This is a genomic window from Streptomyces sp. 8N616 (genome assembly GCF_052246385.1).
Lineage (GTDB): Bacteria > Actinomycetota > Actinomycetes > Streptomycetales > Streptomycetaceae > Streptomyces.
In genome coordinates, this window is the sequence record NZ_JBQQBY010000010.1 from 1 (window position 1) to 57,671 (window position 57,671).

The 57,671-nt window shown below is 70.8% G+C and carries 37 protein-coding genes and 5 pseudogenes (1 of these 42 running past the window's edge); 18 read left to right on the forward strand and 24 right to left on the reverse strand.

Annotated features, from left to right (window positions below; genetic code table 11):
* The 4 genes and pseudogenes from ACTWQC_RS11190 to ACTWQC_RS11205 all read left to right on the forward strand — a co-directional run.
* A partial coding sequence (locus ACTWQC_RS11190) for an IclR family transcriptional regulator domain-containing protein (RefSeq protein WP_443315461.1) occupies nt 1-287 on the forward strand: 287 nt, incomplete at its 5' end.
* 484 nt (nt 288-771) lie between these two features.
* Nucleotides 772-1,413, forward strand: a complete 642-nt coding sequence (gene dhaL / locus ACTWQC_RS11195; RefSeq protein ID WP_443315462.1) for a dihydroxyacetone kinase subunit DhaL — start codon at nt 772-774, stop codon at nt 1,411-1,413.
* A complete protein-coding gene (locus ACTWQC_RS11200; protein WP_443315463.1) occupies nt 1,410-3,098 on the forward strand; it encodes a putative PEP-binding protein in 1,689 nt (562 codons plus the stop codon). Before dhaL ends, ACTWQC_RS11200 begins: the two co-directional genes overlap by 4 nt.
* A 173-nt stretch (nt 3,099-3,271) precedes the next feature.
* Nucleotides 3,272-3,464, forward strand: a pseudogene (locus ACTWQC_RS11205) (aldo/keto reductase); the annotation flags it as partial.
* Nucleotides 3,465-3,489: 25 nt separating this feature from the next.
* Here ACTWQC_RS11205 and ACTWQC_RS11210 read toward each other — a convergent pair.
* Nucleotides 3,490-4,200, reverse strand: a complete 711-nt coding sequence (locus ACTWQC_RS11210; RefSeq protein ID WP_443315464.1) for a TetR/AcrR family transcriptional regulator — start codon at nt 4,198-4,200, stop codon at nt 3,490-3,492.
* Between the two features lie 183 nt (nt 4,201-4,383).
* Here ACTWQC_RS11210 and ACTWQC_RS11215 point away from each other — a divergent pair, with 183 nt between their 5' ends.
* Entirely contained in the window at nt 4,384-5,436 is a 1,053-nt protein-coding gene (locus ACTWQC_RS11215) for an alcohol dehydrogenase catalytic domain-containing protein (protein WP_443315465.1), read from the forward strand.
* A 92-nt stretch (nt 5,437-5,528) separates the two neighbouring features.
* Here the strand turns inward: ACTWQC_RS11215 and ACTWQC_RS11220 are convergent, their stop codons facing one another.
* Together ACTWQC_RS11220 and ACTWQC_RS11225 are read right to left on the reverse strand one after the other, a co-directional pair.
* Nucleotides 5,529-6,857 (reverse strand): class I SAM-dependent RNA methyltransferase, encoded by a 1,329-nt coding sequence (locus tag ACTWQC_RS11220; protein ID WP_443315466.1) that lies wholly within the window; start codon nt 6,855-6,857, stop codon nt 5,529-5,531.
* Nucleotides 6,858-6,993: 136 nt separating this feature from the next.
* Nucleotides 6,994-9,120 carry an APC family permease gene (locus ACTWQC_RS11225; RefSeq protein ID WP_443315467.1) on the reverse strand — a complete coding sequence of 709 codons (2,127 nt, stop codon included), beginning with the start codon at nt 9,118-9,120 and terminating at the stop codon, nt 6,994-6,996.
* Between the two features lie 185 nt (nt 9,121-9,305).
* On the opposite strand from ACTWQC_RS11225, the gene ACTWQC_RS11230 reads away from it, so the two are divergent.
* Both ACTWQC_RS11230 and ACTWQC_RS11235 read left to right on the forward strand, forming a co-directional pair.
* Complete coding sequence (locus ACTWQC_RS11230; RefSeq protein ID WP_443315468.1) at nt 9,306-9,974, forward strand: potassium channel family protein; 669 nt, start codon at nt 9,306-9,308, stop codon at nt 9,972-9,974.
* Nucleotides 9,971-10,642: a potassium channel family protein gene (locus ACTWQC_RS11235; RefSeq protein WP_443315469.1), complete on the forward strand. Its 672-nt coding sequence runs from the start codon at nt 9,971-9,973 to the stop codon at nt 10,640-10,642. The genes ACTWQC_RS11230 and ACTWQC_RS11235 overlap by 4 nt, the downstream gene beginning before the upstream one ends.
* A 95-nt stretch (nt 10,643-10,737) precedes the next feature.
* Here the strand turns inward: ACTWQC_RS11235 and ACTWQC_RS11240 are convergent, their stop codons facing one another.
* From ACTWQC_RS11240 to ACTWQC_RS11250, 3 genes and pseudogenes are all read right to left on the reverse strand, one after another.
* Nucleotides 10,738-11,496, reverse strand: a complete 759-nt coding sequence (locus tag ACTWQC_RS11240) for a DUF3159 domain-containing protein (RefSeq protein WP_443315470.1) — start codon at nt 11,494-11,496, stop codon at nt 10,738-10,740.
* A 3-nt stretch (nt 11,497-11,499) separates the two neighbouring features.
* Nucleotides 11,500-11,898, reverse strand: coding sequence for an OB-fold nucleic acid binding domain-containing protein (locus tag ACTWQC_RS11245; RefSeq protein WP_443315471.1), 399 nt, complete (start codon nt 11,896-11,898; stop codon nt 11,500-11,502).
* Between the two features lie 86 nt (nt 11,899-11,984).
* Nucleotides 11,985-12,077, reverse strand: a pseudogene (locus tag ACTWQC_RS11250) (DNA-binding response regulator); the annotation flags it as partial.
* 138 nt (nt 12,078-12,215) lie between these two features.
* On the opposite strand from ACTWQC_RS11250, the gene ACTWQC_RS11255 reads away from it, so the two are divergent.
* The gene (locus tag ACTWQC_RS11255) at nt 12,216-12,758 is read left to right on the forward strand and encodes a GNAT family N-acetyltransferase (protein WP_443315472.1); all 543 of its coding nucleotides are present in this window, start codon (nt 12,216-12,218) and stop codon (nt 12,756-12,758) included.
* 177 nt (nt 12,759-12,935) lie between these two features.
* On the opposite strand, the gene ACTWQC_RS11260 is transcribed toward ACTWQC_RS11255, so the two are convergent.
* The 3 genes from ACTWQC_RS11260 to ACTWQC_RS11270 are packed head-to-tail and all read right to left on the reverse strand — an operon-like array spanning nt 12,936 to nt 14,822.
* Nucleotides 12,936-13,724, reverse strand: coding sequence for a DUF3710 domain-containing protein (locus ACTWQC_RS11260; protein WP_443315473.1), 789 nt, complete (start codon nt 13,722-13,724; stop codon nt 12,936-12,938).
* A gap of 1 nt (nt 13,725) precedes the next feature.
* A complete protein-coding gene (gene dut / locus ACTWQC_RS11265) occupies nt 13,726-14,241 on the reverse strand; it encodes a dUTP diphosphatase (RefSeq protein ID WP_443315474.1) in 516 nt (171 codons plus the stop codon).
* Nucleotides 14,238-14,822 carry a PaaI family thioesterase gene (locus ACTWQC_RS11270; protein ID WP_443315475.1) on the reverse strand — a complete coding sequence of 195 codons (585 nt, stop codon included), beginning with the start codon at nt 14,820-14,822 and terminating at the stop codon, nt 14,238-14,240. The genes dut and ACTWQC_RS11270 overlap by 4 nt, the downstream gene beginning before the upstream one ends.
* 59 nt (nt 14,823-14,881) lie before the next feature.
* Here ACTWQC_RS11270 and ACTWQC_RS11275 point away from each other — a divergent pair, with 59 nt between their 5' ends.
* Nucleotides 14,882-15,325, forward strand: a complete 444-nt coding sequence (locus tag ACTWQC_RS11275) for a DUF3093 domain-containing protein (RefSeq protein ID WP_443315476.1) — start codon at nt 14,882-14,884, stop codon at nt 15,323-15,325.
* Nucleotides 15,326-15,380: 55 nt separating this feature from the next.
* On the opposite strand, the gene ACTWQC_RS11280 is transcribed toward ACTWQC_RS11275, so the two are convergent.
* The 4 genes from ACTWQC_RS11280 to ACTWQC_RS11295 form a co-directional block, all read right to left on the reverse strand.
* On the reverse strand, nt 15,381-16,190 hold the full coding sequence (locus tag ACTWQC_RS11280) for a hypothetical protein (RefSeq protein ID WP_443315477.1): 810 nt from the start codon (nt 16,188-16,190) through the stop codon (nt 15,381-15,383).
* Nucleotides 16,191-16,203: 13 nt separating this feature from the next.
* Nucleotides 16,204-16,503, reverse strand: a complete 300-nt coding sequence (locus tag ACTWQC_RS11285) for a DUF4193 domain-containing protein (RefSeq protein ID WP_360852194.1) — start codon at nt 16,501-16,503, stop codon at nt 16,204-16,206.
* Between the two features lie 397 nt (nt 16,504-16,900).
* Entirely contained in the window at nt 16,901-18,142 is a 1,242-nt protein-coding gene (locus ACTWQC_RS11290; protein WP_443315478.1) for a sensor histidine kinase, read from the reverse strand.
* A 4-nt stretch (nt 18,143-18,146) separates the two neighbouring features.
* The gene (locus tag ACTWQC_RS11295; protein ID WP_443315479.1) at nt 18,147-18,800 is read right to left on the reverse strand and encodes a response regulator transcription factor; all 654 of its coding nucleotides are present in this window, start codon (nt 18,798-18,800) and stop codon (nt 18,147-18,149) included.
* Nucleotides 18,801-19,122: 322 nt separating this feature from the next.
* Between ACTWQC_RS11295 and ACTWQC_RS11300 the strand changes: the two genes are divergently transcribed.
* Complete coding sequence (locus ACTWQC_RS11300) at nt 19,123-19,296, forward strand: hypothetical protein (RefSeq protein ID WP_443315480.1); 174 nt, start codon at nt 19,123-19,125, stop codon at nt 19,294-19,296.
* 175 nt (nt 19,297-19,471) lie between these two features.
* Here the strand turns inward: ACTWQC_RS11300 and ACTWQC_RS11305 are convergent, their stop codons facing one another.
* Together ACTWQC_RS11305 and ACTWQC_RS11310 are read right to left on the reverse strand one after the other, a co-directional pair.
* The gene (locus ACTWQC_RS11305; protein ID WP_443315481.1) at nt 19,472-20,272 is read right to left on the reverse strand and encodes an inositol monophosphatase family protein; all 801 of its coding nucleotides are present in this window, start codon (nt 20,270-20,272) and stop codon (nt 19,472-19,474) included.
* Nucleotides 20,269-21,420: a ferrochelatase gene (locus tag ACTWQC_RS11310; protein WP_443315482.1), complete on the reverse strand. Its 1,152-nt coding sequence runs from the start codon at nt 21,418-21,420 to the stop codon at nt 20,269-20,271. Before ACTWQC_RS11310 ends, ACTWQC_RS11305 begins: the two co-directional genes overlap by 4 nt.
* Nucleotides 21,421-21,800: 380 nt before the next feature.
* Between ACTWQC_RS11310 and ACTWQC_RS11315 the strand changes: the two genes are divergently transcribed.
* A complete protein-coding gene (locus ACTWQC_RS11315; protein ID WP_443315483.1) occupies nt 21,801-23,108 on the forward strand; it encodes a D-arabinono-1,4-lactone oxidase in 1,308 nt (435 codons plus the stop codon).
* 445 nt (nt 23,109-23,553) lie between these two features.
* A complete protein-coding gene (gene sepH / locus ACTWQC_RS11320; protein WP_443315484.1) occupies nt 23,554-24,621 on the forward strand; it encodes a septation protein SepH in 1,068 nt (355 codons plus the stop codon).
* Between the two features lie 579 nt (nt 24,622-25,200).
* On the opposite strand, the gene ACTWQC_RS11325 is transcribed toward sepH, so the two are convergent.
* Nucleotides 25,201-26,040, reverse strand: coding sequence for a sulfurtransferase (locus ACTWQC_RS11325; RefSeq protein WP_443315485.1), 840 nt, complete (start codon nt 26,038-26,040; stop codon nt 25,201-25,203).
* A gap of 314 nt (nt 26,041-26,354) precedes the next feature.
* Between ACTWQC_RS11325 and ACTWQC_RS11330 the strand changes: the two genes are divergently transcribed.
* On the forward strand, nt 26,355-27,128 hold the full coding sequence (locus tag ACTWQC_RS11330) for a VOC family protein (RefSeq protein ID WP_443315486.1): 774 nt from the start codon (nt 26,355-26,357) through the stop codon (nt 27,126-27,128).
* Between the two features lie 70 nt (nt 27,129-27,198).
* Here ACTWQC_RS11330 and ACTWQC_RS11335 read toward each other — a convergent pair.
* Nucleotides 27,199-27,794: pseudogene (locus ACTWQC_RS11335) on the reverse strand (thymidine kinase).
* 128 nt (nt 27,795-27,922) lie between these two features.
* Here ACTWQC_RS11335 and ACTWQC_RS11340 point away from each other — a divergent pair.
* From ACTWQC_RS11340 to ACTWQC_RS11350, 3 genes and pseudogenes are all read left to right on the forward strand, one after another.
* A pseudogene (locus ACTWQC_RS11340) lies at nt 27,923-28,081 on the forward strand (IS701 family transposase); the annotation flags it as partial.
* A gap of 102 nt (nt 28,082-28,183) precedes the next feature.
* Nucleotides 28,184-28,510 (forward strand): annotated as a pseudogene (locus ACTWQC_RS11345) (LysR substrate-binding domain-containing protein); the annotation flags it as partial.
* A gap of 184 nt (nt 28,511-28,694) precedes the next feature.
* Nucleotides 28,695-29,396: a hypothetical protein gene (locus tag ACTWQC_RS11350; protein WP_443315487.1), complete on the forward strand. Its 702-nt coding sequence runs from the start codon at nt 28,695-28,697 to the stop codon at nt 29,394-29,396.
* A 335-nt stretch (nt 29,397-29,731) separates the two neighbouring features.
* On the opposite strand, the gene ACTWQC_RS11355 is transcribed toward ACTWQC_RS11350, so the two are convergent.
* Entirely contained in the window at nt 29,732-31,405 is a 1,674-nt protein-coding gene (locus ACTWQC_RS11355; protein ID WP_443315488.1) for an SWIM zinc finger family protein, read from the reverse strand.
* Between the two features lie 1,478 nt (nt 31,406-32,883).
* On the opposite strand from ACTWQC_RS11355, the gene ACTWQC_RS11360 reads away from it, so the two are divergent.
* Nucleotides 32,884-35,796 (forward strand): AAA family ATPase, encoded by a 2,913-nt coding sequence (locus tag ACTWQC_RS11360; RefSeq protein ID WP_443315489.1) that lies wholly within the window; start codon nt 32,884-32,886, stop codon nt 35,794-35,796.
* A gap of 48 nt (nt 35,797-35,844) precedes the next feature.
* Nucleotides 35,845-36,171: an EthD family reductase gene (locus tag ACTWQC_RS11365; RefSeq protein WP_443315490.1), complete on the forward strand. Its 327-nt coding sequence runs from the start codon at nt 35,845-35,847 to the stop codon at nt 36,169-36,171.
* Nucleotides 36,172-36,232: 61 nt separating this feature from the next.
* Here ACTWQC_RS11365 and ubiG read toward each other — a convergent pair whose 3' ends face one another.
* The 6 genes in view from ubiG to ACTWQC_RS11395 are tightly spaced (at most 54 nt apart) and all read right to left on the reverse strand, a layout consistent with a single transcriptional unit that may run on beyond the window.
* Complete coding sequence (gene ubiG, locus ACTWQC_RS11370) at nt 36,233-37,003, reverse strand: bifunctional 2-polyprenyl-6-hydroxyphenol methylase/3-demethylubiquinol 3-O-methyltransferase UbiG (protein WP_443315491.1); 771 nt, start codon at nt 37,001-37,003, stop codon at nt 36,233-36,235.
* A 54-nt stretch (nt 37,004-37,057) separates the two neighbouring features.
* Nucleotides 37,058-38,617: a 4-hydroxyphenylacetate 3-hydroxylase family protein gene (locus ACTWQC_RS11375; RefSeq protein ID WP_443315598.1), complete on the reverse strand. Its 1,560-nt coding sequence runs from the start codon at nt 38,615-38,617 to the stop codon at nt 37,058-37,060.
* Nucleotides 38,618-38,619: 2 nt separating this feature from the next.
* Nucleotides 38,620-39,186 carry a flavin reductase family protein gene (locus tag ACTWQC_RS11380; RefSeq protein ID WP_443315492.1) on the reverse strand — a complete coding sequence of 189 codons (567 nt, stop codon included), beginning with the start codon at nt 39,184-39,186 and terminating at the stop codon, nt 38,620-38,622.
* A 2-nt stretch (nt 39,187-39,188) separates the two neighbouring features.
* Nucleotides 39,189-44,267, reverse strand: coding sequence for a thioester reductase domain-containing protein (locus ACTWQC_RS11385; protein WP_443315493.1), 5,079 nt, complete (start codon nt 44,265-44,267; stop codon nt 39,189-39,191).
* 29 nt (nt 44,268-44,296) lie between these two features.
* Nucleotides 44,297-52,942: an SDR family NAD(P)-dependent oxidoreductase gene (locus ACTWQC_RS11390; protein WP_443315599.1), complete on the reverse strand. Its 8,646-nt coding sequence runs from the start codon at nt 52,940-52,942 to the stop codon at nt 44,297-44,299.
* Between the two features lie 23 nt (nt 52,943-52,965).
* On the reverse strand, nt 52,966-57,671 hold the 3' portion of the coding sequence (locus ACTWQC_RS11395; protein WP_443315494.1) for an SDR family NAD(P)-dependent oxidoreductase. It continues 4,099 nt past the right edge of the window; 4,706 of the gene's 8,805 nt are visible here — the last part of the coding sequence; the start codon falls outside the window, past its right edge — the gene reads right to left on this strand; it ends in the stop codon at nt 52,966-52,968.

Here is a 57,671-nt window from a genome sequence, read left to right on the forward strand (position 1 = left end):
CCAGCATCACCGACCCGGAGGAGCTGGCCGGCCAGCTGAAGGAGATTCTCCGTACGGGTTACGCGATCGAGGACCAGGAGTCCGCCATCGGGGACGCGGGCATCGCATCCCCGGTCTTCGACCGCTCCGGCGAGGTGGTGGGAGCCATCGGCATTGTCGGCCCCGTCGAGCGGCTTCTGGCCGAATCGGCACGTCAGGAGCTCGCGGTCGCGGTCCGGGAGACCGCCCGCAACCTCTCCCGCGACCTGGGCGCCCCCCGCGGTGCCGCCCGCATCGCCAGCACCTGATCCGCTCACCCCGCCCCCGCGCGCAGCCCGGCAGCGGCGTCCGCCCTCCCGCACCACTACTCCTTCACCCAGGCCCGTCGGCACCCGCCGTGGGACCTTCCCCGTGTCCGCAGCGCCCGATCGTCGCCGCGCCTCTTGACAGCCGCACCTCTTGACAGGGGTGAAATACGGGCTTAACTTCCGAAACAACGTTCATCCATAGTGAACACTTGCCGGAAGCTGCGAGCTATCTGGCTCCCCTGAGCCGGCCTCCAGGTGCCCGACCCCTGACCACCTGGCGGCCACCACGATGCCGAGATGCTGTCTTTGTGGGAGGCACCGGTGAAAACCCCCGCCCTGCGCTGGGGCGCCTGAACCGAGCCGGGGGCGGGGCCGCGCGTACGTGAGGGCCGGCCGGGCCCTTCCCGCGCCGCTTTCCCGGCAGGCCCTGCGGATTCGCCCCCGCCCCCGGCTCACCCAACCGTGAACCCGCCACGCCCCGACCATGAACGGAGACACCGTGGACATCGACCTCGCCCGCACGTGGGTGCAGGCCATTGCCGCCGCCGTGGACAAGCACAAAGACCATCTCACCCAGCTCGACTCGGCCATCGGCGACGCCGACCACGGCACCAACATGCACCGCGGCTTCTCCGCCGCCACCACGGCCCTCGCCGACTTCGCACCGGACACCGTCGGGGCGGTGCTGGTCAAGACGGGCACCACTCTCATCTCCAGCGTGGGGGGCGCCTCCGGGCCGCTGTACGGCGGCGCCTTCCGCGCCCTCGGCAAGACCCTGGACGCACCCACCGCCGACACGCAGCAGTTCGCCACCGCACTCGCCGCCGGCCTGGAAAGCATCCAGAAGCTCGGCGCGGCCTCACCCGGCGACAAGACCATGATCGACGCCTACACTCCCGCGCTGGCCGCCTTCCAGCAGCACGCCGGCGCCGGAGCCGACTTGGCCGCCGCGGCTTTGGCCGCCGCCGACGCCGCTGAGGACGGCATGCGCGCGACCACCCCCCTGCAGGCGCGCAAGGGCCGGGCCTCCTACCTCGGTGCCCGCAGCATCGGCCACCAGGACCCAGGCGCCACCTCCACCGGCCTGATCTTCCGTGCCCTCGCCGAGACGGTGGTGGGCCGATGACCTACCGCCGCACCTACGCCGGGCACCCCGCCGCACCCGGCATAGCCCTGGGCTTCATCCATCGCACCGACCGCCCGCCCGTGAGAACAGCGCTCCCCCAGCGCACCAGTGGCGACCCCGCACAGCAGATCACCGACGCCTTCGACGCCGTTGCCGCCCGCCTGCTCGACCTGTCCACCTCGCTGCACGAGCAGGGCAAGGACGAAGAGGCCGACATCATGGAGGTCAACGGCTACATCGCGCAGGACCACGATCTGCGCGACCAGGCCATCAAGCGAGCACACCAAGGGCAGCCGGTGCCTGTCGCCGTCCGGCAGGCCGTCGACACCTATGCCGGAGTCATGGCTGCCCTGGACGACCCGACCCTGGCCGAACGCGCGGCAGACGTACGGCAGGTCGGCCGCCGCGTCCTGGCTCACCTGCATGGCGACACCGGCCCCGCACCCGACCAGCCCCTCATCCTGGTGGCCCACGAGATCGGCGCGGCAGACCTGCTGGAACCCGGCCAGACGGTCACCGCCGCCGTCTCCGTCACCGGCGGCCCGAACTCCCACGCCGCGATCGTCGCCCGCTCACAGGGCATCCCCCTCCTCCTGGCCGTCGACCCCCAGCTGCTCGAGCTGCCGGACGGTCAGGAGATCCTGCTCGACGCCGACCGGGCCACCGCGGTCGCCCACCCCGACGACGACGAACGCGCAACCGCGCTCCACGCCATGGACGCAGCCCGCACCCGCAGGCTCGCGCTCGCCGAAGAGCGCCACCTGCCCGCCCACACCCTCGACCACCACCCCATGGCACTCCGGGCCAACGTGGCCACCCCGGCCGAAGCCCGCGCAGCTCTTGCGGCGAACGCCGAGGGCGTCGGCCTGCTCCGCACCGAACTGCCCTTCCTCAACCACCCCGCCTGGCCCACCCGCAACCAGCACGCCACCGCCCTCGTCCCCCTCCTGCGGGCGCTCGCCGGACAGACCGTCATCGCCCGCACCCTGGACTTCGCCGACGACAAACTCCCGCCCTTCCTCGCCAAGGGCCGCCAAGACGGGCACCTCGGCCGCGGCCTGCCGCTCATGCTGGCCCAACCCGGCGCCTTCGCCGACCAGTTCCGCAGCATGCTCCGCGCCGGCGCCGACACCGACCTGCGCATCATGATCCCCATGGTCGCGAGCGTCGACGAACTCCGCGCCTGTCGACGCCTCCTCCGGGCCGCGGCTGCCGAAGCCGGTGTTCCTCCCCCGCCCCTGGGCATCATGGTCGAACTCCCCGAAGCCGTCGCCGCGGTCGACGACCTCGCCGGCGAAGCGTCCTTCCTCTCCATCGGCAGCAACGACCTGACCTGCCAGATCCTGGGCCTGGACCGGCGCGACCCCACCGCCACCCCCGCCATGGCCGCGCACCCCGCCGTACTCGACGCCATGGCCCGGGTCGTCAACGCTGCACACCGCCACAACCGCCAGGTCTCCGTCTGCGGCGACGCCGCCGCACACCCCCTCGTCACCCCTCTCCTCATCGGCCTCGGCTGCGACAGCCTTTCCGTGGCCCCGGCCGCCCTCGACGAAGTGCGCGCCCGCATCCGCCGACTCCGCCACGACACCTGCGCTTCCACGGCAGCCACCGCCCTCACCCTCGAAACCCCCGAGGACGTATGGCAACTCGTACAACAGCACTGCCAACTGTCGCTGCCATGACGCGCATCGGAGCCCGGAGGACACCTCGCATGCCCCCTGAACGCCCCACCGCCTCGCCGGTCTCACGCCTGGGCCTGGCCCTGGCCGCCGTCGGGCGTCCCGGCTACATCAATCTGGGCCGCGACGCGGACTTGCCCGCCGACCGCTCGGTCGACGCCCTGCGGGCCCATGCCAAAGAGGCCATGGCCAACGGCCGCCTGGCCGATCGCCACGCCACAGGGCCGGATACGACCGCACTGCGCGCGATCGCGCAGGAGGCCGACGTCTCGGTGCGATGCCGTAGCACTGGCGGCCGTCGCCGCGCAGCCCTGGGCGGACATCGTCCTTTCCGGAGCGGCCACCGTCGAGCAACTCGCCAGCAATATCCGGCGGATCTCCACCTCGACCCAGGTCAGCGGGCCGGGGCCTGCTGACCGGTCGGATCCTTCAGGTCTCGCTCGTGCAGCAGTCGTGCGGTCTGCTCGGACACCGGTGCGGCCAGCAGTGCGGTGACCAGATCGACCAGCCGGCTCGTGAACAGCCGGTCGTCCCTGCGAGGGCGGGCGGCGGCACGGGCGGCGAGTTCGGCGTGGCAGAAGCGCAGGGCGGTGAAGCGGGTGTGGAGCACCGTGGTCGACTCGGGAGTCAGCAAGGGCTCCACCAGGCGCCGCCAGGCGTAGATACTCGACCCCTCGTTCGGCACGACGAGCTCAACCCGGGGTTCGGGCCGGTTGAGCAGTTCGGCCACGATCTGCAGGAACGCGCGGCCGCCGTCAGGATCGGAGAGTTTCGCGGCGGCCGGCAGCACCAGGGCGGCGGCGAGGGAGCGAAGATCGACGGTGCCGCTGTCCTCGCACTGCTGCAGCAGCACCTCCCGGCGGGCGTCCACCGCCGGGAGGTGCTTGTCGAGTACGGCCCGCAGCAGACCCGCCCGGTCGCCGAAGTGGTACTGCAGGGCCATCGCGTTGCGCTGGCCGGCGGCCCGTTTGATCTCGCTGAGCGAGACGCCGTCGACGCCCTTCACCGCGAACAGCTGCTCGGCGGCGCGGATGAGTGTGCCACGGGTGTCACGGGTCCGGCTCCCGGGCGGCGTGGCCGGTTCGGGCGTCTCATGTGCTGTCACGGATGCCCATCGTAGCGTCGTCATGCGCGAGTGATACGGTCGCATTAAATGTTAATTCAAGAACCTTGATGCGCGTGGGAGCCCATCCATGTCCTTGGACTTCGAGACCGACCCCGACTTCCAGCGGCGACTCGACCGGATCGATGCCACCGGCGCCACCCTGCGTATGGATGGAGGAGTCCAGTGAAGGCACTGACTTTCCACGGCCGCCACGACATTCGCTACGGGGACATTCCCGACCCGGCCGTCACCAGCCCCACCGACGCCGTCGTCCAGGTCACCACGGCCGGTATCTGCGGCAGCGACCTGCACATCTACGACGGCAACGGGTTCAGTCCGGAGACCGGCTACACCCCGGGACACGAGTGCGTCGGCGTGGTCGTCGAGACCGGCAACCAGGTCACCAGCTTCAAGCCCGGCGACCGGGTCCTGGTTCCCGCCTCGGCCGGCTGCACCCTGTGCAAAACCTGCGCGACCGGGCTCACCGCCAGGTGCGAGCGCGCCCAGGCCCCGACGGACCTGTGCTACGGAGTGAGCCCGCAGCTTCCGGGCAGTCAGGCCCAGGCTCTGGCGGTGCCCCATGCCGAGGTCAACCTGGTGCACGTGCCCGAAGGCATCTCCGACGAAGCCGCCGTCGTCCTGACGGACAACGCCCCAACGGCCTGGTACGGCTGCCGCCGCGCCCGCATCCAGCCCGGCGAAACGGTCCTGGTCATCGGCCTGGGGCCGGTCGGCCTCATGGCCGCGCAATCCGCCTTCGCCATGGGCGCCGCCCGTGTGCTGGGCGCGGACCTGGTCGCGGAGCGCCGCGCCTTCGCCGCCACCCTGGGCGTCGAGCCGGTCGAGGGCGAGGACGCACGGACGGCCGTACGGGAGATGACCGCGGGACGCGGACCGGACGCCGTGGTAGAGGCTGTCGGCTCGGACGCCACCATCCAGCTCGCCCTCAAAGCCGCCCGGCAGGCCGGCCGGGTCAGCGTCATCGGGGTCAGCCAGAACAAGGCGTTTCCCTTCCACATGGGACTGGCCCAGATCAAGGAGCTGGAGTTCGCCATCGGACTGTGCTCGATCCACTACGAACTCCCCGCCCTGATCGCCCTCGCCCAGGCCGGACGGATCACGCCGGAGGTCGTGGTCTCCCACCGCTTCGCCCTCTCCGAGGGCCCCGCGGCGTACGAACTCTTCGACAGCCGCTCCGACGGTGTCCGCAAGGTCCTTCTCGACCCCGCCCGCTGATCTACCTCGGTGCTGCCGCCGCGTCACGCACCTCCGTGCCGGCGGCAGGACCACACCCCCGACCGCCAGTCACCCGCCGGGAAGCGCGGGGGTCAAAGGTCCTTTGCCGCCCGCTCCAGGATCACCACGCACTCCACGTGGTGCGTCATCGGGAAGAGGTCGAACGCCCGCAGCCTGCGCGGGACATAGCCCGCGGCGCGGAAGTACGTGAGGTCGCGGGCGAGCGCCGCCGGGTCGCAGGCCACGTACGCGATCCGGCGCGCGCCCAGGCCCGCGAGATGGGTGACGGTCTGCCGGCCCGCGCCCGCCCGCGGCGGGTCCAGGACGATCAGGTCCGCCTCGGTGATGCCCGTGCGCGGCAGGACCTGTTCGACCTTGCCCTGTTCGATGCGGACCCGGTCCAGGTCGGCCAGGTTGTGCCGGGCGTCCTCGACCGCGCGCTTGCCGGACTCGATGCCGAGTACCGCGCCCTTCTCACCGACCCGTTCGGCGAGCGCGCCCGCGAACAGCCCGACGCCGCAGTACAGATCCAGAGCCATGTCGCCCTTGCGCGGCATCAGCCCCTGCATCACGGCCTCGACCAGCAGTCCGGCTGCCATCGGATGGACCTGCCAGAAGCCGCCGGAGCCGACCCGCCAGGTGCGGTCGATGGCGCGTTCCCGTACGAACGGGCGCCCGTGCACGCGGTGCACGCCCCCCGTCTTCTCGTCGACCCGCATCACCGAGACCGGCCTGTCCAGCTCGACGATCGGCAGCCGCCCGCCCGGCCTGGGGGTGAGGATGACCTGGCGGTCGTGTGAGCCGGTGGCGGCGATGGCCTCGATCGCCGCGATCTGCGGCCACTCCCGCTTCTCGACGCCCAGTTCGCTGACCCCGGGCGCCGCGATCAGGCAGTGGTCGATCGGCTGCACCTCGTGCGAGCGGTGCTTGCGCAGGCCCGCGCGCCCCTCGTCGTCCACCGCGTACTGCACGCGCGTGCGCCACGCCGGGACTTCGCCCTTGGCGACCTTGTCGCCGGGCGCGGGCTCGACCGTGCTGTCCCAGCCCGCCTCCTCCGGGGTGAGCCCGGCGAGCCGGCTCAGCTGTTCGGTGATGACGGAGACCTTGAGGCGGCGCTGAGCGCCCGGCGCCGCGTGCTGCCAGTCGCAGCCGCCGCACTTGCCGGGTCCGGCGAAGGGGCACGGCGCCTCGACCCGGTCCGGCGACGCCTCCAGCACCTCGACCGCGTCCGCGCGCAGGAAGCGGGAGTCCTCCCGGCCCTCGGTGACGCGCGCGACGACCCGCTCGCCGGGCAGCGTGTGCCGGACGAAGAGCACCCGGCCCCCGGGCGTACGGGCGATGCAGTGCCCGCCGTGCGCGACGGGCCCGACCTCGACCTCGTACTCCTCGCCGACCAGCGACGCGGTGGAATCTGTGGACACGGCGGAGGCGCTCCTGAGCTGGTGGGATACGGGGACCGGGGCGCACGGCGGCGGCCCGGACAGCAGCCGTCCAGTCTACGTCCCCGGGCCGCCCCCACGATCCGGGGCAGCCCCGCCCCGCTTCCGGCCGCGCCCGCTACTTCCGGGCGCCCGCCCTGCCCCCGGACCCCGACGTGCCCCCGGACCCCGACGTGCCCCCGGACCCCGTCGTGCCTCCGGACGCACCCTTATCCCGCTGCGCGGGCGGACCCACAGGACCGCGCCGCACCGACCCCGGCGCGTTCCACGCCTCCCGCTTGCGCGCCCGCTGCTTGGCCAGTTCGGAGGACTCCAGCTGGTACGGCACCGAGGTCACCATGACGCCCGGCGTGAACAGCAGCCGCCCCTTGAGGCGCAGGGCGCTCTGGTTGTGCAGCAGGTGCTCGTACCAGTGGCCGACCACGTACTCGGGGATGTAGACGCTGACCACATCCCGCGGGCTCTCCCGCCGCAGCCGCTTCACATAGTCGATCACCGGACGGGTGACCTCGCGGTACGGCGAGTCGAGGACCTTCAGCGGCACGTCGATCGCGCGCCGCTCCCACTCCTCCTGAAGCGCCTTCGTCTCGACCGCATCGACGTTGATGGTGAGCGCCTCCAGCTGGCCCGAGCGCATCAGCTTCGCGTACGCGAGGGCGCGCAGCGTCGGCCGGTGCACCTTGGACACCAGGACGATGGAGTGCACGCGGGACGGGCGCACGGCCTCGTCGCCGGGCTCGTCGGGCGCGGCGATCTCCTCCGAGACCCGGTCGTAGTGGCGCCGGATCGCGGTCATGGTGACGTAGAAGATGACCATGCCGAGCAGAGCGACCCACGCGCCGTGGCTGAACTTGGTGATCAGGACCACGACCAGCACGAGGCCGGTGAAGAAGGCGCCGAAGGCGTTGATCGCGCGAGAGCGGATCATGTGGCGGCGCCTGGCGGGGTCGGTCTCGGTCAGCAGGTGCCGGTTCCAGTGCCGCACCATGCCCGTCTGGCTGAGCGTGAAGGACACGAACACGCCGACGATGTAGAGCTGGATCAGCTTGGTCGAGTCGGCGCCGTAGATCCAGACGAGCAGCACGGCAGCGGCGGCCAGCAGCACGATGCCGTTGGAGAAGGCGAGCCGGTCGCCGCGGGTGTGCAGCTGACGCGGCAGGTAGCGGTCCTGGGCGAGGATCGAGCCGAGCAGCGGGAAGCCGTTGTACGCGGTGTTGGCCGCCAGGAACAGCACCAGCGCGGTGGCCGCGGCGAGCAGGATGAAGAAGAACGTGCCGTCGCCGAAGACCGCGGCCGCGACCTGCGAGATGACCGGGTTCTGGACGTAGCCGGAGCCGACCGGGCTGCCGTCGTTCAGCAGGTCGTGCGCCGGGTTCTCGGCCATCTTGACGTCGGTCGCCATGGCCAGCCCGATGATGCCGCAGAACATGGTGACCGCGAGACCGCCCATGAGCAGCAGCGTCGTGGCCGCGTTCCGGCTCTTGGGCTTGCGGAAGGCGGGCACGCCGTTGCTGATCGCCTCGACGCCGGTGAGCGCGGCACAGCCGGAGGAGAAGGCGCGCAGCAGCAGGAAGACGAGGGCGAAGCCGGCGAGCCCGGTGTGCTCTGCCTTGATCTCGAAGCCCGCGGTGGGGGCGTTCATGTCGTCGCCGAGGACGAGACCGCGGTACACGCCCCAGGCGATCATGATGAAGACGCCCGCGACGAAGACATACGTGGGAATCGCGAAGAGCTTCCCGGACTCCCGGACACCCCGCAGGTTCATCAGCGTCAGCAGCACGATGATGCCGATCGCGCACGGCACCTTGTTCTCGACGACGAACGGGATCGCGGAGCCGAGGTTCTCCACGCCCGAGGCGATCGACACGGCGACGGTGAGGACGTAGTCGACCAGCAGCGCGCTGGCGACGGTCAGCCCGGCCTTGGGGCCGAGGTTGGTGGTGGCGACCTCGTAGTCACCGCCCCCGCTCGGGTACGCCCGCACGTTCTGCCGGTACGAGGCGACGACCGTGAACATCAGGACGACGACGGCGACGGCGATCCACGGGCTGAAGCTGTACGCCGACACACCCGCGATGGAGAGGACGAGCAGCACCTCGCCCGGCGCGTAGGCCACGGACGAGAGTGGGTCGGACGCGAAGACGGGCAGTGCGATCCGCTTGGGGAGAAGGGTCTCCCCCAACTGCGTGCTGCGCAGAGCCCTGCCGATCAGAATCCGTTTGGGCAGGTCGGTCAGTTTGGACACGCTGAGGATCGTAAGCGCTCGGTCCCGCGGTCGCCCACCCGCCCATGGGGCGCAGTTCCGGCGATCGCGGGTAGCGTTACCGGCGACGGTTGGGACGAACAGTTGCCTCCCCCGGGGCGTGGAAGGATGATGGACGGTGTTTGCGCAGGTCACGGCACTAGGGGAAGGTGCAGGGTAGAGACCTCATGCACATCGTGATCATGGGTTGCGGCCGAGTGGGATCTGCCCTGGCGCAGACGCTCGAGCAGCAGGGGCACACGGTCGCGGTCGTCGACCAGGACCCCACGGCCTTCCGCCGCCTCGGCTCGGGATTCGGCGGCCGCCGGGTCACCGGCGTCGGCTTCGACCAGGACACTCTGCGCGAGGCGGGGATCGAGGAGGCCGGTGCGTTCGCCGCGGTCAGCAGCGGCGACAACTCCAACATCATCGCCGCCCGGGTGGCCCGCGAGATGTTCGGGGTCGAGAACGTGGCGGCGCGTATCTACGACCCGCGCCGCGCCGAGGTCTACCAGCGCCTCGGCATCCCCACGGTGGCCACCGTGCGGTGGACCGCCGACCAGATGCTGCGGCGGCTGCTGCCGTCCGGCGCCGAGCCGCTGTGGCGCGACCCGAGCGGTGCCGTACAGCTCGCCGAGGTGCACGCCTCGCCGGCCTGGGTCGGCGAGAAGATCAGCAAGCTGCAGGAGGAGACCGGCGTGCGCGTCGCGTTCCTCACCCGGCTGGGCGAGGCGATGCTGCCGACGTCGCAGACCGTCCTGCAGGAGGGCGACCTCGTGCACGTGATGATGCGCAGCGACGAGGTCGAGAAGGTCGAGGCGGCATTCGCCGAGGGCCCGGAGGAGGCGCAGCAATGAGAGTCGCCATCGCGGGCGCGGGCGCCGTGGGGCGCTCGATCGCCGGGGAGCTGCTGGAGAACGGGCACGAGGTGCTGCTGGTCGACAAGGCGCCGACCGCCATCTCGGTCGAGCGGGTGCCGCAGGCCGAGTGGCTGCTTGCGGACGCCTGCGAGATCACCTCGCTGGACGAGGCGGCGCTGCAGCGCTGCAACGTGGTCATCGCGGCGACGGGTGACGACAAGGTGAACCTGGTCGTCTCGCTGCTGGCGAAGACGGAGTACGGGGTGCCGCGCGTCGTGGCCCGGGTGAACAACCCGAAGAACGAGTGGCTGTTCAACGAGTCCTGGGGCGTGGACGTCGCGGTGTCCACGCCGCGCTTGATGTCGGCGCTGGTGGAGGAGGCGGTGAGCGTCGGCGACCTCGTACGGCTGCTGCGCTTCAGCCATGGCGACGCGAACCTGGTCGAGCTGACCCTGCCGCCGGAGTCGGCACTGGCCGGGACCCGGGTCGGCGATGTGGACTGGCCCGAGGACACCTCGCTGGTCACGATCATCCGCGGCAACCGGGTGCTCACGCCGAACCGCGAGGACTCGCTGGAGGCCGGGGACGAGCTGCTGTTCGTGGCGGCGCAGGCGCGGGAGGAGCAGCTGGAGGACCTGCTCTCGGTGCGGCAGGAAGTCCCGTAATTCACGGTCCATGAACTGGGTAACTCACGGTCCATGAAAGGCGAGGGGCCCGGGAACCAGCTGGTTCCCGGGCCCCTCGCACGACGGCTGCCGGATCAGTCGCTCGCGGCGGCCCGGGCGCGCTCCTGCTCGGCGCGCTCCTGCTCCGCCCGCTCCGCCTTCTCCTCTGCCTCCATCTCGGCGAACACGTCGATCGGCGGCGGCGCCTTGGCCAGGAAGACCCAGGTCAGGTAGAGGGCCAGCAGCATGGGCGGGATCTTGAGCGCGACGATCACCCAGCCGAACTGCGTCGTGTCCGCCCACCAGTAGAGCGGGAAGAGGATCGCGACCTTGGTGAGGAAGATCAGCCCCCAGGCCCAGCTGGCCTTGGCGTACGCCTTCTTCCGCCCCGGGTTGCGGGTGCGCCAGGACAGGTTCTCCTTGAAGACCGGTCCGAGGATCAGCCCCATCAGCGGGACGCCCGCAAGCGTGGTCACGACGAAGGCGAGGCCCATGCCGAGGGCGTAGAGCAGGCCCGGCAGGTAGAAGTCCTTGGCATTGCCGGTCAGCATCGCGAAGGCGACACCGAAGGCGACCCCGAAGACACCGCTGAAGGCGTGCTTGACCGTGTCCCTGCGGACCAGCCGCGCGACACCGAGCACCAGCGACAGGGCGAGGGCGGCGATGGCCGAGAAGTGGATGTCCTTGTTGACGGTGTAGACGGCGATGAACACCAGGCCCGGCACGGTGGTCTCCACCATGCCTCGCACGCCGCCGAACGCCTCGAAGAGGGCCGCCTCCGTGGCGGCCCGCCCGTCGTGGCCGGGGGATGCGGCGTCCTGGTCCTGCGCGGGCTGCTTGTCCGGAGAGGTCACCGGCTACTCCTGTCCGAGCGGTCGGAGTTCGTACTTCGGATTGAACAGCACCCGGCGGCCGTGGCTCATGGAGATCCGGCCCGATGCGATGAGTTTGCGGCCCGGCTCTATGCCGACGATGGACCGGCGCCCGAGCCATACGACGTCGAGCGCGGCCGAGCCGTCGAACAGCTCGGCCTCGAGCGCGGGCACACCGGCCCGCGGCCGCAGCGTGACCGTCCGCAGGGTGCCGGTGACCTTGACGATCTGGCGGTCGCCGCAGTCGCTGATCCGCGTGCACCCCTCGGCCTGGGCGGCCTGCTGCAGCTCGTCTGCGTGCAGCTCCTCCTGGGTGGAGGACAGCCGGTCGAGCATGCGCCGGAACCGGCCGGCCGGCTTCTGAGAACGGGGGACGGCACTCATACCGGAAGCGTACCGGTGCCGGGCCTGCCGGATCACGGCCCGAGGGAGTACGTCTCGCGCCATCACCGCTCGAGCCCGCCGGGCTCGGCGCGCCGCACGGCGGCCCGCAGCCGGGCGAGCAGCTCGTCCAGCCCGAAGGGCTTGGTGACGTAGTCGTCGGCACCGGCGTCGAGCGCCCTCGGTCTTCTCGTCGGAGATCTGGCGACGCGGGCCGATGGATCGGACAAATCGGGCGGGAGGCGCGCTCACGCTGCGTATTGACGCAACTCATACGGGCTTCGCACCGGGCCTCGTGCGGGAGTGCCGAGGCTGCGAGGATGACCCGCATGACAGACGTACGGGCCGCGCACACCGCGGAGTTGGGCGACGGCGAGCTCAAAGCCATCCGGACGCTTCTCGACGCAGCCTTCGACGGCGACTTCTCCGAAACGGACTGGGACCACACCCTCGGCGGCGTCCACGCGACGGTGTGGGACGGCGACGAGCTGATCGGGCACGGCGCCGTGGTGCAGCGGCGCCTGCTGCACGGCGGCAGGGCGCTGCGCACCGGCTACGTGGAGGGCGTCGCGGTGCGCGCCGACCGGCGCGGGCAGGGGCACGGCGCGGCCGTGATGGCGGCGCTGGAGCGGGTCGTGCGCGGGGCGTACGACCTGGGGGCGCTGTCCGCGGCGGAGGGCGCGGCCGGCTTCTACGCGGCCCGGGGCTGGCAGCGCTGGCAGGGCCCGACGTGCGTGCTGGCGCCGTCGGGCATCGAGCGCACCGAGGAGGACGACGGCAGCACGTACGTACTCCCGGTCGGCGTGAGGCTCGACCCGAAGGGGGTCCTGGTGTGCGACTGGCGGGACGGCGACGTCTGGTAGGCCCTGGACAGTCCCGCATACGCGGAACCGGCCCGCTCCCGTCGGAGGGGCGGGCCCGCCGAGCTCGCCGGTACGGGAGCGGGCGAAGCCGCGTACGAGCGCGAAAGGCCGGTGGGCCGCACTCCCTGTGAAGGAGTGCGGCCCACCGGCATGGGCGTGGGCTCGATCAAGCCGCCGTCAGCGCACCTCGCTGATCTCGGGACCGCGCTGGAGCCGGTCCACGCCGCCCGCGAACCGCGAGCCCTCGGCCTGCTCCTGCTGGACGCCCTCGGGCACCATCTGGGCGTCGTCCGGCAGCTTGAGCACGATCGGGTCGCGCGGAGCCATCGGCCCTTCGCCGCGCACCACGACCGTGTCCCTGAAGATCTGCTCCAGCAGCCCCGCGGCCTGCGGCTGCACCGCGCCCTGCCCGGAGATCACACCGCGCAGGAACCAGCGCGGCCCGTCGACACCGATGAAGCGCACGAGCTGCACGCCGTTGGTGCCGTCCGGCAGCTGTACGGGCACCTGGGCGCGCAGCTCCCAGCCGAGCGGGCCCTCGACCTCGTCGACCACACCGCCCTGCTGGGTGATGCCCCCGGCGATCTCCGCTCGGACCTCGCCCCAGATGCCTTCCTTCTTGGGTGCGGCGAACGCCTGCAGCTGCACGGCGCTGTCCCGCAGCACCACGGTGGCGGCGACGATCGAGTCCCCTGCGACCTCGACCCGCAGCTCCATGCCCTCGACTCCGGGCACGAAGATCCCGCCCAGGTCCACTCGCCCTTCGCCGGGGTTACCGACCTCGGAGATGTCCCAGGGGCCATCGGGGCGCGGGGCCGGCGGCAGGCTCACCCGGCGGTGCCCGCCGGTGTCCTCCGCGGCGCCGTCCGGCTCGAACTCGTCCGAGCCGACGCCGTCGGCCAGCCGGTCGGCTGCGCCCGCAGTATTCTCAGCGTCTGCGCGTCCCTTGCGACGACGTCCGAACACGTCACTGTCCTTCCCGGTCGGCAACGACCGCTGCGTAATCATTTCCCCCGGCGGAGCCGCCCACTGCGGCATGGCCGCCGGTGGACCCGAAGCCTCCATCGGCCCGTGCGGAGCCGGGAAGCTCCGCCACCTCGTGGAAGCGCACCTTCTCGACCTGCTGGACGACCAGTTGGGCAACCCGGTCGAACCGCTCGAACCGTACGGTCTCCCGCGGGTCCAGATTGACCACGATCACCTTGATCTCTCCACGGTACCCGGCATCGACCGTCCCAGGTGCATTCACGAGGGCCACACCGCAGCGGGCGGCGAGGCCCGAGCGCGGATGCACGAAGGCCGCGTACCCGTCGGGGAGCGCGACGGACACACCGGTCGGCAGGACGGCCCGCTCGCCGGGGGCCAGCTCGGCGGGCTCCGTGGTCACGAGGTCGGCGCCCGCGTCGCCGGGATGACCGTACGCGGGGATGGGCACCTGCGGATCCAGCCGCCGGATCAGGACGTCGACAGGGGGACGGCTCACGGGTTCACCTCGAATGCGCGCGCGACCTTCACGTGGTCCGGATCGGCGAGCGCGGCCTTGATCTCCGCGTCCCGGCCGTGCTCGATGAAGTGGTCGACCTTGACCTCTATGAAGAGGGCGTCGGCGCGCACGGCGACCAGCCCCTCGGGGCCGCCGATCCGGCCGACGGCCGAGGAGTAGATCTTGCGGCCGTGCACCGCGGTGACCTGCGCGTCCAGGTGCAGCACGGTGTCCACGGGCACGGGCCGGACGAAGTCGGTCTCCAGCCGCCCGGTCACCGCGACCACGCGCAGCAGCCAGTTCAGCGAGCCCAGCGTCTCGTCCAGGGCCGTGGCCAGGACGCCGCCGTGCGCGAGGCCGGGCGCGCCCTGGTGCGCGGGCCTGACGGTGAACTCGGCGGTCACGCTGACGTCCTCGCCCGCGCGCGCTGCCAGCTGCAGACCGTGCGGCTGCTCTCCGCCGCATCCGAAGCACTGACCGTAGTGGGAGCCGAGGAGCTCGCCGGGCGGAGGCGCTTCGGGGTGCCGTACGGGCGGCCTGGCACCTGCCGGCGGCCTCAGCGATGCAGTTGGTCCACTCACGAGTGCTGACCCTACCCGCGCACGCGGGGCGCGAGCGCGCGCGTGCCAAGCTTGTGCGCATGCAGTCCTACGAAGAACGCCTCACCGCGCCCCGGTCGTGGTGGGCCGTCGCGGTCCTCGCGGGGCTCTCCCTGGCGCTGATCCTGCTCCCCTTCGGCACGCTGCCGATGCTGGGCGGGCTGATCGGCGGGGTGGCGCTGGCGGCGGTCGCGGTGAGCTCGTACGGCTCCGCGCGGATCCGGGTGGTGGCGGGCTCGCTGGTCGCCGGGGACGCGCGCATCCCGGTCGAGGCACTGGGAGAGGCCGAGGTGCTGGACGCGGACGAGGCGGCCGCCTGGCGGACGTACAAGGCCGATCCGCGGGCGTATCTGCTGCTGCGCAGCTACATCCCCACCGCGCTGCGGGTGGAGGTCACGGACCCGGCGGACCCGACGCCGTACGTCTATGTGTCGACCCGGGACCCCGAGGGGCTGGCCGCGGCGCTGGCGGCCGTACGGGCCTGAGGCGGCACCGGGCATCATCGGGGGCCGGAGAGGCCCGGAGGGGGAGCCTGGGTGGTCAGCTCCCGGGCTTCCTGAGGTGGTCGTGGTGCTGGATCGCCTTGGGGCTGCCCGGCTCCTCGATCTCGTGGGGCAGCCCGGCGGACGGCAGGGCGTCCCAGGGGACCTGGCGCTTGCGCAGGTCCTTGCGGATCTTCTCGGCGAGCCTTCTGGTGTCCCGCCGGTTCATCGTGGCGCCGACGGCGGCGCCGATCATGAACGGCAGGAGGTTCGGCAGATTGCGCATCGTGCGCTTGAGGACCTGCTGCCGCAGCTCCCGCCTCATCTGGACGCCCAGGGCCGCGTTGACGGTCAGCGGTCTGGTGACGTCGATGCCGCGCTCGTCCGCCCAGGAGCCGAGATACGCGGTCGCGCGCTGTTTGAAGGTGCCCGGAACTCTGATCCCGTAGACCTCGTGCAGCTCGGCGATGAGCTTGAGCTCCACCGACGCGACGCCGACGACCTCGGCCGTGAGTTCCGCGGGCAGCGCGGGCGGCACGGGCATCATCGCGGCGGCGCCGACGCTCGCGCCGACCGCCGCGGAGCCCTTCGCGGCCCCGGCCACCAGCTTGTCCGCGATCTCCTCGGGACCGAGGCCCGGGAACTGGCGGCGCAGCGTGGCGAGGTCGCGCACCGGAATGCGCGGCGCGGTCTCGATGATCCGGTCAGCGATCATCGAGAGTCCGTGGCGGGCGCCCCGTCGGCCCTTGGTCACGCCACGGCCGGCCGCTGCTGCGAGCGAGGCCGCCCGGCCTCGCTCGCCGCGTGCGCCCGGAGAGGACCGCCACCGCCCGAAGGGACCCCTGCGGAGCGGCGTGGAGCCTGTCACGGCCGGCCTGTTCTCAGGCCGCGCAGTCGCGGCAGATCGGCTGGCCGTTCTTCTCCGCTGCCAGCTGGCTGCGGTGGTGCACGAGGAAGCAGCTCATGCACGTGAACTCGTCGGCCTGGCGGGGCAGCACGCGGACGGACAGCTCCTCGTTGGAGAGGTCCGCACCGGGCAGCTCCAGGCCCTCGGCCTGCTCGAACTCGTCGACGTCGACGGTCGAGGTCGACTTGTCGTTCCGCCGGGCCTTGAGTTCCTCGATGCTGTCCTCGTTGAGGTCGTCATCGGTCTTGCGTGGGGTGTCGTAATCCGTTGCCATGTCGCTCTCCCCCTCTGGGTGTCTGCGGTGTCTCCAGCGCACGTAACGCGTGAGAGGCCGGACTTGTGCCCGACCCGAGGCGGAGATTTTGCCTCACATCAAGGTCTGTTACTCAATCGACACCCAACCGCACCCCTGAAGAGGTGATCGGCTTGGATGGCGATCGGGACCGTACACCGTCCTGTTGTCGCACTACACACGGCCTCCCCGTGTACTTCCCGTGATCAGGACCCCCGGAAACCAGGATCTTCCCGGCTTCTGGAACCGCTTATGACCACGGAGAGTAGATGGCCGAAAATTCGCCCATGTGATCGATCACACACGGTCGCCCGCGGAGATTTCCGAGCATAACTCGGGAAATTCCGCTCAAAGCGAACCACCCCCTCCCCCGGCCATCTCAGACGGGAAGGATGACGCGCAGGACGAGCCCGCCACCCTCGCGCGGCTCCGCCGTGACGCTGCCGCCGTGCGCCCGTGCCACGGACCGGACGATCGAGAGACCCAGACCCACCCCCCTGTCGCTGCCGGTCCGCTCCGTACGGAGCCTGCGGAACGGCTCGAAGATGTTGTCCAGCTCGTACGCCGGGACCACGGGTCCCGTGTTCGAGACCACCAGCAGTGCCTGGCCCGGCCGGGTCTCGGTGGTGACCTCGACCCAGCCCCCGGGGTGGTTGTAGCGCACGGCATTCTGCACCAGGTTCAGCGCGACCCGCTCCAGCAGCACTCCGTTGCCCTGGACAACGGCCGGTACCCGCTCCCCGCGCAGCTCCACACCCTTGGACTGGGCCTCCTCGCGGGCCTGCTCCACCACCTGCGAGGCGACCTCGGACAGGTCCACGGGCTTGCGGTCGACGATCTCGTTGTCGCTCCTGGCCAGCAGCAGCAGACCCTCCACCAGCTGTTCGCTGCGCTCGTTGGTGGCCAGCAGCGTCTTGCCGAGCTGGGTCAGCTCGGGGGAAGCGGCGGGGTCGGAGAGCTGGACCTCGAGCAGCGTGCGGTTGATCGCCAGCGGCGTGCGCAGCTCGTGCGAGGCGTTCGCCACGAAGCGGCGCTGGGCGTCGAAGGCCCGCGCCAGCCGGTCGAGCATCCCGTCGAAGGTGTCGGCCAGCTCCTTGAACTCGTCGTCGGGACCGTCGAGTTCGATCCGCCGCGACAGGTCGGTGCCGACCACCTGGCGGGCCGTACGGGTGATCCGGCCGAGCGGCGAGAGCACCCGGCCGGCCATCGCGTAGCCGAAGGCGAAGGCGACCACGCTGAGGCCGAGGAGGGCGAGCAGCGAGCGGCGCAGGAGGTCGTCGAGCGCGACCTGCTTCTGGTGGTCCATGCAGGCGTCGAGGACGACGTTGGCCTCGTCGGCCGACATCCCGGGCCTGAGATCGGGACACGCGTTGCTGGTCAGCTGCACCTTGCTGCCCGGGAGCAGCTTGAACAGCGGCTCGTTCCCGACGTTGAGCGCCTGCGCGGCCAGCAGGTAGATGATCGAGAGCAGCAGGATGCCCGCGATCAGGAACATGCCGCCGTAGAGCAGCGTGAGCCGTATCCGGATGGTCGGGCGCAGCCAGGGGAAGGGACGGGAGGGGTGGCGCGGGTCCCAGGTGGGCTTGGGCGGCGCCGCGGGGGGCGCCGGGGTCTGGGTCATCGCGTCAGATCCGGTAGCCGGAGCCGGGGACGGTGACGATCACGGGCGGCTCTCCGAGCTTGCGGCGGAGGGTCATCACGGTCACCCGGACAACGTTGGTGAAGGGGTCGGTGTTCTCGTCCCAGGCCTTCTCGAGAAGCTGCTCCGCCGAGACCACGGCGCCCTCGCCGCGCATCAGCACCTCGAGCACCGCGAACTCCTTCGGCGCGAGCGGCACCTCCTTGCCGTTCCGGAAGACCTCCCGCCGGTTCGGGTCCAGCTTGATCCCGGCGCGTTCCAGGACGGGCGGGAGAGCCACGGTCGTACGGCGCCCCAGAGCCCGTACGCGCGCGGTGAGCTCGGTGAAGGCGAAGGGCTTGGGGAGGTAGTCGTCCGCGCCGATCTCCAGGCCCTCCACGCGGTCGCTGACGTCGCCGGACGCGGTGAGCATCAGGACGCGGGTCGGCAGGCCGAGTTCGACGATCTTGCGGCACACGTCGTCGCCGTGCACCAGCGGGAGGTCACGGTCGAGGACGACCACGTCGTAGTCGTTGACCTCGATGCGCTCCAGGGCGGCGGCGCCGTCATACACGACGTCGACGGCCATGGCCTCCCGGCGCAGTCCGGTGGCCACCGCATCGGCGAGCAGTTGCTCGTCCTCGACGACGAGTACGCGCACGGCGCATTTCCTTCCCTACGGGCCTGTGGGCAGGCCGATTTCCAACTGTCGAAGCCCCTCCATCCTGCCTCGAAGGCTCATAAACCGGGGGTAAGGGGTCCAGGCGGAAGGGGAAATTCAGGAATCTCCGCATCTTGAGGTTTCCCTGAGGTGACGGGAGGGGAGGACGAATGCACACCCGAGATCACGCCCTGTACGCGGCATGCCACACGGCACCCTTTTTGCGGCTGCCGAGCGCGGGTCGCCCCCGCGGAGTCCGGGCGCGTGATCACCCGCCGTCGGCACACCCCCAGTGCCACCGACCCACGACGAGGGGGCGCAAATGGACGCGTTCACCGCAGGACTGCTGCAGCGCATACGAACCACGGAGTCCGACCTGACGCGCGCTCGAGAGATGGGCGATGACTTCCTCGCCGAGGTGGAGCAGGGAGAGCTGGACGACCTGCACCGCCTGGCCGCCGAGCACGGCGTGGAAATCGGCGCTCTGAGCTCCTGACCCTGGTCCGGCGGAAGCTCCCCGACACCCGAAGGTGCCGGGGCGCTTTCGCGTCCGTCGGGCCGCGGCCCCGCAAGGCGCGCGCCGTGTGCGGGGGACCCGTGGCGCGGGCCGGCGGCGCCGGAACGGCCGCGGGCACGGCAGCAGGGCCGGGGCCGCCGGGAGGGGCAGTGGCTCAGTCGTGCCAGGCGCCCAGTTCGTCCAGGAGCTGCTGGAGGGGCTCGAAGAGGCCCGGGGAGGCGGCGACCGCCAGTTTGGTCGACAGGGACTCGCCCGGGCGCCCGCCGGTGCGAGCACCCGCCTCGCGGGCGATCAGCTCGCCCGCGGCGAAGTCCCACGGGTTGAGCCCGCGCTCGTAATAGCCGTCGAGCCGGCCGCAGGCCACATCGCACAGGTCGATCGCCGCGGACCCGCCGCGCCGGATGTCGCGGACCCTCGGCAGCACGTTGCGCACGATCTCGGCCTGAGCTGCGCGGCGCTCGGTCACATAGCCGAAGCCGGTGCCGACCAGGGCCTGCTCCAGGCTCGGCGCGGGGCGCGCCTCCAGGCGCCGGTCCCCGATGTACGCGCCCTCGCCGAGCACCGCCCGGAACGTCTCGCCCCGGCTCGGGATCTCGACCACGCCCACAGCCGTCTCGCCGTCGATCTCCGCGGCGATGCTGACAGCCCACGCCGGGAGCCCGTAAAGGTAGTTGACCGTGCCGTCGATGGGGTCGATGACCCAGCGCACGCCGCTGCTGCCTGCCGTACTCGAGCCCTCCTCCCCGAGGAAGCCGTCGTCGGGGCGCGCCTCGCAGAGATAGCCGGTGATCAGCTTCTCGGACGCTATGTCCATTTCGGTGACCACGTCGATGGCGCTGGTCTTGGTCGCGGCGACGCCGAGGTCGGCCGGGCGGCTGTCGCGCAGCAGCGCCCCGGCCCGGCGGGCGGCCGCCAGGGCGAGGGTCAGGAGTTCGTCCTTGAGCCGGTCGGTCACAGTGCTCCCTGGTCCTGCTGTCGGGGGTACGGGCTGTCGGCGCCCGCGGCGGCGGGGCGCGGCGCCCGGGCGGGGCAGCAGCCCACCGGGCAGAGGTCGTGGCTCGGGCCGAGCGCGCCCAGCGCGCAGCGCTCCACCGCACGCCCTCGCTCCACGGCCGCGCGCTCCAGAACCAGGTCGCGGATGCCCGCCGCGAAGCGCGGGTCGGCTCCGACGGTCGCGGCCCGGGTGACCGGCAGCCCCAGCTCCTCGGCCTTGGCCGCGGCCTCCGTGTCGAGGTCGTACTTGACCTCCATGTGGTCGGAGACGAACCCGATCGGGACCATCACCACCGCCGGAGCACCCGCGCCGTGCAGCTCCTCCAGGTGCTCGCAGATGTCCGGCTCCAGCCAGGGGATGTGCGGGGCGCCGCTGCGCGACTGGTAGACGAGCTGCCAGGGGCGGTCGACCCTCGTGGCCTCCCGGACCGCACCGGCGATCTGGCGGGCCACGTCCAGGTGCTGGGCGACGTACGCGCCGCCCTCACCGTGCGCCTCGACGGGCCCCGAGGTGTCGGCGGCGGAGGTCGGGATGGAGTGCGTGGTGAACGCCAGGTGCGCCCCGGCCCGTACGGCGGCGGGCAGCCCGTCGAGCGCTGCGAGCGTCGCGTCGATCATGGGCTGTACGAAGCCGGGGTGGTTGAAGTAGTGCCGCAGCTTGTCCACCCGCGGCAGCGGCAGCCCCTCGGCATCCAGGGTGGCGAGCGCGTCCGCGAGGTTCTCGCGGTACTGGCGGCAGCCCGAGTACGAGGCGTACGCGCTGGTGGCGAAGACCAGGATGCGCCGCCGGCCGTGGGCCGCCATCTCGCGCAGGGTGTCCGTCAGATAGGGCGCCCAGTTGCGGTTGCCCCAGTAGACGGGCAGCTCGACGCCGTGCTCGGCGAAGTCCTTGCGCAGCGCGTGCAGCAGCTCGCGGTTCTGGGCGTTGATCGGGCTCACGCCGCCGAAGAGGAAGTAGTGCTGCCCCACCTCCTTCAGACGCTCACGGGGGATGCCGCGGCCGCGGGTGACGTTCTCCAGGAACGGCACGACATCGTCGGGGCCTTCGGGACCGCCGAAGGAGAGGAGGAGCAGAGCGTCGTACGGGGCGTGGGCGGGCTGTTCGGACATGCCCTCGATCCTGCCACCCTCGTCTGCGCCGCGCCGGGTCCGCCCCCGCGCTCACCCCCGTGAACCGGTGGCGCCGGGCCCCGAGGGCGCCCGTAAGCTGTGTCGCCTGTGTACGCGCCTTACGTCGCCGGTTGTGGGCATTCGTTCCGCGGGGGCGCAACGAATGCCCACAACCCATTCGTCGCGACGCGGACCGTGAGTATGATCACCCTCCAACTGGCCGGGATCCTGCCGTTTCCGGCCGTGGCGCAGTGGTGGACGCCGCCGGGCCCGCGCGGGGTACGCGGTGCCGGCCGCGGCCGGGGCGCTCGCGGCGGCGGTGGCATTCCTGGGGTACCGCCGGCCGAGGCCGGCACCCGAGCGGGGAGGGGCTGCGGCAGATGACCGACAAGAGCACCGCGTGGCGCAACTGGGCAGGGAACGTCACCGCCCGCCCGGCACGGTCCCTGGCACCGGCCTCCGCGGAGGAGCTGGCGCGGATCGTCGCCGCCGCGGCCGAGGACGGCCAGACGGTGAAGCCCGTCGGCACAGGCCACTCCTTCACGGCGACGGCGGCCACGGACGGGGTGCTCATACGGCCGGAACGGCTCACCGGGATACGGGAGATCGACCGCGCCGCGGGAACCGTCACGGTCGGCGCCGGCACGCCCCTCAAGCAGCTCAGCCAGGCGCTCGCGGCCGAAGGCCTGTCGCTGACGAACATGGGCGACATCATGGAGCAGACGGTCGCCGGGGCCACCAGCACCGGCACGCACGGCACCGGCCGCGACTCCGCCTCCATCGCCGCCCAGATCACGGCACTTGAGCTGGTCACCGCCGACGGCTCGCTGCTCCGCTGCTCCGAGAAGGAGAACTCCCAGGTCTTCGCGGCCGCCCGGGTCGGTCTCGGCGCGCTGGGCGTCGTCACGTCGATCACCTTCGCCGTGGAACCGGTCTTCCTGCTGACCGCGCGCGAGGAGCCGATGCGCTTCGACCGGGTGACCGCGGAGTTCGGCCAACTCGTCGCGGAGAACGAGCACTTCGAGTTCTACTGGTTCCCGCACACCGCCCACTGCAACACCAAGCGCAACAACCGCAGCGCAGGGCCCGCCGCACCGCTCAGCCGGGTCAAGGGCTGGATCGACGACGAGCTGCTCTCCAACGTCGTCTTCCAGGCGGCCTGTTCGGTGGGCCGGGCCGTGCCCGGCGCCATCCCCGGCATCGCGCGGATCTCGAGCCGCGCGATCTCGGCCCGCACCTACACCGATATTCCTTACAAGGTCTTCACCAGTCCCCGCAGGGTCCGTTTCATCGAGATGGAGTACGCCGTCCCGCGCGAGGCCGCGGTCGATGCGCTGCGCGAGCTCAAAGCCATGGTCGACCGCTCGGATCTGCGGGTCGGCTTCCCGGTGGAGGTACGGGTCGCCCCGGCCGACGACATCGCGCTGTCCACCGCGTCGGGGCGGGAATCCGCGTACATCGCCGTTCACATGTACCAGGGCACCCCGCACCAGGCGTATTTCACCGCGGTCGAGCGGATCATGACGGCTCATGGCGGGCGGCCGCACTGGGGCAAGCTGCACAGCCGCGACGCGGAGTACCTGGCCGGGGTGTATCCGCGCTTCGGCGAATTCACGGCGCTGCGCGACCGGTTGGACCCCCAGCGGGTGTTCGGCAACGCGTATCTGCGGCGCGTGCTGGGGGACTGAACCGGCCGAACTGCCGCCCGAGGCGCCCTCCGTGCCGGTGGCCCCGTGAGCGGAGTAATCCATTCCGATTCGGGGGGTTCTGTGAAAACCCCACGTGGTCTCCGCGGCAACGACGGCCAACTCCCTTTCGGGCGACAAGTTCGGCGGCGCGGCGGGTCCACCCAGGTGGCCCGAATGGAGTACTGTGGCGAGCCCTGGCTCCGGTATCCCATCCTGCCGTCCGGACCTACCGGGGGGCCGGAGGCGGCACTCGGATCGGTGGAGCCGCGGCGGACACGGGTAACGGCGCGCAGAAACGATCGGCACGGTCACTGAGAGTTGCAAATAGGTAACCGTGTCATAACGGCTGATCCGGGCGCATGCCCGACACGCCGGGCAACTCGGCAATGTTGTGGCAGGCTGCACCCGGGCAGGCCACACTCGTCTAGCGGAAGCAGCGACGCACGTGACGTCGGCAGGCACCACCCGGGAGGTCCCCATGCCCGAACTGCGTGTCGTGGCCGTCAGCAACGACGGCACACGGCTGGTGCTGAAGGCTGCGGACAGCACGGAGTACACGCTTCCGATCGACGAGCGGCTCCGCGCCGCCGTGCGCAACGACCGCGCCCGGCTGGGGCAGATCGAGATCGAAGTCGAGAGCCATCTCCGGCCCCGCGACATCCAGGCGCGTATACGAGCCGGTGCCTCCGCCGAGGAGGTCGCTCAGCTCGCCGGCATCCCGGTCGACCGGGTGCGGCGCTTCGAAGGCCCGGTCCTCGCCGAGCGCGCCTTCATGGCCGAGCGGGCCAGGAAGACGCCCGTCCGCCGGCCCGGCGAGAACACCGGACCGCAGTTGGGGGAGGCGGTCTCGGAGCGGCTGCTGCTGCGCGGCGCCGACCGGGAGACCGTGCAGTGGGACTCCTGGCGGCGGGACGACGGCACTTGGGAAGTGCTGCTCGTCTACCGGGTCGCGGGCGAGCCGCACTCGGCGAGCTGGACGTACGACCCGCCACGGCGGCTCGTACAGGCCGTGGACGACGAGGCGCGGGCGCTGATCGGCGAGACGGACGACACGCCGGAGCCGAGCTTCCCGTTCGTGCCGCGGATCGCACGGCTGCCGCGCGAGCGGACGGACGAACGGTCCGAGCGGACCGACCGGCCCGCCGACCGGTCGGCTCCGGCCCCCGCGCCGGAGACGGAGGAGAGCGGCGACCGGGACTCGCTGACCAGCCTGTTGGAGGCGGTGCCGAGCTTCCGTGGCGACATGGTCGTGCCGGAGCCTGCGGCGGCGCCGCCCGAGGAGTCGGACGAGGAGCCGGAGACCCCGGCGGAGCCGGCGGCTCCGGCCGCGGCCGGAGCGGGTTCCGTGTACGCGGGCGTTTTGGTGTCGCCTTCGGTCACCTCCCCCCGGGACCGGCTCACGGGCACGACGGACCGTCAGGCCGAGGCGGACGGCGTCCGCCCGGGTCGCCGCGCGGCGGTCCCGAGCTGGGACGAGATCGTCTTCGGCACGCGCCGCAAGAAGCAGGACTGACCCGCCCCAAGGCGGCTCTACGAGGAACCCCCGGCCTCCGGCCGGGGGTTCCCTTTTCCCGCCGAACCCGCCCCGAAGGGGGCGGGTGGACACGGACCCCGGCCCGCGGCCGGGGAAACGGCGGGTAAGCACGGGCTCCGGTCCGGAGCCGGGAGGCGCTCGCCGCGCTGCCCTCCGCTCGAGCGCGGGCACGACGAGCCGTGGTGAGCGGCGAATCCCGGCCGAAGGCCCAGAGTTCCTTCTTCCCGCCCACCCGCCCCAAAAGGGGGCGGTCGGCGCGGACTTTGGCCCCGGGGCCGGGAAAGCGGCGGTTGAGCACGGGCTCCGGCCCGGAGCCGGGCGGCGCACGCCGCGGGGCCGTGCGGTCAAGCACGGGCACAACGTGGCGTGGTGAGCGGCGCGAATCCCGCTTGGAGGCCGGGGGTTCCATCCCGCCCGCTCCACAGGGGCGGAAGCGACTCCGGCCTGAGGCCCGAAAACGCCCGGGCGGGCCGGGAATCCCGAAGGGGCGGGTGGCACGGATTTCGGCCTGGGCCGGAAGGGGCGGATTTCGGGCGGAGGCTCAGGAGTTGGCGGGAGTCAGCCCGGGTCGGCGCCGGTGGCCACCGGGCGGCTGGGGTCGGCGGACCATTCGCTCCAGGAGCCGACGTAGAGCGCGGCGGGGATGCCCGCGACGGCGAGCGCGAGGACCTCGTGCGCCGCCGAGACCCCCGAGCCGCAGTAGACGCCGACCCGCGCCTCCTCCTTCGCGCCCAGCGCCGCGAACCGCTCCCGCAGCTCCGGCGCGGCCCGGAAGCGCCCGTCCTCCGTGGCGTTCTCCGTCGTGGGAGCGGACACCGCACCCGGGATGTGCCCGGCGACCGGGTCGATCGGCTCGACCTCGCCCCGGTACCGCTCCCCCGCCCGCGCGTCCAGCAGCACGCCCGAGCGCGCGAGCGCCGCCGCGTCGTCCGCGGAGAGCAGCGGAAGGGCACCGGGCCGCGGGACGAAGGTGCCTTCCGCGGGCTCCGGGGCCACGGTCGAGAGCGGGCGCCCCTCGGCGGTCCAGGCCGCGAGACCGCCGTCCAGGACACGTACGTCCTCGTGTCCCGCCCACCGCAGCAGCCACCACGCCCGCGCCGCGCCCCACCCGGGACCGCCGTCGTATGCAACGACCGGCCGGTCGGCCGAGACGCCCGCTCTGCGCATCGCGGCACCGAAGACGTCGAGGTCCGGGAGCGGGTGCCGCCCGCGGCCCGCGCCCGCGGGTCCGGCCAGCTCGGTGTCGAGGTCGATGTAGACGGCTCCCGGCAGGTGACCCTCGTCGTACGCGGGCCGTCCCGGCGGGCCGCCGAGCTGCCAGCGCACGTCGAGCAGGACCGGCGGGCGCTCGCCCGCGGACTCGCCCGCGAGTTCGGATGCGGTGATGATGGCATTCATGGTGCCCATCCTCGCGCAGTCCCGCCTGCGCCGTGCCGTGCACCCGCGCACACCCGCGAGGCCCGAAACGACCCCCTGATGGCACAGGTACGCCATGAGCAACGGCCGCCGAGACCGAACCGCAATAACGCAGAAAAGGAAGCGAAATACCAAATCGGGCATCGTCCGGCGGGAACCAGCCGATTGCGGCGCGGTCGAGGGTTACTGCGCGTGCTGGAGTGCAAGCATCTGGTGGGCGCCCGCAGCGCACAACAGGTACGGCGGCGCACCCTGCCCCCGCACGGCCACCACGATGGTCCGAGGAGAGAGTGACGATGACCGGTGCACCGACTCGGCGCACTCCGGGCACACCCTGCTGGGTGAGCCTGATGGTTCACAGCCTGTCCACAACCCAGGACTTCTACGGCGCCCTGTTCGGCTGGACGTTCAGTCCGGGTCCCCGGCAACTGGGCCCGTACGTCCGCGCGTATCTCGACAACCGGGTCGTCGCCGGGATCGGCGAGCTGCCCCGCGGGCGGCACCTGCCGGTCGCCTGGACGACCTACATGGCCTCGGACGACGCCGATGCCACGGCCGAGCAGATCCGCGCCTGCGGCGGCACCGTCGGCGTGGGCCCGCTGGACGCCGGGGAGGCCGGACGGCTGGTCATCGCCTCGGACACGACGGGCGCCGTGTTCGGCGTCTGGCAGGGCGGCGAGCACCTCAGCGCGGAGCTGTCCGGCGAGCCCGGCACACCCGTCTGGAACGAGCTGCTGACCCAGGACACTTCGACGGTCGCGAAGTTCTACGCGGCCGTCTTCGGCTACGACACCGAGTCGGTCGTCCCGGCCGGCCTCGACGACCTGACCCTGCATCTGGAGGGGCGCCCTGTGGCCGCGATCCACGGTGTGGGGAACGGGCTGCGGCGCGACCGCGGTCCGCACTGGATGACGTACTTCGCGGTTGACGACACGGATGCGGCGGCGCGCAGGGTGGCCGAGCTGGGCGGGCGCGTGGTGCGGCCGCCGTGGGACGCTTCGATGGGGCGGCTCGCGACGGTCGAGGACCCCGAGGGCGCGGTCTTCACGATCGTCGCCGTTGCGCGCTGAACAACGGCCGGAACAGCAACCTGAACAACGGCCTGAACAGCGGCGCCGGGTGATGCGCTAGCCGCAGCCGTCATCCGCGGGTGTCGACCGGCAGCACATCGGGCGACAGCGCGGCAGCCCGCGCGGCGGCCGCGGTCATCCTGCGCCGGTGGTGGCGCCGGCACAGGACCTCGTAACCCACCTCGTCCTCGGGCCTGTTGACGTCTCCGACCACGACCTGGGCTCCCTCGACGACCATCCGCCCGCCCACCGTACGGCGTTGTGGGTGGCGCGGGCGCCGCACCAGCACAGGGCCTCGACCTGGAGGACCTCGACTCGGTCGGCGAGTTCGACCAGCCGCTGGGAGCCGGGGAAGAGCTTGGTGCGGAAGTCGGTGGTGATCCCGAAGGCGAAGACGTCCAGCCCGAGGTCGTCGACGATCCGGGCGAGCTGGTCGATCTGCCCGGGCTCCAAGAACTGCGCCTCGTCGGCGATCACGTAGTCGGCGCGGCCGCCGGCAGAGAGGTACCCGACGAGATGGGCGTAGAAGTCGAAGCCGGGGCCCGCCTCGGTCGCCTTCGTGACCAGACCGAGCCTGGAGGAGAGCTTGCCCTCGCCCGCCCGGTCGTCCCGGGTGAAGATCAGCCCCTCCAGGCCCCGGGCCGAGCGGTTGTGCTCGATCTGCAGAGCGAGGGTCCTTTTGCTTGACCAATCGCCACATGGATCAAACTTCCCCGGTAGTTCGGGTTGGCGGCGGGGCGGGCTGCTCTTAGGGCGATGGTGGGTAGCCAACCGCCGAGCTCGGGGGGCTGAAGATGGCTGCCCTTCGTCCGTGCCTGGCCGCGCCGGGACCGCTGGAGGCGTACGCAGCCCAGTTCGATGACCTCTTCGTCAGCCTCGCGCAGCGGCACGGGTTTCGCGAGTACCTGACCGGACCGCCGACGCCTCAGGAGCGGGACACGACGAGGACGTGCTAGCCGACGGTCTTCGGCTGGAGGGCCGACCGTACGTCGGTAAGCAGCACCTCGGCGCCCGAGTACCGCCCGGGCGCGCGAGCGTCCAGGACGACGGCGGCGTCCGCCGAGCCGTTCCTCGCCCTGCCGCCGAGCGCGGGCGTGCTGCGCGACTTCTGGCTCGCCTTGGACGAACGCGCAGGCCGCCCACCGCGCATCGGCGCGGAGATCGCCGGTACGGAGGAGACGCACGAGGCCTTCGTCGCGGGCCTCGGCGTCTGCCTGGTGGCCACAGGCAACGCCCGGCTGATCACCCTGGGCGATGTGACGACGCGGCCGGTACGGGAGCTCAGCCCCAGCCGCTACGCCCTGGCATGGCGCCGGGAGGACGGGCGGCGACCGCTGGTGCGGGAGTATGCGGAGGCGCGCGCGAGCAAGCCCAACAAGTAGCGCGCTCGCCTTCGTTGTCGTGAACCACCCTCTCTCGAACGAGAGTCGAGCGTCCCCTACGGGTTCCCACGACCGACCGCGTAGAGCGTTCCACTCCGCTCGCATCGGGGCCTTCGCTGGAGCAATTGTGCTTCTATGGATGCAGCCTTGGCAGAGGAGACGCGCGAAGGGCGGGATGCGCTGCATGCTGGACGACGCCTGCCTCTCCGCGGCCGCGGCAGCCGGCACCGCCATGGCCGAGGCCACCGTGACCGAGGCGTGGCACTCCATACGCTCCTTCGCAGCGCGGCTGCTGAGCCGGGGTGACGCGCGGGCCGAACAGGAGCATCTGGCCCGGCTGGACCGCGACATGGCCGCGCTGGCGGAATCGCGCGACGCACGGACACGCATCCGGCTGGAGGCCGCCTGGCAGACGCGGTTCGAGATGCTGCTGGAGACGGCGCCGGACGGCGAGCGCACCGAACTCGCCGCAGAGCTTCGGCAGTTGGTGCGGCTGCGGCATGATACGCACGCCGCCACGGCACCACCCGGTCCGGTGCCGCACGCGCCGCTGCTCCCCGGGGCGGCGTCACACCCCCCGCGGCCACCCGGTCCGCTGCCGCATTCCCCTCCCCCACCCGTGTCGGCCGCGCCCACTCCGCCCCCGCGCGCCGAGGGGACACCGTCACTCGACGGCGCGGGCGATGCTCCCTCGCTCGTCGGGAGCATTCCGGCCGAGGCGGGGCCGTTCCGCCACCGTGCCGAGGCCGACCTGCTGGATACCCTCTTCGACGAGCCGTCCGCCACCTGGGCTCTTGTCGGGCCCGCCGGGGTGGGCAAGACGCGGCTGGCCGCCCACCTGGCCCGGCGCGTGCTGCTGGACGGGGCGGCCGACCTGGTGGTGTGACGCCGAACAGCCGTGAAGTCCGGCGCGCCACCTGTTCCCGGCGGCCCCTCTGGTGGTCGGCAGGTTCGGCATGGCCGGCACGAGCCGCTGTGCTCGATCGTCCAGGCGCTGCTGCGCCGGGACTCGGACGCGGACCGAGCCGGGGCGTTCGCCCTGCTCGACGCAGCGCTGCGGGACGAGCGCCCCGAGGTCCGAGAGCCGTCGCAGCGCCAGCAGGGCGCCGCACCGCAACAGCCGGGCCGCGCACGACTGACCGGGGCGCCGGTCGCGTCAAGACCTTCATCGGTCGTGCAAGTTCGCGAGGGCCGCGTAGGCTCCCGAGGTGCCGCCCGGGCTTACAGACCGTGCTCGTCCATCAGGCGCATCAGGTTCCGCTTGCGTTTCTGGAGGGTGCGCAAGGCGGTGATGTACGCGGTGAATTCGTCCGGTGTACCCAGGCGTTGGTGGCAGTCGCGGATGCTCAGCAGCAGGCGGACGAGCTGCTCGTATACCGCGTTGCCGGTCTGCCTGGTGAGCGGCTCGGCCAGGCGCACGTAGACGCCGAGTGCGTCGGCGGGACGGTCGGCACGAACCCGGTCGGCGAGGGTGAGCCACTGCCGGTCGTGGGCGCCGGTTTCGGTGGCGGCCTGCCAAGCCGCATCGACGTCCTTGTCGTCGAGCAGGGCATCGACCAGGACGGGGCCGCCGTACCAGCCCTGTTGCCGCCGCCCGGCGTCGGCGCGCAGCAGGGCCACCGCTCTCTCGCGCTCGGCCTGCCAGCACTCGGCGGCCCGCGCGGCGGCGCGCAACTGCTGGTAGGCGAGCAGGGTGCGACGGGCGCCGAAGTGATCGCGGCGCAGGGCGACGACGTCGGGAAGCCGGGCCGCCTGCGCGTAGCGGTCGCACAGGTAGTCGACGAGGGCGGTGTCGACGGCGGCGGGGTCCCGGGCGTCCCGGACGCCGCGTTCCGCCCAGCGCAAGGCCTCGTCGGGGCGCCCCGCGGTGTCCAGTTCCCGGGCGATGACCAGGTGCGTGTGACCGTTCGGTGCGAGGTCGGCCGCGTGCACGGCGATCACCGCTTCGACGTCGCCGCCCGCCTTGGCCAGGCGTTCCATCAGGTACTTCTCGGCCCAGCCGGTACGGTTGCCCCGCCATGCCTCGACCGCCAGTTTCCGCAGGGCGGTCATCCCCCGTTCGCCGAGGACGTCCTCGTAGTCGAGCGGATCGATGTCGGTGAGGTCGTCGGCGTCGCCGAGCACATGGCCGACCAACCAGCGCGCGAGCTCCTCCGGGTCGGGGCGCGCCGCACAGCACGCTTCGCGGTGGGCGTCGGCGAGGTGGCCACCGACCTGCCCGAGCCGGCCGTCGGAGTCGTCGACGCTCTCCAGCACCTCAGCCAGCAGCTGCATCGCCTCCCGCGCCAGGATGATCGCGTCGGCGGCCCGGCCCGAGCCGGTCAGCGCCCTGATCGCGGACACCGCCTGCCCGGCCTGGTCGGAGTAGGCACCGGCATCGGCGTACTCGACATACCCGTACTGCGCGAACGGGCCGATGTCGAGAAGTTCGCGGACGCGAGCCCGGACCTCGGCGAGGTCTCCTCGGGCGCTCGCGGCCCGCAGCTCCAGGCGGCGGCGCAACTGCCGGTCCTCGGCGACCTGTTCCCGCACCAGGACGAGCAACTCGTCCTTGGAGAGCTCGGACAGCCAGGCGTCGAGGTCCCGTGCGCGGTCCCGGGCCGCCTTCCGCTGCCGCGGCAGGCTCTCCGACCGGGCGAGCACCGTCAGGCCGAGGGCGACCAGGTGCTTGCAGAAGTTGCCCTCCAAGCCGTACGGGCAGTCGCACTCGCCGGCCGGCTCGCCGGGCCCGTCCAGGGTCAGCTCCACCTCGTACCGTTCCGTGCCGTGGACGGTCGCGGTGACCCAGCCATCCCCGACCTCGACCCCGGACACCGCATCCAGATACCCGAGCCCACGCTTGAAGGAACGGACACCGGCCAGCGCCCTGAGATTCGCCTCGGTGAAGCCGCCCATGGTTCTACCGCCCCGCCCAATCCGTGCACTTGATGCTCCGCCAGCCTAGAGTCACCCCGGCACGCCGGGCCCCGCTCCAGCACCGCCCGGGTGACTTCGGTCAGCAGGACGGCTCCTGAGGCGTCGGCGCAGCGCCGGTCGGCATGGCTCCGATCGAACAACGGCGCCGCCCTCCCGCGCAGCTCCGGCCGTGCGGGACGCGATGCTCCGGCACGAGGGGCGGTGCGTCCTCCCCATCCGACGCGCGCCACGTCGCCATCTCCGAAGCATGCTCTCCCGTTCCAGTGGAACGACTTCGTACGGGGCGCCATCAAACCGGACTTGAGGCAGCTCGCCGCGCCTCCAAAGGGTCCACCCGGTGCGCCGGGTCCCACTCAACAGCCGCCACCACCCCACGGACGGACCCAGGCGCCCAAGGGCCGGCCCTGGCATCCGCCCACTCCCCACAGCCGATCCCCCGTAAAGATCACGGCATCCAGCACGGCTCCAGCGTCGTATTCCGGACGCAATGCAAAGACGCCGACCTCACACGCACTGACCTGCACAGAAATCCCTGACGAAGCGTCAGGTCATCCAGCAGAAATTCAGCGGAACGCAGTGAGACCACCCACGAGCAAACCAGCCCATCGCCCCTGACCTGCGCCTTCTTCGGTTCAAGAGAGGGCCGACCGGCGTTAAACGTTGAAGCGGGACATCAGACACAGGGCTACCACCTGCGAAGATGGACCCCACGAGGACCTCGTCCAGCACAGATCCAGCACGTCGGGCAAGCCATCCAGCGCGTCGGCAAGGCGGTGGAGGAGGAGCCACCGGTCTCGGCTGGATCTCAAGCGCCGCGCCCCCTGCACGTTTTATTCGGAGCGCACGGTGCCCCGTGCCTCGGCGGGCACGAGCAGCGCATAGCCTGGTGGCTCACTCACCAGGGCGAGGTGTGCCTGCACGGTCGACACGCCACCGGACGACAGGTCGCTCTCCCAAATCCCCTCGCACAGGCGCTCAACGCGAGCAGCCGGTCGTCCTCCAGCAACAGCCTATTTCTCTGTCCTTTCCTGTGTTCCCCCGGTCACATTCACGACGACGGGCAACTGAACACGCCGCCGCGGCCGTAACCCACGACTTGCTACTCGCGCAACCAGTCCACAAGCCCTCCGCAAGAACGATCACCGACCGTCGAAAGGCGCTGCGTCTCGCTGATACCGGCGCAGTTATGCCACACGACCGATCGATGAGGGGATCCGCGCATGTCCTCGGGACCACATTCAAATGGCCCCTCAAGCGATGTGAATGGAGACCAACGTGCGGATACGCGGTGGTCGCGTATGGAGCCTGGAGCGGGGGCCGTGCCACCGGCGATGGTGGCGGCCGGTAGGCAAGGGGGTGGACGCAGAAAAATCCCGCGACTGCGCATGCCAATTGCCCTGCGCCCAGTCCATCAAAACCAAGGCATCTGATTCGACGAGGATTCTATGCCCCGCTCCATGCCCCTTGCCGTTCAATCCGCCGCGCTTCCGTCAGGTGCGCCGGCCGCAGCCGCTCCTGTGACAGGGCCTCCGGTGGCCCTGGCCTGTCTCACTGCTGGAAAAACGAAATTGGTTGAACGGGACGAGGAATTAGCCAGTCTTGACCGGCTGCTGGCTGATTCCCTGGCCGGAAGAGGGCGGGTCGCTCTGGTGAGCGGACCGGTCACCAGCGGGAAGACCGAACTCCTGCAGACCTTCATGGAGCGCTCGACCCCGTCAGGTCCGCTGGTTCTCAGCGCTACCTGTGCGCGCGGCGAACACGTATTCCCCCTGGCTGTGTTAAGTCAGCTCGTGCTCAATGGTGCGCTGCCCTCTGACGTCAGAAGGCCGGTCACTCGGCTGCTCGACAAAGCCGCATCGGCGATATCCGCCTCGGGCGCGGAATCCGGGACCGCCCACCTCGCCCTGGCCCAAGCATTGCAAGGACTGTGCCTGGCTTTGCTCGAACTGGCCGAGGATACACCGCTGTTGATGACCGTCGACGACATCCACCTCGCCGATCCCGCCTCTCTGGAAGGCCTGCTGTACCTTGTCCGCCGGCTGCGCTCGGCACGCGTTCTGATGGTGCTGACGGAGAATGCGCACCTACGGCCAGGGAATTCGCCGCTCCGTGTCGAACTGCTCCGCCAACTGCATTGTGAACGGATTACGGTCGGGCCGCTGTCCCGGCGCGGCATTGCCCAGCTGCTCGGCGAACGCCACGGCCACCTGACGGCATGGCGGCTGGCTGCACCGGTCCTCGCGATCAGCGGCGGAAACCCGCTGCTGGTCCGCGCCTTGCTCGAGGGCAGCTCCTGGCGCTCGCACACCGGGGACATCGTGCCGGGCCCTGCGTTCGGCCAGGCTCTGCTGAGCTGTCTGCATCACTGCGAGACGGCGCTGCTGCATCCCGCGCGCGCTCTCGCGGTGCTTGGCTCATGCGCGACGCCTGCTGCCATCGCCCAGTTGATCGGCGCCGACGTGAGCGTGGCGGTCAGGGCGTTAGAGGCCATGAACGCCGCAGGGCTGCTTGACGACGGCCGATTCCGGCATCCCGCTGCCCGGGCCGCCGTGCTCAAGGATCTGTCCCCTGAACACCGCCGCGACCTGCATGTCCGTGCCGCGCCGATGCTGTACGACCAGGGGGCGCCCGGTGAGGTGGTCGCTCGCCACCTGCTGGCCGGATCGCTGCCCGCCCGCGATCAGTGGGCGGTGCCCCTACTCCGGCAGACGGCAAGGCAGGCGATGATGGACAACGATGTCGAGTTAGCCGTCGACTGCCTCAGGCTGGCCCATCGGTCCTGCGCGGACGTGGCCGACCGAGCTGCGATCAGGGCCGGACTCGCACAGGCGGAGTGGCGAACGAGCCCGTCCGCAGCTGCCCGCCACCTTGGCCCGCTCTGCGAGGCGATGCGGGCAGGCCATCTCGGCCACCGCGACATCAGCGCGCTGATCCGGCAGCTGATCTGGCACGGCCACGTCGACGACGCTGTCGCAGCTCTCGACCGGATGCGGACGGCGCCCGCAGGGCAGCATGTGGAAGCCGACGCCGAACTGCACGGCACCGAACTGTGGCTGGTCTGCTCGCACCCGCCTCTGGCCCGCAGACGCCACCAACCGGCCATGGCGGCCATGGCGGCGAAGCAGCAGGACACCTTGGTGACACTCAAGATGGCTCCGTGGACGCAGTCGGCGTCCGCGTTGGCCACCGTGCTCGCCCGTGGTCACGACAGCGAGGCGATCAGCCGTGCCGAGCAGGTTCTGCAGAACGCACGCCTGGACGACGAGCCGCCGTGGGCGCCGGAAGCAGCGCTGCTCGCGCTGATGGTGCTGATCTACACCGACCGGGGGGACACAGCGGGCCCCTGGTGCGACCGGCTGACGGCCGAGGCCAGGACCCACGGCGCTGTGGCCTGGCAGGCCATCTTCACCGGTGCGCGTGCAGAAATCGCACTGCGGCAGGGTGACCTCCCCACCGCGCTGGCCAGGGCCACCTCAGCGCTCGACATGATGTCTCCCAGCTCATGGGGGGTGAACATCGCCCAGCCACTGAGCTGCGCGATCCTGGCAAGCACCCGGATGGGCCGGTACGAGGAGGCCGGGAGCTACCTGGCCCGCCCCGTCCCCGATGCAATGTTCCGGACCCGGTTCGGACTGCACTACCTGCACGCCCGCGGCGAGCATTACCTCGCAGGTGATCGGCACCACGCGGCTCTGGCCGACTTCCTGACCTGTGGCGAGCTGATGCGGACCTGGGGCCTGGACACCCCCGGGCTCGTGCCGTGGCGGACCAGCGCCGCGCAGGCCTGGCTGCGCCTCGGGAATCGCGACCAGGCACGGCAGATGGTCAACGACCAGCTGTCGCGGCTGGGCACGGACCGCTCCCGCGCACGCGGGCTGTCCCTGCGGCTGCTGGCGAACTGCAGCGAGCCGCGCCTGCGGCCGCAAGTGCTCACCGAGGCCATCGACATCCTCGAGGACCGCGCCGACCGGTACGAACTGGCCCACGCGCTCGCCGACCTCGGCGGCGCCTACCGCCTGCTCGGCAAGCACCGGCGCGCGCGGATGATGGTGCGCAGGGCTTGGCATGTGGCCAAGGAGTGCGAGGCCGCACCGCTGTTCCAGGAACTGCTCCCCGACCCGCCGGATGCCCATCGCACAGCCCAGGCAGGCTCGGAGACCTCCCGCCGGATCGCCGCGCTGAGCGATGCCGAACGCCGGGTGGCCGCACTTGCCGTGGCCGGCCATACCAACCGGGAGATCGCCGGGAAGCTGTTCATCACGGCCAGCACCGTGGAGCAGCACCTGACCCGGGTCTACCGCAAGCTCGATGTCAAGCACCGCAAGGACCTTCCGGCCTCGCTGCATCCGGACATGGAGCACACACCCTGACCCGCCTCGTCAACGAGGGAAACCACGAAGGAAGGAAAGAGAACTGCCATGCACATACTGACCTGTCTGTACGGACACCCGACCGACCCCGAGGCGTTCGACGCTCATTTCCAGAACGTGCACGCACCGCTGGCGATGAAGGTGATCGGCCTGGGTCTGCGCAGGGGGACGGCCACCCGCCTGGTGCCGCTGCCCGACGGCACTCCGCCGCCGTACTACGTCAAGGTCGACTTGGTCGCCGACTCGGCCGAGACCCTCGATGCCGTGCTGAACAGCCCGGAAGGCCAGGCGGCTCAGGCCGATATGGCGAACTTCGCCACCGGCGGGGTCACCCTTCTGCGGGGCGATGTGCTCGACGAGGCAGTCCCCTCCTGACGGACGGCTGCCCAGCCGTGAGGGCCCTGCCTGTGCTCAGGCAGGGCCCTCATCGCTCAGTTCAGCCGGATTTGCGGGCGTGGCCGCCGTATCCGCCGGAGGTGTCCGCGCACGCCCTGATCTTCATGTGCCTGCCCATCGCGCCATAGCTGATCTCTCCCCGGACCCGCTGACGCAGCAGTCTGAGGACCTTGAACGGATTGACCTCCGGTCCGAACCCGACGAACTCCACGTTGTCGAGCCCGTGCCTACGCAGCGATTCCGCCAGCTCGGCCGGCTTGATGAACTTGTCCCAGTCGTGCAGGTCACGCGGTGCCCAGCGGAATGCTTCCCACTCCTGGAACAGCTTGATCATGATCAGTTTGGACCGGAGCGTGCGGTTGATCGTGTCGTACAGGTAGTACCCGCCTGGCTTGAGAACCCGAGCCGCCTCGCCGACCGACGCATCGACATCGGACACGTGCTCCAGGACGTCGCAGCAGTAGACGAGGTCGAAAGAGGCATCCGGAAAGGCCAGCTCCTCGGCCGTGCCGTGGCGGTAGTCGATCTTCAGTCCGGAAGGGGCGGCGTGCATCCGCGCCGCTTCGAGGGACTCGGCGGAGGGGTCGACCCCCGTCACCGCTGCGCCCGCCTTGGCGAACTCCTCGGCAAGCAGGCCGCCCCCGCAGCCGACATCCAGCACGCGGGCGCCTGCGAGGTTCACCCCGTGCTTGCCGAGGGCCTCGTGGAAGTAATCGAACCGCGCGACAGTGAGTGCCAGCAGCGTGGCCATGGGCTGGTTGTCGTCCCACCACAGGCCCGGCTCGTTGTAGATCTCGTTGTCGACTGCCATGCGAACCCTCTCCAGGTGTGAAGCCGTATGTGAAGCCAAGATGTGCGAATGCGGTCAGCGAAGGCGGTCCGTCTCGCCGGGGTTGATCAGATCGGGCACAGCCCAGCCGTTGAGGTCGTATTCGGCCATGCACTGCTCGGCGAAGCCCCGCATCGTGCCCGCGGCACCGGACCCCTCGGTGGCGAACAGCAGCTCGGCGCGTACGCCTTCGTGGTTGCCGGAGTAATTGCGCTCGTACAGCTCGTGCCTGCCGCCGAACTCGCTGCCAATGGAGTCCCAGATGAGCTTCATCAGCTTGACTCGCTCCACGGAGTCGTAGCCGCCCGACCCACGGAGATAGCGGTCGAGATAGGGCCGCAGCTCGGGGACGCCGAAGTCCTTGGCGCTGGAGTTCAGATAGATCAGGGCGCTGCCCAGATCCTGCATGATGATCTCCCGGACCCGCGGATAGCCGACGGTCATGAACCAGCGGTAGGTCATCCCGTAGTCCAGGCGCGGCAGCAGGGCGCCGTCCTTCCAGGCGTCGGGCCGGTTCGCCATCGCGTCGGTCAGCGCCCAGAACAGGTTGCGCCAGGCGAGCACCTCGCCCACCCGGGTCTGGATACCGCGGAAGTCCTTGGTTCCTGTGGCCTCCACCCCCTTCATCAGCAGACCGGCGAGAAAGTCGAGTTTGACCGCCAGACGCGTGCAGCCGTGGAAGGTCGTCCGGTTCACCAGCCCAGAGTTCGGGATCAGCGTGTTCACCGCCTCCGGGTCCCCATAGCTGAACACGTGCTCCCACGGGATCTTGACGCGGTCGAGCACGAAGATCGTGTCGTTCTCGTCGAACCTGCTCGACAGCGGGTAGTCGAAGGGGCTGCCCATCACATCGGCGCTCATCGCGTAGGACTGGCGGCAGATGAGCTTCAGGCCCGGCGCGCCCATCGGCACGGCGCAGACGAGCGCGAACTCCTTCTGCCTGACCGGCAGACCGTAGTGCGCGATGAAGTTGAAGTGCGTGATGGCCGAGCCGGTGGCGACCACCTTCGCGCCGCTGACGATCAGGCCGTCGTCCCGCTCCTCTTCGACGTGCACGAAGACGTCCTTGACCTCGTGGGGCTGCAGGTCCCGGTCCACCGGCGGGTTGACGATCGCGTGGTTCCAGTACAGGACCTTCTCCTGCGACTCGGCGTACCAGCGCCGCGCGTTGTCCCCGAAGGGCTCGTATACGTCGGCATTGGCTCCGAGCGTGCCGAAGAAGGCGGCCTTGTAGTCCGGGCTGCGCCCCATCCAGCCGTAGGTCATCCGCGCCCACTCGGCAATGGCGTCCCGGTCGGCTATCAGGTCCTGCGTGCTGCGGGGCGTGCGGAAGAAGGGATGGGTGAAGCCCGCGCTGCCGGTATCCGTCGGCGCGGTCAACACCACCTGCCGGTCGGGATCGTGCAGCGAGTCGTACAGCCGGGCGGCCGTCCGCACCGAGTTGCGGAACGCCGGATGTGTGGTGACGTCGGTGACCTTCTCCCCGTAGATCCAGATCTCGCGGCCGTCGCGGAGGCTCTCGACGTACTCGTCACCGGTGAGCGGCCGCGTCGTCCGCCCCGCGGCCGGCTCCGGTGACGCCTGTTCTTCCTGCATGGTCACGTGGTGCTCCTTGTTGTTGAGTCGGAGAGTTCCGGAAGCCAGCGGAGGTCGGGACAGTCGGCCGAGCCGAGCCACGGCGCCGGTTCCTCCATGGGCCCGAGTTGACGGAAATCTCCTCGGTAGAACAGCAGTGGATCGCCGGGATGGAACGCGTGTTCCTCGACCTGGCCGAGGAAGAGCACGTGGTCTCCGCCGTCGTAGCTGCGCCACGGGCGGCACACGAGGTGCGCGAGCGAGCCGCGCAGCCTCGGCGCCGCTCCGCCGGCCGGCCGTTCCCACTGAACCGGCACTGTCGGCCTGCCGTGGGCGCCCGCGAAGTGCAACGCGAGTTCGTCCTGCGATGCGCGCAGCACATTGACGGCGAACGGTCGCCCGCGCAGGTACCGGCACGCCTTCGCCCTGCGGTCGAGCGACACCAGCACCAGCGCCGGATCGAGCGACACGGCGGTGAAGGAGTTGACGGTCGCCCCGTGGGGTTCGCCGTCCACCTCGCAGGTGACCACGGTGACGCCCGTGGCGAAACGACCGAGGCAGTCGCGGAGCCGCCGGGAATCGTTGCCCATTCCTACTCCCGGGCCGAATCCGGGGCCGGGGCCGGGAAATAGCCGGTCCGGATGAAGAACCGGGCGTAGGCGTCGAGGATTTCCCTGGTGATCGGCGGGCACACGATGCCGGACTCGCCCAGCGCGAGCTCCGTGCCGGTGACGTCGTACGTGAGGTGGCGGACCTCGCCTGCGCGGGTGAGGTCGTTGAAGACGTCGAGGAGGGGAAGGGCCGCGTTGTGCCCGTCGGACTGAACGATCTCGTTCCAGGTTTCCCTCGGCAGGGGGGCGATGCGGTAGCCCAGTGACCGTAGATGCTCCAGCATGTCGCCGAGGCTGACCGGTTCTCGGTTGTACAGGTGGAACGTCGCCCCGAGGGACTCCGCCCGCCGGGACAACGCCACGATGGCCGCGCTGACATAGTCGACCGGCGTCAAGGTGAACAGCGCGGCCGCGTCCTGGGGCACCGCTTCGGCCTGCAGGCAGCCCTTCAGGCTCAACCAGGTGAAGTCGCTGGTCTGGCAGGCACCGGTGACCTGGTCTCCGGACACCACATCGGGGCGATAGATGTGGACCGGCAGGCCGCGCTCCTTGGCCAGCAGCACGACCCGTTCGGCGACCCACTTGCTCTGCTGGTAGCCGGTCGCCAGTGCCGCGGCCGGACCGGTGACGTCATCGGGTTCCAGCGGTGCGCCGTCCGGTGCCGGGTGGGCGAATACGCCCGTGGTCGACACGTGGTGCACCGGCACGGTGCGATGCAGCGCCGCCAGCCGCAGCACCTCCTGGGTTCCGGCCACATTGGTCTGTTTCAGCTGCGCGTAGGGCAGCAGCCAGTTGACCGCCGATCCCGCGTGGTAGACGACATCGACCCTGCGAGCCAGCGCGTCGAACTCCACGGCGGACAGGCCGAGCTGCGGCAGGGCGAGGTCGCCGAGGACGATCGAGAGCCGTCCGCTGTCCACGGATTCCCAGAGCCCGTACCACTCCAGGTTGGCACGCAGCCGGTCCAGGGCGGCGGCTTCCGTGTCGGCGCGCACCAGGCAGTGCACCGTCGCGGTGGTTGCCCGCAGCAAATCGCGCAGCAGAAACGCCCCGAGGAAACCCGTTGCGCCGGTCAGGAAGACGTGCCGAGGGTCGCTCACGAACGGCACGACTTCCGCGGCCGGACGCACGTCGTCGGCCAACGTCACCTCGGCGTCGAAGCCGGCAGGGGGCGTCGGTGGCTGCGCGGATTCCGGAGTCGCGCCGAGTAGCTCCGTACGCAGATATTCGGCGAGTGCGGCCGGTGTGACATGGGTGAACACCGCAGTGGCGGGCAGCCGCAGAGCGGTCGCAGCCGACAGGCGGTTGCGGAGCTCGACCGACATCAGCGAGTCGAGGCCCAGATCCGTGAAGGAGTGGGCTGCTTCGACCGTGGATCCTGCGTGTCCGAGCACTTTCGCCGCGTTCTCGGACACGAGTTCCACGAGCAGCCGCTGCTGGTCCTTGACGGTCAGGCAGCGCAACCGTTCCGCGAGCGAATCCGCGGCTCCGCCCGACTGTGCGGCGCGCCGTTGTGGAGTGCACGTGCGTCGGGGCGGCGCTGCGTCCTGGCTCGGCGGCGTGACCTCGAGAGGGCGCAGGAGCACGGACTCCACGGAGGCCACCGGCAGGCCGATCCCATCCGCCACGAACAGTGATACGGCGTCGGTCCCCGCCGGTAGCGAACGTACCCGCAGCACCGAAGCACCCGTCGCGGCCAGCGAGAAACCCTGCCAGGAAGAGGAGAACCCGTCGCCCGCGACGGCGCGCAGTGCCGCGTCCAACAGGGCCGGATGCAGACCGAACCGCCCGGCCTCGTCCTCGGCTTCGGGTGAGAGCCGGACCTCGGCGAAGGTTTCCTCACCCCTCCTCCACACGCCCGGCTCCCCGTCCGGGGCCGCGTCCGACGGCGGCCACTGGGTGAGGTCGAAGGGGGCGGTCGGCGCCGAAGCGGCCAGCATGCCCCTGGCGTGAACGGTCCACTGGGTATCGGTGTCCGCACGGCGCGCGTACATGGTGACCGGCCGTCGCCCCGAGTCGTCCACGCCGTCCACGACGACCTGCACCTGCACGGCACCACGCTCGGGCAGCACCAGCGGGGCCTCGACCGTGAGCTCCTCGACGATGCTGCAGCCCACCTCATCGCCGGCGCGCACCGCGAGCTCGACGAATGCCGTGCCCGGCAGCACGCCGTCGTCGGCCCTCCAGGGCGGAGTCCGCGCCGAAAGCCGGCTGCAGAACAGGACTTGGTCCCCGCCGGCGAGGCCGATCGGCGCACCCAGCAGCGGGTGGTCCGCCGCATCTCCTCCTGTCGGAGCCGCGGCCTCAAGCCAGTACCGGCTGCGCTGGAAGGCATACGTCGGCAGCCCTACGTGACGCGCACCGGTTCCGGCGAAGAATGCGCCCCAGTCGACGGGCACGCCACGGACGTGCAGGTCGGCCAGCGAGGTGAGGAACCGTGCCGGTCCGCCTTCCCCTCGGCGCAGCGTCCCCGCCACCACGGCGGCCGGGGCCGCGTCCTCCGGGTCCTCCAGTGTCTCCAGCAGGCCGGTGGTCAGTACGGGGTGAGGGCTGACTTCGACGAACGCGCCGTGCCCCTGCTCGGCCAGCACCCGGATGGCCGGCTCGAACAGCACCGTCTGGCGCAGATTGCGATACCAGTACTCGGCATCGAGGACGCTGGTGTCCATCCACTTCCCGTCCACGGTCGAGAAGAACGGCAGCTCTGCCGGGCCTGGGCTGATCCCGTGCAGGACGTCCAGCAGCTCGGTGCGGATCTGCTCGACCTGCGGTGAATGCGAGGCATAGTCCACCGGGATCCTGCGTGCATTGATCTCCCCAGCACGGCAATGAGCGACCAACTCGTCCAGCGCGTCCGGCTCACCGGCCACCACGGTCGCCGAGGGACCGTTGACCGCGGCGATGTGGGCTCGGCCTGGCCATCTGGCGACGAGGGCCCGAACCCGCGCGACCGGCTCCTGAACGGACGCCATGCCGCCAGAGCCCGCCAGCCGTACGATCGCCCGGCTCCGCAGCGCCACCACCCGCGCCGCATCCTCCAACGACAGGCCCCCCGCGACACAGGCAGCCGCGATCTCCCCCTGCGAATGCCCCACCACCGCCGACGGCACGACCCCGTGAGAACGCCACAACGCCGCCAAAGACACCATCACGGCCCACAACGCCGGCTGGACCACATCCACCCGCTCCAAGGCCGCCGCATCCCCCAGCACCTCGAACAGATCCCAGTCCACGAAAGGCGCCAACGCCGCCGCGCACTCCCGCATCCGCTCCGCGAACACCGGCGAGGACTCCACCAACTCCAGCGCCATCCCCACCCACTGCGACCCCTGCCCCGGAAAGATGAAGACGGTCTTTCCCTCGACGTCGGCGACGCCGGTGGTCACGTTGTCCGCGGGCACACCGTCGGCCAGGGCGGTCAGGCCTGCCAGCAAGCCGTCCCGGTCGGTCCCGACGACCACCGTCCGGTCCTCGAGTGCGGACCTCGTGGCGACCAAGGAAAAGCCGATGTCCACCGGGCGCGCTTCGGGATGAGCTTCCACGTGGGCCAGCAGATTCACCGCTTGGGCGCGTAGCGCCTGACCGCCGCGGGCGGACAGCAGCCAAGGCACGGCGGAGACCGGGGGCTCGGCGCTCGGTTCGGGCTCGTCCTCCGCTTGTCCCTGCTCGATGATGACGTGCGCGTTGGTCCCACTGACACCGAAGGAGGACACCGCCGCCCTGCGGGGCCTCCCGGTCTCCGGCCACGGCCGGGCCTCGGCCAGCAACTCCACCGCACCCGACGACCAATCGACGTGCGGCGACGGCTCATCCACGTGCAGCGTCTTCGGCAACACCCCGTGCCGGCACGCCATCACCATCTTGATCACACCGCCCACACCGGCAGCAGCCTGCGCATGGCCGATGTTCGACTTCAGCGATCCCAGCCACAGTGGAATCGGGGCGCCGTCCCCACCCACCGGCCGGTCCCGCCCGTACGTCGCCAGCAGGGCCTGCGCCTCGATCGGATCGCCGAGCGAAGTCCCGGTGCCGTGTGCGTCCACCACATCGACATCCGAAGCGGACAGGCCGCCACTGGCCAGCGCCTGCCGGATCACCCGCTGCTGGGACGGGCCGTTCGGCGCCGTCAGCCCATTGGACGCACCATCCTGATTCACCGCCGAACCACGGATCACCGCCAGCACCGGATGCCCGTTGCGGCGGGCATCCGACAGCCGCTCCAACAGCAGCATTCCGACGCCCTCGGACCACCCCGTGCCATCCGCCGCCGCGGCGAAAGCCTTGCACCGGCCATCGGCCGCCAACGCCCGCTGACGGCTGAACTCCACGAACACCGCCGGGGTGGACATCACGGTCACACCACCGGCCAGCGCGAGTGAGCACTCCCCCTGCCGCAGTGACTGCGCCGCCAGATGCAGCGCCACCAGCGACGACGAACAGGCTGTGTCCACGGAGACCGCCGGGCCTTCCAGCCCTAACGTGTACGCGATCCGGCCGGAGGCGACACTGGCGGCGCTGCCGGTGCCGAGGTATCCCTCCACCTCCTCCGGTATCCGGTGGAACAGACGTGAGGCGTAGTCGTCGTACATGACCCCGGTGAAGACACCGGTGCTGCTGCCCCGCAGCGACAACGCGTCTATCCCGGCCCGCTCCAGGGATTCCCACGAGGTCTCCAGCAACAGCCGTTGCTGCGGGTCCACCGCAAGCGCCTCACGCGGGGAGATCCCGAAGAACGAGGGGTCGAACTCGGCCGCGTCGTAAAGGAAACCGCCCTCGCGGGCGTAGGACGTACCCGGGTGTTCCGGGTCCGGGTCATAGAGCTGCTCGACGTCCCAGTCCCGGTTGGTGGGAAATTCCTCGATCGCGTCCGCGCCCGTCGACACCAACTGCCACAGATCCTCAGGCGACCGCACTCCACCCGGATACCGGCAACTCATCCCGATGATCGCGATCGGCTCGGTCGATCGCGCGGTCAACTCGCCGTTCAGCCGCCGCAGCCGCTCGTTCTCCTCGACCGACTTTCTCAGGGCTTTGACAAGTTGATCGTTGGACGTAGCCATGTGTCCTCCTCCAAGTCCGACGGGGTGTATCAGGACGCGCTGCTGCCCAGCACGTGGCGCACCAGGTCCTCGGAATCCATCTCGGCGATCGCTGCCCGCTCATCGACTGCCGCGTCCTCGGCCGTGGTGTCCCCGCTCGAACGCGCGAGACGCAACAGCACGTCCAGCACGCCGGCTTCCCGGAAGCGCTGCAGTGGCACAGAACCCAGCAGCCTGCGCAACTCGTCCTCGTCGGGCTCTCGGTTGTCGACGGCCGCGGCCTCCGGGAGGAGCTCGGGAAGGAGGTAATCGGCGAGCGCGGCCGGGCTGGGATGGTCGAAGACCAGAGTCGGCGGCAGGCGCAGCCCGGTGACCGTCGACAGCCGGTTGCGCAGCTCGACCGCAGTCAGGGAGTCGAAGCCGGTCTCCTTGAACGTCTGCCCGGCCCGCACCAGCGCGGGGTTGGTGTGTCCCAGCACTCCCGCGACCTCCGCTCGGACCGCGTCCAGCAGGACCCGCTGCCGGTCGGCCACCTGTACGCCACGCAGGCGTTGGGCCAGCGACTCACCCGTGACGCTCGCCGGACGCGTGCCGCGGCTCACCGGAACGCGGACCAGTCCACGCAGCAAGGGATGGATCGTGCCGACCGTCGCCTGGGCACGCAGGCTCGCGGTGTCCAGGGGCATCGGAACCACCACGGGGTCGTCCACCCCGAGAGCCGTGTCCAGCAGCGCCATGCCCTCCGCCGAGGTCAACGGCCGTACGCCGCTGCGGGCCATCCGGCTGTGATCGATCTCGCTGAGGTGCCCCGTCATGCCGCTGTCCTGCGCCCACAGCCCCCAGGCCAGGGACACCGCGGGCAGACCGTCGGCTCGCCGTCGCTGGGCGAGGCCGTCGAGGAAGGCGTTGGCCGCTGCGTAGTTCGCCTGGCCGGGACCGCCGAACGTGCCTGCCGCCGAGGAGAACAGCACGAACGCGGAGAGGTCGAGATCCTTGGTCAGCTCGTGCAGATTCATCGCGGCGTCGGCCTTGGGGCGCAACGCCGCATCGATCCGCTCACGGGTGAGTGCGGAGATCACGCCGTCGTCGAGCGTCCCGGCCAGGTGCAGCACGGCGGTCAGCGGATGTTTGCTCAGCTGCTGTGCCAGCAGTTCGGCAAGCGCCTCCCGGTCGGAGGCATCACAGGCGGCGATCGTCACGCTCGCGCCCAGTGCCGTCAGCTCCGCGGTGAGCTCGGGAGCACCCTCGGCAGCCGGCCCCCGTCGGCTGGTCAGCAGCAGCCGCCGCACCCCGCGTTCGGCGACGAGGTGCCGGGCGAGTACACCACCGAGGGTTCCGGTGCCACCGGTGATCAGCACCGTGCCTTCGGGATCCCAGGGCGGGGGTTGCTCGTCCGGCGCCACCGCGAGCCGCGACAGCCGGGGCACCAGGACCGTGCCGCCCCGCACCGCCAACTGCGGCTCGCCGGACGCCACCGCCGCGGAGAGCAGTTCGTGCCCACTCTGCGGGTCGTCGATGTCGACGAGGACGAACCTGCCGGGGTTCTCCGACTGCGCCGACCGCACCAGGCCCCAGACCGCGGCGGCCGCCGGGTCCGGCCCGCCCGCATCGGATTCCGTGGCCACCGCGCCCCTGGTCACCACGGCCAGGCGGGATGACGCGAAGCGCTCGTCGGCGAGCCAGGCCTGGGTCAGCGCCAATACCCGGTGGGTTGCCGTGTGAACCCGCGCCATGAGGTCCTGGTCATGGTCCTGGTCCGTCCCGGCGAGCACCGCGACGGTGTCCGGCACGTCCTCGCTCAGCGACGACAGATCCGGGTGCACCGTCAGGGGTTCGCCGTCCGCCACCGGTGAGACCGCCGTTTCCGTCCAGTCCACCCGGAACAGGGCCGCGCCTGCCGCACCCGTCGCAGCACTCAGCTGTTCGGACGAGACCGGCCGGACCACGAGGGAGTCCACCGCGCCAACCGGTCGACCGGTCTCGTCCGCCATCACCAGCGAGACCACATCGTTCCCGGCCGTCACAAGCCGGACGCGCAGCACCGAAGCCCCCGCAGCGGCCAGGGACACTCCATTCCACGAGAACGGCAGCCGTCCCGCGTTGTCCTCGCCGCCGAAGCCCGCGAGAACGATCGTATGCAGCGCGGCATCCAGCAGCGCGGGGTGCAGGCCGAACTCGGCAGCCTCGCCTTGGATCTCCTCCGGCAAGCGGACCTCTGCGAAGACCTCCTCGTCCCGGCGCCAGACCGCGCTCAGCCCCTGGAACATCGGACCATATGTGAACCCGATCCGGGCGAGGCGCTCGTACAGGTCACCGACCGGAACTTCTTCGGCGCCGGCGGGGGGCCACACGTCGAGCGCCTGCGCCGCCGGGCGTTTGTCGCGTGCCAGCACACCGCCGGCGTGGCAGGTCCACTCCTCGTCCGCCGAGTCCCGTTCCGGCCGGGCGTGCACGGTCACCGGCCGCCTGCCCGTCTCGTCCGGGCCTCCCACAACGACCTGCAGTTGCACCGCGCCGTCGTCGGGCAGCACCAGCGGCGCCTTGATGGTCAGCTCCTCGACCAGGTCGCAGTCGACCTCCTCGCCCGCCCGCAGTGCCAGCTCGAGGAAAGCCGTGCCCGGCAACAGCACCGAGTCCCAGACGCTGTGATCCGCCAGCCAGGGATGTGTCGCCACGGACAGCCTGCTGGTGAACAGGTGGGCGTCCCCGTCGGCCAGGCTGGTCGCCGCACCCAGCAGCGGGTGATCCGCGGGGGCCAGCCCTGCCGCCGCCACGTTCCCGATCGCCTGCGGCGCATCGAGCCAGTAGCGCCGACGCTGGAAGGGGTACGTGGGCAGGTCCACCCGGCAGGCACCGGTCCCGTCGAAGGCCGCCCTCCAGTCGACGGACACGCCGTGGACGTGGGCGTGGGCCAGCGAGGTGAGGAACCGGTTCCATCCACCCTCGTCCCTGCGCAGCGAGCCGACGGCGCTGCCGCTCGCGCCCGTGTCGTCGAGGATGTCCTGAAGGCCGATGGTGAGCACGGGATGCGCGCTGGCCTCGATGAACAGGCCGTAGCCGTCCTCGATCAGCTGCCGGGTGGCCTGCTCGAACCGGACCGTGTCGCGAAGGTTGTCGTACCAGTACTCCACGCCCAAGCCCGCGGTGTCGAACCGGCCTCCGGTCAGGGTCGAGTAGAAGGTGATCTCCGAGGTCCGCGGGGCGATGCAGGAGAGCGTCTCCAGCAGTTCCTCGCGGATGGCCTCGACATGCGACGTGTGCGACGCATAGTCCACGGGAATGCGCCGCGCTTGAACGCCGTCGGCTTCACATGCCGCCACCAGTTCGTCCAACGCGTCCGGCTCACCGGCCACCACCGTTGCGGCAGGGCCGTTCACCGCCGCCACCTGAATCCGTCCGTTCCACCGGTCAGCCAGGTCGGCGGCATTCTCGGCCGACTGTCCCACGGACACCATGCCCCCAGAGCCCGCCAGCCGTACGATCGCCCGGCTCCGCAGCGCCACCACCCGCGCCGCATCCTCCAACGACAGGCCCCCCGCGACACAGGCAGCCGCGATCTCCCCCTGCGAATGCCCCACCACCGCCGACGGCACGACCCCGTGAGAACGCCACAACGCCGCCAAAGACACCATCACGGCCCACAACGCCGGCTGGACCACATCCACCCGCTCCAAGGCCGCCGCATCCCCCAGCACCTCGAACAGATCCCAGTCCACGAAAGGCGCCAACGCCGCCGCGCACTCCCGCATCCGCTCCGCGAACACCGGCGAGGACTCCACCAACTCCAGCGCCATCCCCACCCACTGCGACCCCTGCCCCGGAAAGACGAAAACCGTCCTGGGCTCGCTGCCCGCTGTGCCCCGTACGAGGTTGGGTGCAGGCTCACCGCCGGCCAGGGCTGTCAGTGCCTGCAGCAGGTCGCCCCGGTCGCCTGCGACGATCACTGCCCGGTCTTCGAATGTCGAACGGGTGGCGACCGACGAGAAGGCCACGTCAAGGACGCGCGTGTCCTCATCCAGGTGGGACAAAAGGAGATCCGCCTGCGCACGCAACGCGGTCTCTCCGCGAGCAGTCAGCACGACGGGCACCGGCCGTTGCCGGCTCCGCTCGGTCTCGTCCGTCCGGTCGGCCGGGCCGGATGTGTCGGCCGGGCCGAGGGTGTCGTTCGGCTCGACCTGGTCGGCTGGTTGCGTCTGCTCGATGATGACGTGCGCGTTGGTGCCGCTCATGCCGAAGGCCGACACCGCAGCCCTGCGGGGCCTGCCGGTCTCCGGCCACGGCCGGGCCTCGGCCAGCAACTCCACCCCGCCCGATGACCAGTCCACATGCGGCGACGGCTCATCCACGTGCAGCGTCTTCGGCAACACCCCGTGCCGCGCCGCCATGACCATCTTGATCACACCACCGACACCGGCAGCAGCCTGGGTATGACCGATGTTCGACTTCAGCGAACCCAGCCACAACGGACTGCCGGTGCCGTCCTCACCGGCCGGACGTCCCTGCCCGTAGGTGGCCAGCAGCGCCTGCGCCTCGATCGGATCGCCCAACGAGGTCCCGGTGCCGTGCGCTTCCACGACATCCACGTCACCCGGTTCCAGCCGAGCATCGGCCAGCGCCTGGCGGATCACCCGCTGCTGGGACGGGCCGTTCGGCGCCGTCAGCCCATTGGACGCACCATCCTGATTCACCGCCGAACCACGGATCACCGCCAGCACCGGATGCCCGTTGCGGCGGGCATCCGACAACCGCTCCAGCAGGAGCACTCCGACGCCCTCGCCCCAACCGGTGCCATCCGCCGCCGCGGCAAACGCCTTGCACCGGCCGTCAGCCGCCAACGCCCGCTGACGGCTGAACTCCACGAAGGAGAACGGCGTGGACATCACCGTCACGCCACCGGCCAGCGCCAGCGAACACTCCCCCTGCCGCACCGACTGCACCGCCAGATGCAACGCCACCAACGACGACGAACACGCCGTATCGACCGTCACCGCCGGGCCTTCGAAACCGAAGCTGTAAGAGACCCTGCCGGAGGCGACACTCGCGGCGCTGCCGGTGCCGAGGTATCCCTCCACCTCCTCGGGCACCCGGCTGTACAGCCGGGCGGCATAGTCGTGATAGGCAACTCCGGTGAATACGCCGGTCCGGCTTTCCCGCAGGGTGGCCGGGTCGATGCCCGCCCGCTCGAACACCTCCCAGGAGGTTTCCAGCAGTAACCGCTGCTGCGGATCCATGGCGAGGGCCTCCCGCGGCGAAATCCCGAAGAATGAGGCGTCGAACTCGCCGGCGTCGTGGAGGAATCCGCCGTGCCGGGCATAGGTCGTACCCGGGTGTTCCGGGTCCGGGTCATAGAGCCTCTCGACGTCCCAGCCCCGGTCCCCGGGGAGCTCGGAGATCGCCTCGGCACCTTCGGATACCAGCCGCCACAGATCCTCCGGCGACCCCACCCCACCCGGATACCGGCAACTCATCCCTACGATCGCAATGGGCTCGTCCGACACCCGGGCGACGGCGGTGGTGGCCGGTCCCGCGGTACTGCGCTCACCGAGCAGTTCGGTGAGCAGGTGCTCGGCCATCGCCAGCGGGGTCGGATGGTCGAAGAGAAGGGTCGCGGGGAGCGCCAGACCCGTGGCCTTGACCAGCCGGTTGCGCAACTGGAGCGCGGTCAGCGAGTCGAAGCCGATCTCGTGGAAGGCCCGTCCGGGCTCGACTCCGTCCAGTCCGTCGTGTCCAAGGACGAGCGCCGCGTTGGTACGAACGAGCTCCAGCAGGAACGTGATCCGTTCTGTCTCGGGCAATTCGGTAAGCCGCCGCACCGGCGATCCGGCCGCGGCCACGTCTTCGGGCAGCGGAGGTTCCACCCCTTGCCGGCCGGCCAAGGTCTTCGGCGCCGAGCTTTCCAGCCAGTACCGCTTGCGCTGGAAGGCGTACGTCGGGAGCTCCACGCGACGCGCGTCCGTACCGTCGAACAACCGGGCCCAGTCCACCGGCACACCGCGGACGTGCAATTCAGCCAGTGCCGACAGCAGCGTCGCGGTCTCCCGGCGATCTCGCTGCAGTACCGACGTCACCACGCACAGGTCCATATCGGACTGGTCGCGGAGCGACTCCTGCGCGGCGGCGGCGAGCACCCCGTCCGGCCCCAGCTCGAGGAACGCCGTCACCCCGGTGTCGAGCAGAGCACGGATGCCATCGCTGAACCGCACCGCTTGCCGGACATGCCGGACCCAGTACTCCGGCGAGGACATGTGATCGCCCTCGACGATGGCGCCGGTCACATTCGACACCAACGGGATCGCCGGTGACCCGTAGGACAACCCTTCGGCGACACGGCGGAATTCGGCCAGCATCGGCTCCATCCGGGGCGAGTGGAAGGCGTGGCTCACCCGCAGTCGCTTCGTCTTGCGCCCCCGCCCCACGAACTCCTCGGCGATGGCTGTCACCGCATCCTCGTCGCCGGAGATCACCACCGAATCAGGCCCGTTGATCGAGGCTATGCCGACCTCGTGCTCCTTGCCGGCCAGCAACGGCACGACCTCGTCCTGGTTCGCCTGGACCGCGACCATCGCCCCGCCTGCGGGCAGTGCCTGCATCAACCGGCCGCGGGCCGCCACCAGGGAAACGGCGTCCTCAAGCGACAGCACGCCCGCCAGGTGCGCCGCCGTGAGCTCGCCGATCGAGTGACCGATCAGATAGTCCGGACGCACCCCCAGATGCTCGACCAACCGGAACAGCGCGACCTCCACCGCGAACAGGGCGGCCTGCGTGAACACGGTCCGGTGCAGCGACTCCGACTCCGCCGTACCTGCTTCGGCGAACACCGCCTCACGGACACCGAGTTCCAGCCTGCTGTCCAGCAGCGCGCAGACATCGTCGAACGCCTCGGCGAACGCCGGGTACGTCTCATACAGCTCACGGCCCATGCCGGGGCGCTGGCTGCCCTGGCCGGTGAACAGGAATGCCCGCTTGGGCACGCTGCCGGCGATGCCTTCGATGAGGTTGGTGGCCGGTGTGCCCGTGCTGAGGGCCTGGAGGCCGGAGAGGAACCTGTCTCGTTCGTCGGCCAGGACGACTGCTCGGTGTTCCAGTGACGTTCTGGTGGTGGCCAGTGAGTAGGCCACATCGATGACATGGGTGTTGTCCGGTGTTGTGGAGGACAGCAGCCGGTCTGCTTGGGCGCGCAGCGCGGCCGCCGTCTTCGCCGATACCAGCCAGGGGACCGTACGCGACGGGCCCTGCTCGGCCTCTCCTGCCCGCTCAGCCTCTCCCGGGCTGTCGGCAGGCTCGATCTCCCCGGCCGGCTGCGCCTGCTCGATGATGACGTGCGCGTTGGTGCCGCTCACGCCGAAAGAAGACACCGCAGCCCTCCGGGGCCTGCCGGTCTCCGGCCAAGGCCGGGCCGCGGCCAGCAACTCCACCCCGCCCGATGACCAGTCCACATGCGGCGACGGCTCATCCACGTGCAGCGTCTTCGGCAACACCCCGTGCCGCGCCGCCATGACCATCTTGATCACACCGCCCACACCCGCAGCAGCCTGGGTATGACCGATGTTCGACTTCAGCGAACCCAGCCACAACGGACTGCCGGTGCCGTTCCCACCGGCCGGACGTCCCTGCCCGTAGGTGGCCAGCAGCGCCTGCGCCTCGATCGGGTCCCCCAGCGAAGTCCCGGTGCCATGCGCCTCTACGGCGTCCACATCGCCAGTCTCCAGCCGGGCGTTCGCCAGCGCCTGGCGGATCACCCGCTGCTGGGACGGGCCGTTCGGCGCCGTCAGCCCATTGGACGCACCATCCTGATTCACCGCCGAACCACGAACCACCGCCAGCACCGGATGCCCGTTGCGGCGGGCATCCGACAACCGCTCCAGGAGCAGCATTCCCACGCCCTCGCCCCAACCGGTGCCATCCGCCGCCGCGGCAAACGCCTTGCACCGGCCATCCGGGGACAAGCCCCGCTGGCGGCTGAACTCCACGAACACCGCCGGAGTGGACATCACCGTCACGCCACCGGCCAGCGCCAGCGAACACTCCCCCTGCCGCACCGACTGCACCGCCAGATGCAACGCCACCAACGACGACGAACACGCCGTATCGACCGTCACCGCCGGCCCCTCCAGGCCCAGCGTGTAAGCGATCCGGCCGGATGCCACACTGCCCGCCGTACCCAGCCCCAGATACGCCTCAAGGTCCTCGGGAACCTGGTCCAGACGGGACGCATAGTCGTGGTGCATCACCCCGGTGAACACACCCGTCCGGCTCTCCCGCACAGCCACCGGATCGATGCCCGCCCGCTCGAACACCTCCCACGAGGTCTCCAGCAGCAGCCGCTGCTGCGGATCCATGGCGAGGGCCTCCCGCGGCGAAATCCCGAAGAATGAGGCATCGAACTCACCCGCGTCGTCAAGGAAACCGCCCTCGCGGGCGTAGAACGTGCCCGGGTGCTCCGGATCCGGGTCATACAAACGCTCGATGTCCCAGCCCCGATCCCCCGGCAGCCCCGAGATGGCATCGACACCCTCGGACACCAGCCGCCACAAATCCTCCGGCGACCGCACCCCACCCGGATACCGGCAACTCATCCCCACAATCGCCACCGGCTCACGGGCCTTGTTCTCGGCATCGTTCAGGCGCTGCCGGTACTCGTGCAGGTCGGCGGTCGCTTTCCTGAGGTATTCACGGAGCTTGTCCTCGTTGACCATGGCCATGTTCGGTCGTGTCCTCCTCAGTTGAGCCCGAACCCGTCGAGGAGATCGAAGATCTCGTCATCGGTGGCAGAATCGATCTTTTCCTTGACGGAGGCGGCCGCCTCGCCGTCATCAGAAGCAGGGGCGGTGGTCGGCCCGGCCAGGAAGTTTCGTAGCCTGACCGCGATCCGTTTCCGCCCCTCACCGCCCTCCACCAGGCCTGACAGGGCAGTTTCCAGCTTGTCGATCTCGGCGATCAGGAACTGGACGGCCTGCTCCTCGCCCGAGGAGCCGGATCCGAGCTCAAGGCCCAGGAAACTGGCGATCGCGGTGGGCGTGGGATGGTCGAACACGAGCGTCGGAGGCAGGCGCAGGCCGGTGGCGTTGCTCAGCCGGTTGCGCAGCTGAACCGCTGTCAGCGAGTCGAAGCCGATCTCGCGGAACGCCCGTCCGGGCTCGACCGCTTCTGCCGTGGAGTGGCCCAGAACCACCGCGGCCTGGCCGCGTACGAGGTCCAAGAGCAGCGCGGACCGGTCCGCTTCCCCCGCGGCCAGCAGGCGCTCCCGGAGCGCGCTCGCGGAGCCCGGCCCGCACTCCGAGGTACGCCGTGGCGGCGTGCGAACCAGGCCGCGCAGCAGCGGCGGCAGCGTGCCCTCGCGCGCCAGCTTCTTCAGCTCCTGCCGGTCCAGCCGGATCGGCACCAGTGCGGCCTCGTCCAGGGCCCGCGCGGTGTCGAACAGCGCCAGGCCCTGGTCGGACGTCAGCGCAGCGACGCCACCGCGGGCGAGCCGTCGCACGTCGTCGCCGCCGAGGTGGCCGGTCATGCCGCTGGCCTCCGCCCACAGACCCCACGCCAGCGACGTACCGGGCAGCCCGGCCGAACGCCGCCGCAGGACCAGCGCGTCCAGGAAGGCGTTGGCCGCTGCGTAGTTGGACTGGCCCGGGCTGCCCAACACGCCGGCCACGGACGAGAACAGCACGAACGAGGTGAGAGCGAGATCCTTCGTCATGTCGTGCAGGTTCCAGGCAGCATCGATTTTCGGGCGCAGTACCCGGTCGACCTGTGCTGCGGTCAGTGTGTCGAGCATGCCGTCGTCGAGCACACCGGCGGCGTGCACCACGGCGGTCAGCGGGTGCTCGGCAGGGACGTCTGCCAGCAGTGCCGCCAGCGCCTTCCGGTCGGCGGCGTCGCATGCCACGACCGTGACGGCCGCGCCGAGTTCGGTCAGCTCCGCCCGCAGATCGGCCGCGCCCGGGGCCTCCGGGCCCCGGCGGCTGGTCAGCAGCAGCTGCCGCACCCCGCGCTGGGCGACCAGGTGGCGCGCGACAGTGGCACCGAGGGTGCCGGTGCCGCCCGTGACGAGCACTGTGCCCTCCGGATCCCAGGCCGACTCGGGTCCGGCACCTGCCCCGGCTGGGACAGCGACCCGTTCGAGGCGCGGGGTGAACATGTCGCCCCTGCGGATCGCGAGTTGCTCCTCGCCACCGGCGACAGCAGCCGCGAACGCGCGGAGTGAAGCGTCGTGGCCGTCGACGTCCACCAGAGTGAACCGGCCGGGATGTTCCGACTGGGCGGAGCGCATCAAACCCCACACCGCGGCTTGCACCGGGTCCGCTGCGGTCACGTCCCGGCCGGTGGCGACCGCCCCAGTGGTCACGATGACCAGCCTGGACGCGGCGAACCGCTTATCGGCCAGCCATGCCTGTACGCGTTCGAGCGTGCGGTGCACCACACCGCGAGCCCTGAACGCCGTATCCTCGGCACCGCTCTCCGCGTTTTCGGCAGCACAGCGGACCACGACCGCGTCCGGGATCGTTGCGCCGATATCCGCGAGGTCCTCATACGTCGCAACCCGCGCACCCGAACCGCTCAGCGCAGCTCCGAGGTTCGCAAAGTCGTCGCCGATAACCGCCCACTCGGCGGCCGGGCCGGTGGTCGAGCCGACGGCCGCGGCCGCCTCGGGCACCCACACCACGCGGAACAACGAGTCCTGGCCCTCACCGGCCGCAGCCGCGAGCTGCTCGGCCGAGATCCTGCGTACGGCCAGTGACTCGACCGACGCGATCGGCGCGCCCTCGTCGTCGGCCACCCGGACGTTCACCGCGTCCGTTCCGGCCGCCGAGAGCCGTACCCGCAGCGCAGTGGCGCCGCGTGCGTGCAGGGAGACCCCGGACCACGCGAACGGCAGAGGCACCCCGCCATCACCCGGCCCGGCCACGCTCACAAACCGGCCGAGTCCGATCGTGTGCAGGGCCGAGTCCAGCAGCGCCGGGTGCACACCAAAGCCGTCCGCCTCCACACCTTCCGGCAGGGCGACCTCCGCGAAGATCTCCTCGCCCACGCGCCAAGCGGCTCGCACGCCCTGGAACGCCGGGCCGTACTCCAGCCCGGCCGTGGCCAGTTCCTCGTACAGCGCGGAGACATCCACAGGTTCGGCCCCGCGCGGCGGCCAGGGCTGCGGGCTCCGCGTCCCGCCGGTTTCCGTCGCGGCCAGGGTGCCGACCGCGTGCCGTGTCCATGCCTGCTCGGCTTCGGCGCACTCCCGCCGGGAGTGGATCACCACCGAGCGGCGCCCCTCACTGTTCGGCTCCGCGACCGAGACCCGCAACTGAACGCCGCCCGCTTCGGGCAGGACCAGCGGCACCTCCAGGGCCAGCTCCTCCACCAGGGCGCACTCCGCCTGGCGGCCCGCTTCGATCACGAGCTCCACCAGCGCGGTGCCCGGCAGCAGGACGGTGCCCATGACGGCGTGGTCTCTCAGCCACGGATGCGTCTCGAGGGAGACCCTGCCTGTGAGCAGGACAGCGTCGGACTCGGGCAGGGCCACCGTGGCACCGAGCAGAGGGTGCCCGGTGCTGCCGAGGCCGATCGCCGCGGCATCGCCGCCGCCCGCCGATGAGTTGAGCCAGTACCGCTGCCGCTGGAACGGATAGGTCGGCAGTTCCACCCGGCGGGCTTCCGTGCCCGCGAACACCGTGGCCCAATCCACGGGGACACCGCGGACGTGCAACTCGGCGAGAGAGGTCAGAAACCTCGTCCACCCGCCCTCGTCCCGCCTCAGCGTTCCGGCCACAACGGCAGGCACTGTCGCATCGTCGACGGTGTCCTGCACGCTCATGGCGAGCACGGGGTGAGGGCTGACTTCGACGAAGACACGGTGGCCCCGCTCGATCAGCACGCGGGTCGAGGACTCGAACCGGACGGTCTGGCGCAGGTTGCGGTACCAGTACTCGGCATCAAGCTCGGCTGTGTCCACCCAGTCCTCATCCACAGTGGAGAAGAACGGCACGTCTGCCCGGCGTGGACTGATGCCGTCCAGTGCGCTGACCAGCTCCGCTCGGATCTCCTCCACGTACGGAGAGTGCGACGCGTAATCCACGGGGATCCGCCGTGCCCGGACACCACCGGCCGCGCAGTCGGCCAACAGCTCGTCGAGCGCCTCGGCATCGCCTGCGACCACCACCGATGACGAGCTGTTCACCGCGGCCACCGTCAGCCGGCCTGTCCACGGCTTCATACGTGGTTCCAACTCGGCCCGCGACAACGGAACCGCGACCATCCCGCCGCGACCCGCGAGGGCGCCCAATGCCCTGCTCCGCAGCGCGACTACCTTGGCAGCGTCTTCCAGGGACAGTGCGCCTGCCACGCATGCAGCTGCGATCTCGCCCTGCGAGTGCCCGAGCACGGCGTCCGGCCGCACGCCGGTGGATCGCCACAGCTCGGCCAACGACACCATGACGGCGAACAGCACCGGTTGGACGACATCCACCCGCTCCAGTGACGGCGCTCCATCGACCCCTCGAAGAACATCGATCAGTGACCAATCGATATGCGGAGCCAAGGCCTCGGCACAGGCCAGCATCCGCCCGGCGAACACCTCGGACGTGTCCAGCAGTTCCAGCGCCATCCCCACCCACTGAGAACCTTGGCCGGGGAAGACGAACACAACCTTGCCCCTGACGTCGGCGATGCCTTCGATGAGGTGGGTGGCCGGTGTGCCGGTGCCGAGGGCCTGCAGGCCCCAGAGGAACCCTTCTCGTTCGGCAGCCAGGACGACTGCCCGGTGTTCCAGTGACGTTCTGGTGGTGGCCAGCGAGTAGGCCACGTCGATGACATTGGTGTCCGGCGTTGTGGCGGACAGCAGCCGGTCTGCCTGGGCGCGCAGGGCCTCCGCCGTCTTCGCCGATACCAGCCAAGGGACCGTACGCGATGGGCTCTGCTCGGTCGTTCCTGTCCGGTCAGCCGGTCCTGGAGTATCGGCCGACTCGACCTCGTCCGGAGCCTGTGCCTGCTCGATGATGACGTGAGCATTAGTGCCACTCACACCGAAGGAAGAAACCCCGGCCCTGCGGGGCCTGCCGGTCTCCGGCCACGACCGGGCCTCGGCCAGCAACTCCACCGCACCCGAGGACCAATCGACATGCGGCGACGGCTCGTCGATGTGGAGCGTCCTCGGCAACACCCCGTACCGGGACGCCATCACCATCTTGATCACACCACCGACACCGGCAGCCGCCTGCGTATGACCGATATTCGACTTCAACGAACCCAGCCACAGGGTGCTGGGGGTGCCGTCCTGCAGAAGCGGACGTCCTCGTCCGTAGGTGGCCAGCACTGCCTGTGCCTCAATCGGGTCGCCGAGTGCGGTTCCGGTGCCGTGTGCTTCTACGGCGTCCACATCGGCCGGGTCGAGTCGTGCGTTTGCCAGCGCCTGGCGAATGACCCGTTGCTGGGAAGGGCCGT

Coding starts and splice junctions, on each gene's coding strand:
- dhaL (WP_443315462.1), top strand. CDS start 772: ATGAACGGAGACACCGTGGACATCGACCTCGCCCGCACGTGGGTGCAG.
- ACTWQC_RS11200 (WP_443315463.1), top strand. CDS start 1,410: ATGACCTACCGCCGCACCTACGCCGGGCACCCCGCCGCACCCGGCATA.
- ACTWQC_RS11230 (WP_443315468.1), top strand. CDS start 9,306: ATGCACATCGTGATCATGGGTTGCGGCCGAGTGGGATCTGCCCTGGCG.
- ACTWQC_RS11235 (WP_443315469.1), top strand. CDS start 9,971: ATGAGAGTCGCCATCGCGGGCGCGGGCGCCGTGGGGCGCTCGATCGCC.
- ACTWQC_RS11245 (WP_443315471.1), bottom strand. CDS start 11,898: ATGAGTGCCGTCCCCCGTTCTCAGAAGCCGGCCGGCCGGTTCCGGCGC.
- ACTWQC_RS11255 (WP_443315472.1), top strand. CDS start 12,216: ATGACCCGCATGACAGACGTACGGGCCGCGCACACCGCGGAGTTGGGC.
- ACTWQC_RS11275 (WP_443315476.1), top strand. CDS start 14,882: ATGCAGTCCTACGAAGAACGCCTCACCGCGCCCCGGTCGTGGTGGGCC.
- ACTWQC_RS11285 (WP_360852194.1), bottom strand. CDS start 16,503: ATGGCAACGGATTACGACACCCCACGCAAGACCGATGACGACCTCAAC.
- ACTWQC_RS11290 (WP_443315478.1), bottom strand. CDS start 18,142: ATGACCCAGACCCCGGCGCCCCCCGCGGCGCCGCCCAAGCCCACCTGG.
- ACTWQC_RS11300 (WP_443315480.1), top strand. CDS start 19,123: ATGGACGCGTTCACCGCAGGACTGCTGCAGCGCATACGAACCACGGAG.
- ACTWQC_RS11310 (WP_443315482.1), bottom strand. CDS start 21,420: ATGTCCGAACAGCCCGCCCACGCCCCGTACGACGCTCTGCTCCTCCTC.
- ACTWQC_RS11315 (WP_443315483.1), top strand. CDS start 21,801: ATGACCGACAAGAGCACCGCGTGGCGCAACTGGGCAGGGAACGTCACC.
- ACTWQC_RS11325 (WP_443315485.1), bottom strand. CDS start 26,040: ATGAATGCCATCATCACCGCATCCGAACTCGCGGGCGAGTCCGCGGGC.
- ACTWQC_RS11330 (WP_443315486.1), top strand. CDS start 26,355: ATGACCGGTGCACCGACTCGGCGCACTCCGGGCACACCCTGCTGGGTG.
- ACTWQC_RS11350 (WP_443315487.1), top strand. CDS start 28,695: ATGCTGGACGACGCCTGCCTCTCCGCGGCCGCGGCAGCCGGCACCGCC.
- ACTWQC_RS11355 (WP_443315488.1), bottom strand. CDS start 31,405: ATGGGCGGCTTCACCGAGGCGAATCTCAGGGCGCTGGCCGGTGTCCGT.
- ACTWQC_RS11360 (WP_443315489.1), top strand. CDS start 32,884: ATGCCCCTTGCCGTTCAATCCGCCGCGCTTCCGTCAGGTGCGCCGGCC.
- ACTWQC_RS11365 (WP_443315490.1), top strand. CDS start 35,845: ATGCACATACTGACCTGTCTGTACGGACACCCGACCGACCCCGAGGCG.
- ubiG (WP_443315491.1), bottom strand. CDS start 37,003: ATGGCAGTCGACAACGAGATCTACAACGAGCCGGGCCTGTGGTGGGAC.
- ACTWQC_RS11375 (WP_443315598.1), bottom strand. CDS start 38,617: ATGCAGGAAGAACAGGCGTCACCGGAGCCGGCCGCGGGGCGGACGACG.
- ACTWQC_RS11380 (WP_443315492.1), bottom strand. CDS start 39,186: ATGGGCAACGATTCCCGGCGGCTCCGCGACTGCCTCGGTCGTTTCGCC.
- ACTWQC_RS11385 (WP_443315493.1), bottom strand. CDS start 44,267: ATGGCTACGTCCAACGATCAACTTGTCAAAGCCCTGAGAAAGTCGGTC.
- ACTWQC_RS11390 (WP_443315599.1), bottom strand. CDS start 52,942: ATGGTCAACGAGGACAAGCTCCGTGAATACCTCAGGAAAGCGACCGCC.